Genomic DNA, 57,671 nt, shown 5'->3' on the forward strand with positions numbered 1-57,671 from the left:
CAGGGGTATGTTATGAAGAAGTCAATGAAGCCTATACCACCCAAACTTGTTCGTGCTGTGGCTCACGCTCCAGTAGTCCGGAAGGTAGAGCAGGACTTGGAATAAGAGAATGGCAGTGTGTGGAGTGTGGTACGCTCCATGATCGGGATGTAAATTCCGCACTGAATATTCTTGCGCTCGGGCATGAGCGTCTAGCAGTAGGAATCTCCGTCCTTTAGGTCGGGGAGGATGTCAACTAAATCCTATATTGTTTTTTGTGCTTGCACAGCCACAATTTTTAGCTAAGGTTTAAATAGCTTTGCGTAGGCATCTTCCTACTTTGGCAAGACCCAAAGTAGGCAAAAGTCTTTTGTTACCCATACACGACATCCTTGTCGTGATGGGTAACGTGGGGCATCCGTGCCCCACATTCGCGTATCGGAAGTTTGTCAAAATTTAATTGGAAAAGAACTCATTTTTAAATTTTTGGGTGATATTTCAGCAGAAATAGAATGAGGTTGCTGTAAAAGTAAACATTTGCACTGAAAAGCGAAAAAGACTATTGACGATTTACAGCTGAAACTGTTTAATACGCGTCATTGGCGTGATAGCTCAGTCGGTAGAGCAACGGATTGAAAATCCGTGTGTCCCCAGTTCGATCCTGGGTCTCGCCACCATATTCAAAACGGTTAAACGTTTTCAATCCCTGATCCCATCAGGGATTTTTTTTGCATAAAATTTATGCGATCAAATAAAAAAGTGATGATTTTTATTGACTATTCAGCCGAGATACGGCTTAATACACGGCATTGGCGTGATAGCTCAGTCGGTAGAGCAACGGATTGAAAATCCGTGTGTCCCCAGTTCGATCCTGGGTCTCGCCACCATATTCAAAAAGCCTCAAACACTGTTTGAGGTTTTTTTTTCGCCTCTAGGTTGGTCATAGAGAATTATAATTACATGCAAAGCGCATTAAAATTCCAAGAAAAATTGCATACCCATAATAGATTTAAGAAAGTGAAAAAGACCGTTTATCCGAGTCAAGGTGAGCCAAAATTGATTTTCAGGTAGGCTATAAAACGTATACGGTTGCAGTGAAAAATTTTTTTCTTGGATGGTGTAAAACTGCATTGTCCTGAAATTACGTTGCGAGACAAGTTTATGAAATTTATAAAAATATATCCTTTGCTGCTGATATTGGGCTGTCCATGGAGCATGATGGTCCACGCGGATGACGCGGTGACCTTACCCACCCTGCACGTACTGGCCGAGCCTGAGTTACGTACAGAAACCGGGATTGTGCCGTATCAGAATGATGAAAAAAATCTCCGTGCTTTACAGCATCAAGTTATTCGTAATTCACGTGAAGCACAAAACTTTATGATCGACAGCCATGTGGTTGCCAATCTGGAAATTCAGCCCTTACAAGCACAACCCGACCTAAATTCGTTATCGCCCTTTCTACAACAGTATGTATTGAGTATTGCTCAGGGTTTACAGTCGAGTGATCCTACACAAGGCTTGTATATTATGTTGCAACCCTTTGGTATAAACCGTAGCAACAGTATGCAGCATATTGATCGTAGCAATAGCAACAGTATGCAGCCCATCGATCGTGATATGCATATACAGCTCGACATGAAAAATGTCAGCATTGGTACGATTGAACATTCTATAAATAATTTTTCTGTACCTGAGCTACCGACACCGAAAAAGTAATCATTTTTCTTTTGAAAAAATCCTTAGCTTTGCCAGCGAAGCCTATATTTGCCGCCGCGAGAAAGTGGCAAATGCCTGCGCAGTTGAAAATTGGGGCTGTTTTCAGCCTGTGAGCTAGTCATGTTCTTCAGAGATCATTACTCCGTTATATGCTCAGCCAGTCGGGAACCACCGGGTCAGTTTTAATCCTGCCCAGAGCTGGAAATTGGCTCCATACGATGTTAAATATTATCAATTGAATGATCAGCGGGTGCTCATTGCCCAGACCAGTTTTAGAATTGATCAGGTCATTGATTAAATTTATAAATATTATGAGCATCGTTAAATGAAAGATCTGTTTTCTGATGACAGCTTGCGCTATAAACAGGCCCGTCCGGCTTATTCTGCAGAAATTGTCCAGGAAATTTTAAAGCATGTACCTGAACGAACTTTTGCCTGGGATTGTGGTGCCGGTTCGGGGCAGTTTACCCAGTTATTGGTACCACATTTTCAGCAGATTTTAGCCACAGATTTAAGTCAAGCACAGTTGGATTTGGCACCGCAGTGGGCAAATGTGAGTTATCGTATCTGCTTGGCGCAAGACAGCGGATTGGCAGATGCGAGTGTGGATTTAATTACCGTTGCACAAGCGATTCACTGGTTCAATTTTGATGCCTTTTATGCCGAAGTGCATCGGGTGCTAAAACCGAGTGGAATATTTGCTGCGGTGGGCTACGGTCTGATTCAAGCTGTAGATCCTGAGGTGAATACCGCAATTCAACGCTTGTATTTTCAGACCTTAAAAGGTTGTTGGGATGCTGAACGTCGTTATATTGATGACTTATATCGCACGATTCCTTTCCCATTTCAAGAAATCGTGACACCCGAACTTTGCCTGAAATATCGTTGGTCGGCAGCACAATTGCTGAATTATTTAAACACTTGGTCGGGACTGCAGCATTATTTAAAGCAACATACTGATACGCCCTTGCTTGAATTACAACAATTGTTGCAGCAGCAACCTGCTCAGGGCTTGGAAATTCAGTTTCCAGTTTTGCTGCGTTTAGGTCGCTTGGTATAAAAAGTCAATGTATTGAGTGATTTTTGAACTTAAAATATAAGTTGGTGAAAAAAGGATGTTTCTCCACAGGTGTAATTTACCTATGTGCGAGGTGTCCAATGTTAAAATTTTCTCTCCCTATTTTATTCAGTCTTGCGCTGAGTCTCCCTGCGACTGCTTTTGCCAATCTTGATCAGCCTTTACAGGTCTTGGATGATTGTGCATTAAGTGCAGAATATGGGCAATCCAACAGCTTAAATTTGCTGCATGATCAATACCGTTTTACCGCGCAAGATGTGGTGAATCAAGTTCGAGCTGAACAAAACCTAGACTTAGCAAGCAAATTTGCAACTTTGGGTTCTCGTTTTTATATCAACCCGCAAGGTCAAACTGTGCTGCAAATTCAACGTGATGTGGTGTCTTTGGGTGTGATTGAAACCACACTCAGTGTGGATGGTTTACGCCAGTTAGGGCAGCATTTTATAGATGAATTTAAAGCTTTGGCATTTGAGTAAAATGGAGTGCGTTGTCGCAAATGACCTTGTGACAATCTAAGACATAAAAACTTAAGACATAAAAAAACGCCCTGAAAAATCAGGGCGTTTTTTATTGCACGCGAATTATGCTGGTTGCGCAGATTCTTGTTGTGCAGGAGTCAACATGTGACCGTGTTCTTCGAAGTTTGCATGCCAAGATAATGCTTCACGAAGTAGGTGAGGAGTGTGACCACCTTTTGCACATGCACGCTCAAAGTAATCATTCAATGCATTGCGGTACATTGGGTGTACACAGTTGTCGATAATCGCACGAGCGCGTTCACGTGGTGCAAGACCGCGTAAATCTGCTAAACCTTGCTCAGTGACTAAGATGTCAACGTCGTGTTCGTTGTGGTCTACATGCGCAGCCATTGGAACGATAGATGAAATGTCACCGCCTTTCGCAATCGATTTAGTCACGAAAATCGCCAAGTGTGCGTTACGCGCGAAGTCACCTGAACCACCAATACCGTTCATCATTTTGGTACCGCATACGTGGGTTGAGTTCACGTTACCGTAAATATCAAACTCAAGTGCAGTGTTAATACCAATGATGCCTAAACGACGTACTAACTCAGGGAAGTTAGAAATTTCTTGTGGACGTAAAATGAATTTGTCTTTGTAGTGTGCAAGATTACCAAATACGCGATCGCCACATTTTTCAGACAAAGTCATTGAACAGCCAGAAGCGAACTTCATTTTGCCTGCATCAATCAATTCAAACGTACAGTCTTGGAGTACTTCTGAGTACATCACCAAGTCTTCAAAGTTAGAGTGTTTGAAGCCTGTTAATACTGCATTTGCAATTGAACCGATACCTGCTTGTAAAGGTGCCAAGTTTTTCGGTAAACGACCTTGTGCTACTTCGTTTTCAAAGAATGCGATCAAGTGATCTGCAATGGCTTGAGTTTCGTCATCTGGATCGGTCACGTTAGATGGAGAGTCAAGCAAGGTATCGTTAAATACAATACCCACAACTTTTGCAGGGTCTAACTGAATACCTTTGGTTCCAATACGTTGTTCAACGTGAGTTAATGGCACTGGACCACGTGTTGGACGTGCTTCAGGAATATAAATGTCGTGTAGGCCTTCAAATTCTGTGCTTACAGTGGTGTTGATTTCGATAATGACTTTATCTGCATATTCAACAAAGCTTGCAGAGTTACCTACAGAAGTTGTTGGAATAATTAAGCTGTCTTCAGTAATTGCAACTGCTTCAACAATCGCGATGTCTGGGCGTTTTAGCGTGTTGTTACGCATTTGCTCAACAGTTTCAGACAAGTGTTGGTCAATGAACATAACTTGACCTTGGTTAATTGCTTTACGCAAGGTGTTGTCTACTTGGAACGGCATACGACGAGCCAAAACACCTGCTTCAGTCAATTGCTTGTCTAAATCATTACCAAGACTTGCGCCAGTAATTAAGTCAATTTTTAAAGGGTTGGTTTTAGCGCGTGCCACCAATGCAAGTGGAACAGCTTTTGCTTCACCCGCACGAGTAAAGCCACTCATACCTACGGTCATACCATCTTGAACGAATTCAGCAGCTTGTTCTGCGCTGATTACTTTGTCGTGGAGGGAGGCTAAACGGATGCGATCTAAAGACATGGCGAACTCTCGTAAAATACTAGACTGATACCGATTGTACCGATCAAAAAAGGTATTTTGCATAGGTGTTAGGCTAAGGTCTAATTTTTTGCCTAAATGGTGGTATAAAAATATAAAATAATACATAAATAATTGAATTTAATCGTTTATTTATATATCAAAAGGTAAATATTATAATTTGTTTGATATATTTTTATACAATTTTGATATGCACCATCTGAATTTTTTACTTTGATCGTCCATCCGATTTGCTGTTGGTCTGAAATTGGTATATAGCAAGCCAGATAGAGATCAAAAGCGTCAGCCGTTTAGAAGTGTTCACTCAAACTTTGTTTGATTTTTTCCAGCGTGCCAACATTATTTTTTTCTTCAACGATTTCAGGTTGTAACGGCAGGGTAATGATGGCTTCAAGACCACCGTGTTCACGGTTTTGAATGGTGAGCTCGCCCTGATGAATATCGACAATACGTTTTACAATTGCCAAACCTAAGCCACTGCCTTGTACAGTACGTGCTTCATTGCCGCGTACAAAAGGCTGCATTAAATCGGCAATTTGGTCTTCTGGAATGCCTGTACCGTTGTCTGCCACGCTAATCCGAATGTGTTCATCCAGCACTTCTGCAGACAACTCAATTGGCTCTGCACCATAGCGTTTCGAGTTATTAATCAGGTTGCCAATCAGACGTTTCAGCGACAAACTGCGCGCCTGAATTAAAGGTAATTCTTGTGCGTTAAAGCGAATATCCAACGGTTTAAATTGAATAATCAATTCCTGCAGCAAAACATTTAAATCGGTTTCTTGTAATTCTTCATCGGAACCATCACGCATATAAGAAATGAATTGATTTAAAATCGCATCCATATCTTCTACATCGTAAATTAAGCCTTCTTTTAAAAAATCATCATCGGGCATCATTTCGGCACTTAAACGAATCCGTGTCAGTGGCGTGCGCAGGTCGTGTGAAATACCTGCCAACATGATACGACGGTCACGTTCAGTCTGTTCCAAGGTATAAATCATGTGATTAAAGGCTTGGTTGACCTCACGAATTTCCTGCGGACCGTGATTGGTTTCTAAATAAGGTGCTTTGCCTGTTTTACTGTAGCTATTGGCGGCATTTTGCAGACGACGCAAAGGACGATTCAGCTGACGTACTAGAGTTAAAATAATTGCTGCAGCTAACAGTGGAATACCCAAAAGCCAGCCAAACACCAGTTCAGGGCTGTAGTTGGCATAGGTTTTAAGGGGTTCACGTACCCAGTTGCCATTCATTTCTGGGGTTTGAATCCAAATACGCGGGCTTGGTTTGAACTGGAAATAGACCGTGACATCCTGCATTTTTAATTCAGTTGCCAGTTTCTTTTCTATTTGTTGGGTAAAAAACTCTGCAATGACTTTTTCCCGTACATTAGGAAACTCACGTGGATCGGTTACATATTCAATGCCGACCCGATTTTTAAGCCACGCATCGACATCGACTTCGGCTTCATTGTGAAAAATGCGCAAATCTGGATTGTTTAAAATTTCCAGTTCAACCGCTAAATAGCGGGCGTGTTGTTGAATTTCAGGTAAATACAAGGTGCGCCAAAAGAACCACAACGACATAAACAGGCTAAACAACACCACAAAAACCACCAGTACCGTGGTGCGCATGGCTGCAGAGCGTGGTTTGATTTTGTCCAGAAAACGCTCCCAGCGGGTACGTTTCTTTTCAGAATACGCCACATAGTCGGTAAATTCTTGTGGGTCGATGGGTTCGAGTTTCACATCTTGTCCTGTGGCAGAGGTTGTAAAGCGAATTTAGTGAGTGAAATTTTATGATGAATATACTTGTTATTGGAATGTCTGTTCTTTAAATCTAGCACAATGATCGGTGTGCATAAATGTTGATCATTGCATGAAGATGTGAGGCTGAAGCCTCACATCATTTTCAACTTATTCCGCACCATCTGGAACAAATACATAACCGACACCCCAAACCGTTTGAATATAACGTGCACGGGCAGGGTTTTCTTCAATTAAACGACGTAAACGTGAAACCTGAACATCAATCGAACGCTCCATCGCACCCCATTCACGACCACGCGCCAAATTCATTAACTTGTCACGGGTTAAAGGCTCACGAGGATGTTGTACCAACGCTTTGAGTACTGCAAATTCACCTGTAGTTAGGGTCACGACCTGACCTTCACGTGTCAAAGTACGGGTCGATAAATCTAGTGACCATGGGCCAAAACCAACCACTTCCATTTGCTGACTTGGTGCACCTGGTACCTCGCGCACTTGACGACGCAATACAGCACGAATACGCGCTAACAGCTCATTTGGATTAAACGGTTTTGGTAAATAATCATCTGCACCTGCTTCAAGTCCTGCAATACGGTCAGAGTCACTGCCGCGAGCCGTCAGCATAATAATTGGCGTGTCGATGTTAGATTGACGTAAACGACGGCAAATACTTAAACCATCTTCAACAGGCAGCATAAAATCAAGCACGATTAAAGAGAACAGTTCACGCTGTAACAAACGATCCATTTGTGTCGCATCGTGGGCAGTTTTGACCACAAAGCCCTTATCTTCCAAGAAACGCTGTAACAGGGTACGTAAACGCACATCATCATCGACAACGAGAATGCGTTCAACGCGGTCAGTTTCGCTGTGTACGGCATCTGTTTTTTCAGCAGGTACAACTAAACTCATGATGTGCTCCTTTATTCTTTATTGTCATCGTAAACAAAAAGTTGAGTTGGCTTTGAGTATACGATTCATTGGTATCTATTGCCTATGCTCTAAAGCAACAAATATTGCAGATAAAATCAAGACATAGATACCAAATATATACAGCATTCCCATGCGAAAAACTGACATATTTGTCCGTTTGAGTCTAACATAAGCCTGAATTTTATTTAGATTTATAAAATTTAGCCGAATTGGCAAAAATCGCCAAAAAACCACCATTTATAAAATTCATAAAACAATTGTGGATTTTATAGTCTTGGTCTTTATAATCATGGCTTTTAGTACTTATCCTTGTAGGATCACACACGATGACTGACTTAGTTCAGCAGTTAGCAAAAGAACTTGCCGTACGACCAAATCAAGTAGAAGCTGCCATCAAACTTATTGATGAAGGTGCTAGCGTTCCATTTATTGCACGTTACCGTAAAGAAGTGACGCAAGGTTTAGATGACACGCAGCTACGTCAGCTCGATACACGTTTATCGTATTTACGTGATTTATATGAGCGTCGCGAAAAAGTAATAGAATCACTCAAAGAACAAGATAAATTATCTGATGATTTATTGGCACGGGTTAACGCTGCTGAAACCAAAAATGCTTTAGAAGAAATTTACGCGCCTTACCGTCCAAAACGCACCAGTAAATCGTTTAAAGCTAAAGAAGCAGGTTTAGGCCCAATTGCAGCGCAAATTTTTGCAGAACAGGTTGAGCCAAGTGAAGCTTTAGCAGGCTTTAGTCATGCAGACTATCCTGATGCAGACAGTCAGCTAGATGCGGTACAACACATTCTGATTGATGAATGGGCACAAAATATTGCCTTAACCACAGAATTAAAAGAAATTTTTGCCAAAACAGCGGTATTAAAAAGCTTGGTTGCTTCTGAAGAGAAAAAAGAAGTGGGCAAAAAATTCCGTGATTACTTCGATTTTTCAGAAAACCTCAACAAAGTGCCTTCACATCGCCTATTGGCGATGTTGCGTGGTCGCCAAGAAAACGTCTTGGGTTTAAAAGTTGATGGTGAAGACAGTGCACCTTTGGCACGTATTGAAACTGAATACAATTTAGATCAAATTCAGCCGCAAGCACGTCAGGACTTTTTAAAGCAAACGGCAAAATTGTTCTGGTTGGGCAAAGTGCGTCCACAAATCGAACATTCATTATTGACTGAAAAGCGTTTGGCTGCCGAAGCTGAAGCGATGGATGTCTTTGCAGAAAACTTGCGTCATTTATTGCTCTCTGCACCTGCAGGTGCGCGTTGTACGCTGGGCGTAGACCCTGGCATCCGTACAGGTGTCAAACTGGCTGTGGTGAACCAATCTGGCGATGTGGTTGCACATAGCACGGTTTATCCATTTGCACCTAAAGAAGACAAAGCAGGCGCGATTGAAGAACTTGCACGTTTATGCCGTGAGCACAATGTTGATTTAATCGCGATTGGTAACGGGACTGCAAGCCGTGAAACTGAAGCGGTTGTGGCAGAAATGATGGCGGCGCACAGTGACTTGAAATTAACACGTGTGTCTGTATCTGAAGCGGGTGCATCTGTGTATTCAGCTTCTGAATTGGCATCGCAAGAGTTGCCAGAACTAGATGTGTCGATTCGTGGTGCAGTGTCGATTGCACGTCGTTTGCAAGACCCATTGGCAGAATTGGTAAAAATTGATCCAAAATCAATCGGTGTGGGTCAGTATCAACATGACGTGAATCAGGCAGGTTTAGCAAAAACCTTAGAAGCTGTGGTAGAAGACTGTGTGAACTCGGTCGGTGTTGATGTCAACACGGCATCTTCAGCAATTTTGGGTTATATCGCAGGTTTGAATAAAGCCATTGCACAGCAAATTGTTGAATACCGTAAAGAACATGGCCGTTTTGACAATCGCCAAGCTTTGAAAAACGTACCGCGTTTAGGCGAACGTACTTTTGAACAAGCAGCAGGTTTCTTACGTATTCAGGCAGGTTCTGAGCCTTTGGATGCTTCTGCAGTGCACCCTGAATCTTATGGTTTAGTAGAAAAAATTGTGGCTGCCAAAGCGACCACGGTTAAAGATATTATTGGTAATACTGAAATTATCCGTTCGGTGAATGCTGAAGAATTTGTGGATGAGCAAGTCGGCTTACCAACGATTCAGGATGTTTTGTCTGAATTGGAAAAACCAGGTCGTGACCCACGTCCTGAATTCCGTACGGCTAAATTCCGTGAAGATATTACTGAAGTGGCGCAGTTGACTGAAGGCATGCAGCTTGAAGGTGTTGTAACCAACGTGACCAACTTTGGTGCTTTCGTGGATGTGGGCGTACATCAGGATGGTTTGGTGCATATTTCTGAGTTGGCCAATGAATTTGTGGCTGATCCGCATAAAGTGGTGAAACCAGGTCAAATTGTTCAAGTGCGTGTGTTGCAGGTTGATGTAGAGCGTAACCGTGTGAATTTATCGATGCGTCCTGAAGGTTCGGCTGCACCTGCAAAAGCAGCGCGTGCACCACGTCGTGATCAAGAACAGCGTACAGAGCGTAAGCCACAAGCGAAACGTCCACAGCAGTCACGTCCTCAGACTGAGCGTCCACAAGCGAAAAAACTACAAGCCGCTAAACCACAAGAAAATAAAATTGGTGGTTTAGGTGCATTGTTGTTACAAGCAGGGATTAAAGGTTCGAAGTAATTTTGAATTGCTCTAACAAAAAGCTCCCGAAATTCGGGAGCTTTTTGTTTTGCAGGAACATTTTTATATACAGATTTTTTGATGGATTTTAAATCAACGGTACAATCCAACTCACCAAAATCAGCATAATTCCCAAATGTCCAAGTTTACGAGTCACTGCGACTAGTTTTGACGGTGGTGCTTCAAGTTGGCCAGCATATTCCTGAAGATTTAAACCTTGTGAGGCTTTGCTGCTAAATAAAAATACGCCCAAATCAATACAAATTAAAATCGTGCCGACATCGGCAACAACCTCTAAAAGTTCATATTCTTGCTGATAAAGCGCCGTTGCAACCTGATAACTCAGAAACAAGGCAAAGGCAAAACAGCCATACTGTAAAATGAGGGCCAGTGCTCGCATAATCCATTCAAAATACTTAAAACAGCTGTGTTATAGCATAAAAATGCGGTGCAATTGAATGTTTTGTTATGGTTGAGATTGTGGATCTTAAATAAGCAATTAACGGATTAAGCCTTGCAGAACAAAACTTGTGGCAATACTGCCTGCTGCCAATTTAGACATGAAATAACTGTAATTAGAAGAGGCAGAAACTTCGGACATCGCACCAGATGAATGCGACATGGACACGGCAAGTTGGCTGCGATAGCCCAATTCGACTAACAAGACCACCAGGCCTGTCAGTGTCATCACTTGAAATGTGTCTACATGATTGCGCGTAAGCTCAGTATATAAGTGATAAAAACTTAAGCCCGCAGCAGAAAAACAAAATAGCTTAAACAGATACAGAGTTTTCATGTGTTGTACCTTTCATTATTGTAATGTCATTTTGAATGCTATTTCTTAAACCAATATTAAAATCACATGAAAAGTTGCGGCTGCACAATTTAAAAATTGTTGAAGTGATGTTGTATTGTTGTGCGCTGTTCAACCTAAGCTGTAAAAACAAATAGGCGACCCGTAGGTCGCCTAAAGCAAAACTTGAATTGTGTATAAATTACCAGTGTTCACCTGGGAACAAGCGCGCATACGCTTTTTGTACCCAGTTCAGTTTTTGCTGCTCGCCCACAGACGCGGTAGAGCTTGGGAATAAGTTATAACCAATCGACATGAGTTTGTTGTTAATGTCTGGTGCAATCGCATAAGTGATTGAAGCCAAACGACCCAAATGTGTCGCAATTTTCTTCGGACGTTTCACAATCGCATAAGCAATTAAATCTGCCGCTTGCTCAGGTGAAAGGGTGGGCACGTACTTATAAATTTTGGTTGGTGCGATCATTGGGGTACGAACCAATGGCATATACACCGAAGTAATCGCAATTTTGTGTGTATGCGCTTCTGCAGATAGACAGCGACTAAACGCATCCAATGCGGCTTTAGATGCCACATAAGCCGAGAAACGCGTTGCGTTGGCTAATACACCAATCGAGCTGATGTTGATGATGTGACCATCTTTACGGTGCATCATCTGCGGCAAAATATTGAGTACCAAACGCACAGCACCAAAATAGTTGAGCTGCATGGTACGTTCAAAGTCGTGGAAACGATCAACCGACTCATGTACTGCACGACGGATTGAGCGGCCTGCGTTGTTAATTAAAATATCAATATGATCGACAGAGGCAAGAATTTGTTGCGATACAGCATCAATAGAGTCCATATCGTTTAGATCACAAGGGAAAACTGAAGCCTTGCCACCACGTGCTTCAATTTCAGCTTTGACTTGTTCGAGCGTTTCCTGAGTACGTGCCACCAAAAGCACATGCGCACCTGCATCGGCTAGCTTATGTGCCACGGTTAAACCAATACCACTCGATGCACCTGTAATAAGGGCAACTTTACCATTTACACGCTGTTGAAAAAGTTTCTCTAATTTTGGCTTCACGCTAATATTCCTGATTTAGATTCCTGAGTTGTCATTTTTATTGAGATTGACGATTCAAATTTCAGACTGAATTTGAACTGTTTTACTTGGCTTTATGATAGCCGATTGCATAAAAAAAGCTATGGAATAAGTGGTTGAATTTAAAAATGAATTTAGAGTAATTGCTCTATTTTTGTGAGCTGTATATCTTTATTTTTACCATGAAATAAAGCTAATGCAAAGACATACAAAGAAAAATTAAAATAAAAAAGCATCCTGTTGAAATTAATCTGCAGGATGCCAGTACAAAGCTTGAACTGATGAGTTTTTATACGGCTGCTAAAGCTTGCTCTAAATCGGCAATTAAGTCATCGGCATGTTCAATCCCGATGGACAAGCGCACCATATCTTCACTTACACCTGCAGCCTTGAGTTCATCTGCACTCAACTGACGGTGAGTGGTGGTCGCAGGGTGGCAAGCCAGACTCTTAGCATCGCCAATATTGACCAAGCGGGTGAATAATTGCAGCGCATCAATAAAGCGAGTTCCGCCCTCTCGACCATCTTGCACGCCAAAAGACAGAATTGCAGAAGGTTTGCCTTTCACATATTTTTGTGCCAACGCATGTTGTGGGTGATCTTTTAAACCGGCGTAATTGACCCATTTCACTTTTGGATGTGCCTGTAAATATTCCGCTACTTTTTGCGCGTTTTCAGTATGGCGTTCCATACGCAGGCTTAAGGTTTCTAAACCTTGTAAAATTAGGAATACGTTATGCGGGCTAATCGCTGCACCTGTATTGCGTAGTGGTACTACACGTGCACGTGCAATAAATGCTGCAGCGCCTAAGGCTTCTACATAGTTCACACCATGGTAACTTGGGTCAGGTGTATTTAAGGCTTTAAAACGCTCAGGATATTTGCCCCAAGGGAATTTACCGCTATCGACAATAATGCCGCCAATAGACGTACCGTGACCACCAATATATTTGGTCAGTGAGTGAATGATGATGTCTGCGCCAAAATCAAATGATTTTTGCAAGACAGGCGTGGCTACAGTGTTATCCACCACCACTGGAATGCCGTATTCGTGCGCAATTTTCGCAATCGCTTCAAGGTCAATAATATTGCCCAATGGGTTACCAATGGATTCTACAAAGACCAGTTTGGTTTTGTCATCAATCAGGTCGCGTAAGCTTTCAGGCTGTTGATAATCGAAGAAACGTACTTCAATGCCTTGTTTAGGCAAGGTGTGGGCAAATAAGTTGTAAGTACCGCCGTATAAAGTTGATACTGAAGCAATGTTATCGCCTGCTTCGGTAATGGTCTGAATTGCGTAGGTAATTGCAGCCATACCCGATGCTAAAGCCAATGCGCCAATCCCGCCTTCAAGTGCTGCAACACGTTGCTCCAATACTGCAGTGGTTGGGTTCATAATACGGGTGTAAATATTGCCTTGTACTTTTAAATCAAATAAATCGGCACCATGTTGCGTATTATCAAAGGCATAAGAAGTGGTTTGGTAAATAGGCACAGCCACGGCTTTGGTGGTTGGTTCTGGGCTATAGCCTGCATGAATGGCCAAAGTTTCGTCTTTATAGGTCATGTTTACTTCATCTTCGTGAGTTAAATTGGTTTGAGTCTAGCACTTTTAAATATGAAAGAAAGTGTAAAAATGCTGCAATATTTAGCTGTAAATTTGATATAGCAGGCAAAAAGTCCTGTGCTTATCCGCTGATCGCTAGAGTTGTAACAAAGCATGCAAGATGTTTGTGGTGTCTTATTTTTTCTCCGTATTCAGGTATAATACCCGATTATTTTTTCGCTCATTAGAGCAGGGGCTGCTCATCTGAGCCCCAGATTTGGTTTTCTATTGAGGAGTCCTACGTGGCCCAATATATTTATACGATGAACCGAGTGTCGAAAATGGTTCCGCCTAAGCGCGAAATCTTGAAAGACATCTCCTTATCATTTTTCCCAGGTGCGAAAATTGGTGTGCTTGGTTTAAACGGTGCAGGTAAATCGACTTTGCTCCGTATTATGGCGGGCGTAGATAAAGATTTCTCTGGTGAAGCTCGTGCACAGCCAGGCATCAAAATTGGTTATCTTGAGCAAGAACCACCACTAGACCCGAGCAAAGATGTACGCGGCAACGTGGAAGATGGTGTGCGTGAAGCTTTAGATGCTTTAGAGCGTTTAGACCAAGTTTTTGCAGAATATGCAGATCCAGATGCAGATTTCGACAAACTTGCAAAAGAGCAAGAGAAGTTAGAAGCGATTATCCAAACTTGGGATGCACACAACCTGAACAATCAGCTTGAACAAGCAGCGGCAGCATTAAATTTGCCAGCTTGGGATGCTGATGTTAACAAATTATCGGGTGGTGAGCGTCGTCGTGTGGCTTTATGCCGTTTGTTATTGTCTAAACCAGACATGCTGCTTCTAGACGAGCCGACGAACCACTTGGATGCAGAATCTGTATCTTGGTTAGAGCGTTTCTTAAAAGACTTCCCGGGTACGATTGTGGCAATTACCCACGACCGTTACTTCTTGGATAACGTTGCAGAATGGATTTTAGAACTTGACCGTGGACATGGTATTCCATATCAAGGTAACTACTCTTCATGGTTAGAGCAGAAAAATAACCGTTTAGAGCAAGAACAGAAGCAAGAAGAATCTTTTGCTAAAGCCTTGAAAAAAGAATTGGAATGGGTACGTTCCAATGCGAAAGGCCAGCAAAAGAAAAACAAAGCGCGTATGGAGCGTTTTGAAGAGCTTAACTCGCGTGAATTCCAACAGCGTAACGAAACTTCTGAAATTTATATTCCACCTGGCCCACGTTTAGGGAACAAAGTGGTGGAAGTGGAAAACATCAGCAAGTCATTTGGTGATCGCTTACTTTACGAAAACCTTTCCTTTACTGTGCCGCCTGCAGCGATTGTGGGGATTGTCGGTCCAAACGGTGCGGGTAAAACGACTTTATTCCGTATGATGACTGGCGAGCAGCAACCTGATACGGGCAGCGTGACTTTAGGTGACTCGGTAAAAGTGGCTTATGTCGGTCAGATTCGTGACACTCTAGATGATGACAAAACTGTTTGGGAAGAAGTTTCTGGCGGTTTAGACATTTTGAAAGTGGGCGATTATGAAATTGCATCGCGTGCTTATATTGGTCGCTTTAACTTTAAAGGTCAGGATCAGCAAAAACGCGTTGGTGAATTGTCGGGTGGTGAGCGTAACCGTTTACAACTGGCAAAAATTCTACAGCAGGGCGCAAACGTGATCTTGCTGGATGAGCCATCAAACGACTTGGATATTGAAACTTTACGTGCACTGGAAGATGCAATTTTAGTCTTCCCAGGTACAGTGATGGTGGTATCGCACGACCGTTGGTTCCTAGACCGTATTGCAACGCACATCTTGTCATTCGAAGATGAGCAACCAGAATTCTTTACAGGTAACTATACTGAGTTTGAAGAATATCGCCGTAAGAAATATGGTGATGATCTGGCAACCAAACGTAGCAAATACCGTAAAATTGGCGCTTAAGTCTAAAAACTTGAGTTCTCATTAAAAAAACCAGCCGAGAAGGCTGGTTTTTTTATATTTGCTCGATGATGTGGTCTTGTGATCAACCTAGCAACATTTTTCTTAATCTAGATGTAGACCAGTGAGGTTTAAACTTCCCACTCATGTGCACATTCACGGCACTTCCATTTTTTTTGTGACTGCATAAAGGCTTGCATAGAAATTTTGAAATCAGGCAAATCACGATAAAACAAGAAACCTGCAATTACACACAGCACAAATACCGCCACAGTAATGCTTTGTAAGGTTGTGCCTGCACCATCACCAAAAATCCACATGGCGATACTGATCAAGACAAGAAGTAATAAGACAAATACCGCTGGAATAAGCATCACCAAGCTTTTTGGCACCACAGGACGCGGTGTTGTTTGACCTGCCTGCGCAACAGGCATGATTTTTGGGCTTTGACATTTAGGGCATCGGTATTGCATTACAACTCCAAAATTCTAATCTGATCGTTATTCTAACCAAATGTACGGCAAATCAAAAACAGTCTGTCAGAAAACAGGGCAATAAAAAAGCCCAAGTCATTGCTTGAGCTTCTTTATAAGATGAAGATAAGTGAATTTATATTCATCTTGAATATGGCGTCCCTACGGGGATTCGAACCCCGGTTACCGCCGTGAAAGGGCGATGTCCTAGGCCTCTAGACGATAGGGACTTGATGAGGCAACACAGGTAAAGCCTTATTTAAACTTGGTGGAGTCAAGCGGGATCGAACCGCTGACCTCTACAATGCCATTGTAGCGCTCTACCAACTGAGCTATGACCCCAGTCTGTGTGAGCGCAATATTAGGGCTATTGCGCGCACACGTCAACAAAAAAATGAATTAAGCTGGATCAATTGCATCATTTTTCGGCAATTTGATGCTTTCATTCAGTTTTTCCCAGACTTTTACTTCTTTTTTGCTTGGTCCGCCAACCACTTCTAAGGCATGACGCAAACGCGCAAAGGTCAGGTCAGGACCAATGGTGACCATGGTTTGCATCACAGGTGTAGATGCGGTTGAACCTGCAATTGCAATAAAGAACGCAGGCATGAAATCACGCAATTTGATTTCCATTTGGTTGGCTAAATCCATTAGGGTTTGGCTCACCGTGTCGTTGTTCCAAGTAAATAGACTTTCTAAACGCCAAATTGCAAATTGTAGGCTTTGACGCACTTGTTCTTCAGACAGTTTTTTACTTTCAAACTGTTCCTTGCTCAAGCTTGGGAAATGGTTGAAGTAATGTGCAGACCAATTGACCGCTTCTGAGAGTAAATTAATACGCGGTTGAATCGCGGCAGCAATCTCTTCCAATTTGGCACGATCTGCTTTCCAAGCCAATAAGGTATCTAACAGCTCAGCAGGTGAAAGCGCTTTAATCCATTGACCATTCAGCCAATTGAGTTTTTCCACATCAAAGATAGGGCCGCCTAGTGAAACACGTTGAATATCAAAGTGTTCAATCATTTCGGCTAAGGTGAATTTTTCACTTTCATCTGGCATTGACCAACCCATGCGACCTAAATAGTTCAGCAAAGCTTCAGGTAATACGCCAATGTCTTTGTAGTAGTTGATTGAAGTTGGGTTTTTACGTTTAGATAATTTTGATTTGTCTGGGTTACGCAACAATGGCATGTGGCATAACACAGGCATATCCCAACCAAAATATTGATAAAGCAATTGGTGTTTCGGTGCCGATGGAATCCATTCTTCACCACGAATCACGTGAGTGATTTGCATCAAATGGTCATCGACCACGTTGGCCAAATGGTAAGTTGGCAAGCCATCTGTTTTCAGCAAAATTTGCATATCGACTTGCGCCCATGGAATTTCCACTTCACCGCGCAGCATGTCATTAAATTTACATACGCCTTCGGTTGGCACTTTCATACGAATAACATGCGCTTCGCCTGCCGCTAAACGACGCTGCACTTCATCTGCAGACAAGTTTAAACCACGACCATCGTAGCGCGGGCTTTCACCACGTGCTTGTTGTTCTGCACGCATTTGATCTAGTTCTTCGCTAGTAGCGAAGCAATAGAAAGCATGCCCTTGTTCAACCAATTGCAAGGCGTATTGCTTATAAATATCCATACGTTCAGATTGGCGATACGGTGCATGTGGGCCGCCGATATCTGGACCTTCTGCCCAATTTAAGCCTAACCAACGCAATGAATCCAAAATCATTTTTTCAGATTCAGGGGTTGAGCGCAGTTGGTCAGTATCTTCAATACGAAGAATAAATTCACCACCGTGTTGTTTGGCAAAACATAAGTTAAACAAGGCGATATACGCTGTTCCCACGTGCGGGAAACCAGTAGGAGAAGGCGCGATACGAGTACGAACAGTCATAAGCAAAAATTAATTCAAAATGTAAATTGCAACCATTATAACGAAAAAGCCCAAGTACTTAATGTTAAATTCAACATTCTGTACTTGGGCGTTTCAACTGCATTTGAAAAGGGGATTAAAGGCAGTGAGTTTGATGCAGACTTATGAGTTACCTTGCGGGAATAAGGCTTGTACGAAACGGCTAAAACGCTGATTTTGCAAGGCAAAGAAATTTTGAGTTGGGGCAAGATTAATTGAAGTCAGCACTTTTAAATCATTATTCGATTCAAACTTTTGCTTGTCTGCCTGTTTTTGCTGGGTAATGGCTTTTTCAATTAAAGAGCCTTTTGCCTCAGTTAAATTGGTTTTGCTTTCAGCAGATTGGATCACTGCACTGTGACCGACTGTACTTAAGCTGAGTAATACTGCGAACATGAGTTTAGATTTCATTTTGATTCCCCCTTTCCTTTATGAGTGAACTCACAATTTATAAATTGTTTTAATCACTTTAATATTTAATCACAAAAATCATAACAAAAGTAGATTTGCGTCACACTCTTAATAAGATCTTTATCATCATTTACTCACTATATACCGATTTTTCAGATGATCTTTGATTTAGAACATGTTGTAACAAACAACTGTGGAGATATCGTGAAGATTGTTACAAAAGTCACAATAAAATAGTTTTGAAGCGGGTTTGATTGCTGTGATGTCGCTTATTTTACCGTTGAGTCTAAAAACGGATCAAAGTTTTATTCACTTTTCATATATCTAATCCATAAAAAGGTATAAATTTGGAATAAACGCCGCATCTTGAATTAAATTGATTAAAAACAATTAATTAAAGCTAAATTATTTGAATTTAATCATTTTTTGCATGTTTTTTACAAATTGCGCAGCGCCTGAGCATTGCATATATTGAGCGACAGATTAAAGGTGATGTGTGCTGTAATGAAAACTCAATTGAAAGCTTTATTGGCTGCTGCGCTATTGGCAACAGGTTTTGCTGCAACGACTGCTCAGGCTGCAGATCGTCAGTTTTTAAATGTATCGTATGATGCGACCCGCGAATTTTATGATGAATTTAACAAGTCGTTTGGTCAGTACTGGAAAAAACGTACAGGTTTAGACGTCAACTTTAAACAATCACATGGTGGTTCAGGCAAGCAAGCGCGTTCTGTGGTCGATGGTTTAAAGGGCGATGTCGTAACTTTGGCATTGGCGAATGACATTGAAGAAATTGTAAAGTCAGGTCAAATCCAAGCAGGTTGGCAAAAAGAATTTCCTCATAACTCTGCGCCTTATACCTCGACCATCGTCTTTATGGTGCGTAAAGGCAATCCGAAAAACATTAAAGACTGGAATGACTTAACCAAACCAGGCGTACAAATTATTACCCCTAACCCGAAAACAGGTGGTTTGCCACGTTGGGTGTATTTATCGGCTTGGGGTTATGCAGAAAAGCAGCCGGGCGGCTCTAAGGCCAAAGCGCAAGAATTTGTGGGCAAGATGTACCACAATGTAAAAGTGATGGATTCGGCAGCACGTGCGTCGATGACTACATTTGCTGAACGTGGCATTGGTGATGTGTTGTTGACTTGGGAAAATGAAGCCCTTGTAACTTTAAAAACCTTAGGCAAAGACAAGTTTGATATTGTTTATCCATCTATTTCTATTTTGACTGAACCTTCGGTGGCAATCGTAGACCGCACAGTAGAAAAAAATGGCAATAAATGGTTAGCGACAGGCTATATCAACTATTTATATTCACCTTTAGGTCAGGAAATGGCGGCTAAGCATTTCTACCGTCCACGTAATGAAAAAGTCCTTGCAAAATATGCAGCACAATTCCCGAAATTAAAAACTTTCACCATTGATGAAGTGTTCGGTGGTTGGGAAAATGCACAAAAAACCCATTTTGTGAATGGTGCAATTTTCGACCAAATTTATAATACTAAGCGTTAAACAGATATCCATTTTCGGCTAATCTTTTATTGGATTGGCACACAAAAAAATCTCTACGGAGATTTTTTTGTGCTTTAAAAAAGTCAAAAACGGTTTTCCCTATGGAAAGTAATATTTATCTACAAAAAGACGTTTGGAGCTTTGCCAAAACAAGGTAATAATGTGCAGTTACATTTTAGCTGTATTGATTGAACCTTATGTCGCATATTTCTGTATTACTTCATGAAACTGTTGATGCCGTGTTGGCAGATCGCAATACAGGAATTTATGTCGATGCCACCTTTGGACGAGGTGGACACACGCGTTTGTTGTTATCCAAATTGGATGCGCAGGCACGAGTCTATGCCTTTGATAAAGATCCACAAGCTTTGGCCGTGGCAGCAGAATTGGCGCAGCAAGATTCGCGCTTTCAGATTATTCATGCCAGTTTTGCCGATATGCAGCAAGCGTTGAATGATTTGGGCGTCACTCAGGTCGATGGTGTGATGGCCGATTTAGGCGTGTCGTCACCACAGCTAGATCAGGCAGAACGCGGTTTTAGCTTTATGAAAGATGGCCCGCTTGATATGCGTATGGACAACTCACAAGGCCCGACTGCGGCAGAATGGCTGGTGGATATTGAAGAAGAAGCCTTAGCCAATGTGATTTTTCAATATGGTGAAGAGCGTTATAGCCGCCGTATTGCCAAAGCCATTAAACAGGCGGGTTATATTGAAACTACCGCACAATTGGCTGAAATTGTAAAAGTTGCCCATCCGAAGTGGGAAAAAAACAAACACGCTGCAACGCGTACTTTTCAGGCAATTCGTATTGCGATTAATAAAGAATTAGAAGATATTGAAAACTTCTTACCGCAGGCGGTTGAGGTATTAAAACCCGAAGGTCGTTTGGCTGTAATTAGCTTCCACTCTTTGGAAGATCGTTTAATTAAACAGTTTATTCAAAAAGAATCGAGCCTGCCTGAAGATTCAGGTTGGGGCTTGCCACAACAGCAACAAGATACACGTCGATTGAAAAAAATCTCACGTGTGCGTGCCAGTGATGAAGAAGTCAAAGCCAATCCACGCTCACGCAGCGCATGGCTACGTGTTGCAGAACGATTAGCTTGAAAAGGCCAATAATGAAAACTGAAACCGTTAAAAAAAATCAATCTCAAGTGCGACTGAAAAAAATGGTCGCCTATTTTATTTTATTGGCGCTGGTATTTATCAGCGCGATTATGGTGGTGTTTCAAGTGTTTGAATATCGCCATGATTATCGTGAGCTGAGTTCTTATATGCGCGAGCGAGATGACTTAAATGCCGAATGGGGGCGTTTGTTAATTGAACAGCAGACCTTTGGTGCAACTGCACAAATTGGCACCCGTGCGGTGACGCAACTGCGTATGTATTCACCGCCCGCACCGCAAACTGTGGTGATTTCTTTGCCTACAACCTCAGAACAACAATAAGGCGAGTTGCACATGGTCGATACGCGTAAAAAGCAAACCCGAAAGAAACAGCAATCGGTAACTGGAAAAAATGCCATTCATGTAGAAATGTGGCGTTTTTACTTAATGTGGGCTGTGGTACTGCTGGTGTTCGTGGCACTGGTGGGACGTGCTTTTTATGTGCAAATTGTGAACCATGACTTTTTACAAAACAAAGCCAATGCCAATATTTTAAGAACAGAAAAGCTCAAAGCTATGCGCGGGGTGATTTATGATCGCCACGGTGTGCCTTTGGCAATTAGTACCCCTGTAATGAAAGTGGTGATTGATCCACGTGATTATTTTGACAATAAAAAGCTGTTTGATGAAATTACCGCAGAGCTGGAAAAAAATCCGACCAGTCGTAAATTGCAGCGTCAATTGCCAGATAAAAACTTGAATTTAGATGAACTTGCCGATGCAGTTGGGATGGATCGCCAAGAACTGAAAAATAAAATGAACGAGCGTCCGCGTTCACGTTATTTGGTTTTACAAAAAGAAGTGCCGCCGCAACAGGCAGAGCTGATTCTAAAACGTAATTTCCAAGGGGTATATACCGAGAAAAACTATAAGCGTTATTACCCGCAGCCACAGCCGAATGCACAAATTATTGGTTTGACCAATAGTGAAGGCACAGGCATTGAAGGCTTGGAAATGCAGCTAAATACCCGCTTGGCAGGCGTGGATGGCGAACAGCAAATCGTGCGCGATAAAAAGGGTAACCGTGTCAAAGACCCAGAAGTGGTGAGAGAGGTTGAACCGGGCGAAAATATTACCCTGAGTATCGACTCACGTTTGCAATACATTATGTATCGTGAATTGACTGCAGCAGGGGTGGCAAATAATGCCCGTTCAGCCACAGCAATTGCGGTAGATGTGAAAACGGGTGAAATTTTGGCGATGACCAGTTGGCCGTCGTATAACCCGAATGACAAAAAAAGTTTGTCCAATAAAGATGCCATGCGTAACCGTGGTGCGGTGGATTCCTTTGAACCGGGTTCGACCATGAAGCCTATGACGGTGGCAATGGCACTGGAAAGTGGCAAATATTCACCGAATACCGTGGTCAATTTAAGTGGTGGTTCAATGCGGGTGGGTAATCACACCATTCGTGATACCCACAATTATGGCTCACTGACTTTGGCGGGAATTATCCAAAAATCGTCAAACGTGGGTGTGGCGAAAATTGCTTTATCTTTACCGTATGCAACCTTACCGACTTTTTATAAGCGTTTAGGGTTTGGTGCGCGTTCTGCAGTGAAATTTCCGGGTGAAAGTGCAGGTTTAATTTTGCCGCCAAGCAAGTGGAATGTGTCGGAAGTGGCGACCATGTCTTATGGTTATGGTTTGAACGCCACTGTGCTGCAATTGGCAGATGCCTATGCCATGCTTGCCAATAAAGGCGTAAAAATGCCGCTGAGTTTATACAAATTAGAAGAACAGCCTAAAGGCGAACAAATTGTTGATGCTAAAATTGCCGATCAAGTTCTACTGATGATGGAAGCCGTAACGTTACCCGGTGGTACGGCACGTCAAGCCAATATTCCAGGCTATCGGGTTGCAGGTAAAACGGGAACAGCGCATAAACTTCGCGCAGACCGCAAAGGCTATTCACAGACTGAATATCGTGCCTTGTTTGCTGGGGTTGCACCGGTCAGTGATCCGCGTTTAGCCATGGTGGTCGTGGTGGAAAATCCAACAGGACAGTATTATGGTGGTTTGGTGGCAGCGCCTGTATTTGCTCGTGTGATGCAAGAATCTTTACGTTTAATGAACGTACCTTTAGATAAACCTTTAGAAACTCCCAACATCCAATAACAGGTGACGCATGTCTATCAGCTTTCAACATATTTATCGCAGTTCTCGCGTTGCAGATTGGATGACACAAGACTTTCAGGGCTTTCAACTTGACAGCCGCCATGTGACAGCAGGGCAAATTTTTATTGCCCTGACCAGTTTGTCGCAGCCTGAAAAAACCGCACAATTTGCACAAGCCGCTTTAGATCAAGGTGCTTTGGCGGTGATTTCGGAAACTGAACTGGCAGTTGCCAATAATTTGGTGGTGCCAGATGTGCGTCAGCGCATGGGACAGTGGCAAAAACAATATTTACAAGCACGACAGCCTGTACCTTTAGCGCGTATGCTTGCAGTCACGGGCACCAATGGTAAAACCACGATTTCCCGCTTAATTGCTGAGTTGTTAATGTTACAAGCCCAACGCTGTGCGGTAATGGGCACCACAGGCAACGGAATTTTGCCTAATTTGGAAGCTTCAACACATACCACTTTAGATGCCTTGCAACTGCAAAATGCTTTATACAGCTATGCACAACAGGGGGCAAAATTTGCCGCAATTGAAGCCAGTTCACATGGTTTGGAGCAAGGGCGCTTAAATGGCTGCGATATTGAAATTGCGGTATATAGCAACCTGAGCCGTGATCATTTGGATTATCACGGTACTTTAGAGGCGTATGCTGCAGCCAAAGCCATGCTGTTTCAGTTTGCCAGTTTAAAAGTTGCAATTGTCAATTTAGATGATGAATATGCTGGGATCATGTTGCAAGCGGCGCAACAGAACCCTGCGCAACCGAAAATTTTGACTTATTCCACGCAGCAGGCGGCAGATTATCAAGTGCAGCAGATTGAATACAGTCTGAATGGTGTACGTTTCCATCTACAAACTGCTACGGCAGAATATATGGTGCAAAGTCCGTTGCTCGGACATTTTAATGTTGAAAATTTGCTGGCGAGTTTAATCGCAGCAGAGCAAGCAGGTTTTGCATTGCAGGACTTAATACACACGACTGCACAACTCAAAGGCGCACCGGGGCGTATGCAAGTGTTGCGTGATGCAGAGCGTTTATTTGTGGTGGATTATGCCCACACGCCAGATGCCCTAATTCAAGTGTTGCAAACCTTAAAACGCCATGTCAGTGCACAGCTTTGGGCGGTGTTTGGCTGCGGTGGAGATCGGGATCGTGGTAAACGCCCACTGATGACCCAAGCGGCATTGGACTATGCCAATGTTGTGCTTTTGACTTCTGATAACCCGCGTACAGAAGATCCTTTGCAAATTTTTGCCGATATGCAGACAGGTGTCGATTTGTCGGTAGCGCAGAGCCATGAAATTCATGATCGTCGTGAAGCGATTAAATATGCAGTCAAACATGCACAGTCAGGCGATATTGTCTTGATTGCAGGCAAAGGTCATGAAAATTATCAAGAAATAGATGGGGTAAGACACTGGTTTGATGATGTGGTTGAAGTGCAATCTGCGATTGATGCACAACATTGTTCACCTTCTGCTTATCCTGCCCAATAAGGAATTTGTATGCACACTTCCACCACCAGTACCGCAATTTTAGAACCTTGGACTGCCGAACAACTCAAACAGGCAACACAGGGTTATTGGTTCAATGGGCAAGCACCGCAAGGCGAGATTAAACGTATTTTAACCGATTCACGCCATGCTGAAGCAGGCGATGCCTTTTTGGCTTTAAAAGGTGAGCGTTTTGATGCGCATGATTTTGTGGCACAAGTAGCGACTCAGGGCTGTTCTATGGCAATTGTCAGCCAGCCTGTAGACGCAGATATTTGCCAATTGGTCGTGCCTGATACCCGTTTAGCCTTAGGACACTTGGGCGCATTTCGTCGTCAGCAACATCCACACTTAAAAGTGATTGCGTTAACAGGCAGTAGCGGTAAAACCACCACTAAAGAAATGCTCGGTAGTATTTTGTCACGTTTGGCACCGACTTTAATTACCCGTGGCAACCTGAATAATGACTTGGGTGTGCCGATGATGTTATTGGAGTTGAATGCTAGCCATCAATATGCAGTGATGGAATTGGGCGCCAGTCATCAAGGTGAAATCGATTACACCTCAAACTTGGTGCAGCCGCAGGTGGCAGGCATTATCAATATTGGTACTGCGCATTTGGGTGAGTTTGGTGGGCGTGATGGTATTTGTCGGGCCAAGTCTGAAATTTATGCACATATTGCCTCGCAAGGTACAGCGATTGTCCCTGCTGCAGATGATTTTGCCGAACAGATTCAGCAAGCGGTTCAGTCAGAACAGCGTCTAAGTTTTGGTGCAGGCGGTGATGTGTTTGCGACAGACATTCAGTTGCAGCCACAATCGGCAAGTTTTTGTTTAAATACTGCCCAAGGTGTGCGTCAGATTCACTTGCCATTCGCGGGTGAACACAATGTTCAGAATGCTACGGCTGCTGCTACTTTTGCACTGGCAATTGGCGTAAGTTTAGATGATATTGTCGCAGGCTTGGAACAGGCACAGGGGGCAAAAGGCCGTTTGAACTTTATTCAGCAAGGCACACATTTATTCATTGATGACACCTATAATGCCAATCCAACCTCTATGCGTGCTGCAGGTGAAGTCCTTGCACAGCAAACAGGTGTGCGAGTTATGGTAATTGGTGATATTGGTGAGCTGGGCAATAGCGCAGCACAACAGCACTATATGTTGGGGCGTGATTTGGTGTCTATTCGTGGCATCAACTTTGTGGTGGCAGTCGGTGAATTTGCACCAGCGACCCAAGAAGGTGCACGTAGTACCCAATATGGAAAAAAATTACAGGCTTTTGTCACTCAAGAACAAGCCTTGCCGTTTTTAATTGATCTGGTAAAAACACATCAACCTCAGTCCATGAGTTTCCTATTTAAAGGTTCTCGTTATACCCATATGGAAACGTTGATGGCTGCATTGATGGAGAAAATTTAAATGCTGTTATGGTTATTTGAGCAGCTGGCGGGCTATAACAGCTCGTTTCAGGTGGTTCGTTATTTAACATTACGTTCATTACTGAGTGTATTGACTGCGCTTGGCATCGGTTTGGTGCTAGGCCCTGTGATGATTCGTAAACTGCAAGCATTAAAATACGGTCAGGCAGTCAGCTCTTATGCACCTGAAGGGCATGCCAAAAAAATGGGTACGCCAACCATGGGCGGGGTATTAATCCTGCTTTCCATTGGTATTTCGACCCTATTATGGGCAGATTTATCTAACCCTTACGTCTGGATTGTACTGGCGGTCATGGTCATTTTTGGCGCTGTAGGCTGGGCAGATGATTGGATTAAAATTCGCTACAAAGACAATGCGGGTTTGCCTGCGCGTAAAAAATTCTTCTGGACTTCGGTAGCATCATTGGGTGCGGGTATTGCGTTGTATGTGATTGCAACCCAACAGCCAAATCCTGCACAAACCGCAGATATGCTGGATGTGTTGATTCCATTTTTTAAAGATTTCAGCATTCCATTGTCGTTGATTCCACTCGGTATTGGCTTCATTATCTTTACCTATTTGGTAATTAACGGTGCCTCAAATGCGGTGAACCTGACTGATGGTTTAGATGGTTTGGCAATTATGCCAATCGTGTTGGTTGCGGCAGGTTTGGGCGTCTTTGCCTACTTAGCGGGGGATGTTCGTTTTGCCGATTATCTGCATATCCCTTATGTGAAATATGCGTCTGAGTTGGTGGTAATCTGTGCCGCGATGATTGGTGCGGGCTTGGCCTTCTTGTGGTATAACGCGCATCCTGCACAAGTCTTTATGGGCGATGTCGGTGCACTGTCTTTGGGGGCAATGCTGGGTACGATTGCCGTGATGGTACGTCAGGAAATCGTGTTTGCGATTATGGGCGGAGTGTTTGTGGTTGAAGCGATTTCGGTATTCCTGCAAATTGGCTCACTACGTATGCGCAATAAACGGGTATTCTTAATGGCGCCGTTGCATCACCACTATGAAAAGAAAGGCTGGCGTGAAACTCAAGTGGTGATTCGTTTCTGGATTATCACAATTATGCTGGTGGTTTTAGGTTTAATGACTTTAAAATTACGTTAAGCCTATCCAACCGAAAATTTTAAAAGTCGGCACTCGCCGACTTTTTTATGTGGTTCACTCTGGAGAAAATGATGAATTTGCTGATGTGTCCTGTGTGTCGTCAGGTATTGCAACTGCATGATCGAACGTGGCGTTGTGCCAACAATCACAGCTATGATGTTGCGAAACAAGGCTACGTCAATTTGCATGTGGTGCAGCATAAGCACAGTAAAAATCCGGGGGATACACCTGCTTCGGTGCAGGCACGTCGCGCATTTTTAAGTGCAGGGCATTATGCGCCCTTGCAACAGGCAGTGGTGCAAAAAATTCGCACCTTACGCATCGAAAATTTGTTGGATATTGGCTGTGGTGAAGGCTATTACACCGCTGCCATGCAAGGCGAAGTGTTGCAGTGTGTCGGGGTGGATATTGCCAAGAATGCCGTACAAGTGGCGGCGAAACTGAATCCCGCAGTGACTTGGGTGGTGGGGACAGGGGCAACTTTGCCTGTTTTAGAACATTGTATTGATTTATGTGCCAGCTTGTTTAGCCCAATTCCGCAACAGGAAATTTTACGGGTTTTAAAACCACAAGGCTATTTGTTGGTAGTAACGCCTGCGCCTGAGCATTTATTGGCGATGCGTCAAGCTTTGTTTGAAGAAGTGAAGCCGCATGAACCTGAAAAATTTATCGCTCAATTACAAGATGCCTTTGATTTAGTCGATGCTAGCGTGGTGGAAACGCCGTTGCAGCTCAATCAAAGCGATTTAAATCATTTAATTGCCATGACACCTTATGCTTACAAAGCCAAAGCAGAGCGTCGTCAGACCTTGGAACAACAAACCCAATTTGATGTGACAGCACAGCATCAAATTTATCTGTTTCAGAAAAAGTAAGTTTGAGTGCTTCTGTCAAACTCATACTTTTGAAAAACTGACTGTCAGTAAAGTTTAAGTTGTACCCATAAAAAAGCCCTTATTTTTGTAAATGAGGGCTTTTTTCTGACTGCTTATCTGCGGTTATAAGACTTCATCAATTAAGTTTTCTAATGCATCGGGAGCAGGTTTGGCTGCATTGGGTTTAGCAGGGTTGTTGCTTGGCGCTTGCATGGCAGGCGGTGCAGCATTGTCAGGAATTAACACTTCCTCGCCTGGTAAGTCGTCAAAATCACGCTCAGGCGCGCGTACTGGTGCTGCAGGTGCAGGTCGATACAATGGTCGTGCCAATGGCGGTGAAGCACGATAATCCTGCTGTTGTTCTGCGCTCATTTGATTGAGTTCACGCTGTGGCGCTTTGGCTTTGCTGTCCAAACTGACCCAAGCTTCAGGTGTGCCTTTGAGTGCATTACCCATAAAGTCTGTCCAAATTGGCAGCGCTGCGATACCACCGTATTCACGACGTCCTAAAGTGGTCGGTTGGTCAAAGCCGACCCAAGCTACGGTCACCAGTTTACCATTGAAACCTGCGAACCAAGCGTCTTTGGCATCGTTGGTGGTTCCTGTTTTACCACCAATATCACCACGACCAATTCTAAGTGCAGCACGTCCAGTACCGTGTTGAATCACGTCACGTAAAATATTGGACATATCATACGCCGAGCTAGATTTTAAAATACGTTGTGCCTGTTTGTACTGACTACGCTCTGCCAATAAGTTCGGATATTGTTCAGCTTGTGCCAGTTTTTTATTGGTGACTTCAATCACTTCATCATCTGGTGTAGTGGCTTCGGCACTTTCCAACGTTTGTTCTTTGGCATTAATACAAGCAATACACGCATATTCAGGATTAGCTTGATAAATCACTTTGCCATAAGCATCTTCAATACGGTTAATGAAGTGCGGTTGAATACGGTAACCACCGTTGGCAAAAGTGGCATAGCCCGTGGCCATTTGAATAGGCAAAACTTGTGGTGTACCCAATGCAATAGTGTAGTTACGTGGAATCTGATCTTCCTGCAAACCAAAATCCATGAATAGTTGGCGGGTACGCTCAATACCGACTTCTTGTAATAAGCGTACCGAAACCGTGTTACGAGATAAATAGAGAGCACGACGTAACGGAATCATGCCTAAATGGCGACCATCGGAGTTACGTGGTGACCATTTACCAATGGTGATTGGACTGTCATTGACCATGGTGTGTGGCGTCATACCACGCTCTAAAGCCAGAGCATACACAAAAGGTTTGATGGTGGAACCCGGTTGACGCCAACCTTGTAAAGTACGGTTGAACTTAGATTGATAGAAGTTGTATCCACCGACCAACGCTTCAATGGCGCCATTATTCGGGTTAATTGCGACCAATTGACCTTGCACTTTCGGTACTTGTACCAATGACCAAGCGGTTTTATTTTCATTTGGACGTAAACGGACAATATCTTTGACTTTTACAATCTGTGCCGCACGACTTGGCGCATTGCCTACACTGTTGGCATTGCGATAGGGGCGCGCCCAAGACATACCTGACCATGGTACAGTAACTGTTGTGCCATCTTGCATTAACGCTTCAAAAGAATTATTCAGCACTTTGCTGACTTGCGCAGGGTAGGTGTTGGCATAAGCACGAAACTCATTCAGCGGTTTGTCGTGTGCCTCTGCACCACGCCAGCCGTGGCGACGGTCATAGGCTTCTAAGCCTTCTTGTACCGCCTGTTCTGCGTACATTTGACGTTTGCTGTCTACCGTGGTGTAAACTTTATAGCCCGAATCAACCGCTTGTTCACCAAATTTACTGACCAGTTCAGCACGCACCATTTCACCAATATACGGATGTTTATTGCTGATGCTGCGGTCTGGCATATCTAAATTAATCGGTTCAGCAATGGCTTTTTGGTATTCATTTTGGTTGATATAGCCCAGTTGCAGCATACGTCCCAAAATCCAGTTGCGACGCTCCAAAGCACGCTCAGGATTTACCACGGGATTGTAGCGCGAAGGTGCTTTAGGTAGGCCTGCAATCATCGCCATTTGTGCAATCGACAGTTCTTCTAGGCTTTTGTTGTAATAAATTTTGGCAGCTGCCGCGATGCCATAGGCATTTTTACCCAAAAAGATTTTATTGACGTATAAGGTCAAAATTTCTTCTTTGCTCAGGTTTTGTTCAATTTTACGCGCTAAAAAGATTTCGGTGAGTTTACGCTTTAAAGTACGATCAGGGCTGAGATAATAGTTTTTTGCCACTTGCATGGTAATGGTTGAGCCGCCAGTTTGCACATTGGAGCCTGTTACCGCCTCGCTCAACGCGCGCCCTAAGCCTTTGAAGCTAATCCCACTGTGTTCAAAAAAGGCAGAATCTTCGGCTGCTAAGAACGCAAAAATGAATTTTTCAGGAATATGTTCATAATCGACAGGCACAGAAAGCTTGCCGCCATACTCGGCAATTAGCTCATTATCGGCACTATAAACCTGTAATGGTTTTAATAATGGCGCTTTTTTTAAGGTGGTCATTTCTGGCAAAGATGGGGCAATATAGAGATACATGCCATAGAAACCCATCGGTATTGCGACCAAAATTATAATTATGATCAAAAAAAATGGATGAACACGACCCGAACAAGATAGCTTTTTCATAACAAGTGCGTTTTAATAAGCGCTAATAGCAAACTAATTGCTGGTCAGTATAGCGAGTAGATTTACGGATTGTTAGATGAATTATTGTATCCGTAAAAAATTATAGACCAGCGCGGATTAGTAGGTTAAATTTTTTTGGGGATAAAAAAATAATAGGAATGGTACTATTGTGCGTAGGTTATATCGTAAGCCAAGTAAGGGGTTAATAGGTGTAGATATTAGTTCTACTTCTGTTAAGTTATTAGAACTCTCTGTTAAGAATGGTAGATACTGGGTCGAGAGCTATGCGCTGGTCCCACTTCCAGAAGGCAGTGTGGTCGAAAAAAACATTCTCAATCCAGAAGCAGTCGGGGATGCGCTTGAACGTGCATTGAACTTAGCAAACACGCAATCTACATCTGCAGCCTTAGCAATTCCAACATCAATGGTAATTACCAAAATCATTGAAATGGATGCAGATATGACTAGCGATGAGCGTGAAGTTCAAATTCGTATGGACGCCGAGCAATATATTCCATTCCCATTAGATGAAGTCAGCCTAGACTTTGAAGTCCAACCAGACCGTTTAGCCAATCCAAACCGAGTCAATGTGTTACTGGTTGCAACACGTTTAGAAAACGTAGAAGCACGAGTAGAAGCATTGGAGTTGGGCGGCTTGACAGCCAAAATTGCCGATGTCGAAAGTTTTGCCATCGAAAATGCCTTTAAAGTGTTCTCCGATACCCTGCCAATGGGTGTGAACACCATTGGTATTTTGGATATTGGTCATACCATGACCACCTTGTCGGTACTGCAAAATAACAAAATTATTTATACCCGCGAGCAAACCTTTGGCGGTAAGCAGCTGACACAAGAAATTCAAAACCGTTATGGTTTATCGTATGAAGAAGCGGGACGTGCCAAAAAGAGCCGTACCTTGCCAGATGATTACGACGTTGAGGTGTTGGAGCCGTTCTTGGAGGCTGTGGTACAACAAGCCGCACGTTCATTGCAGTTCTTCTTTTCATCTTCACAATTTAACGAAATTGATCACATTTTATTGGCAGGGGGGAATGCCAATATTCCAGGTCTTGCGAAATTATTGCAGCAAAAACTGGGCTACCGTGTGACCATTGCCAATCCATTCTTGCAAATGGGCTTCTCTCCACAAATCGACATTAAAAGAATTGAAAGTGATGCACCATCCTTGATGGTGGCATGTGGTTTAGCAATGAGGAGTTTTGATTAATGGCAAAGATTAACTTACTCCCTTGGCGCGATGAGCTAAGAGAAAAACGTAAAAAAGAATTTATTGTATTTTGTATTGCAGCAGCTGCTGTTGGGATGTTATTGGTGGCTTTGGCGTGGTTCTTCTACAACGCGAAGTTACAAGATCAAGAACAAGCCAATCAATTGGTGATCAGTACCAACCAAAACCTAGATGTACAATTAAAATCTTTAGAAGGCTTGCAAGAACAGCGTAATGCTATTGTTGAGCGCATGAAGCTTATTCAGGGCTTACAAAGTCAGCGTCCAATTGCCGTGCGTTTGGTGGATGAATTGGTGCGTGTGACACCAAGCAATATGTACTTAACCAAAGTGAGCCGTACAGGCAATAAATTCACTTTTGAAGGCAAGGCTGAAAGTCCAAATACTGTGGCTGAATTCTTGCGTAATTTGGAAGCATCGCCGTGGTATCGCAATGCATTTATGAATTCATTCTTAGCCAAAGAAGAAAATAAAGATAAAGCACCAAGCTCTGTGGTTCCTCGTGTAGAGGAAAGTTACGGTACTTTTGTAGTAACTTCAGATTTAGAAGAAATTGCAATTCCAGTAACACCAACAGAATCTAATTCAACATCAGCAGCGGGGGCAGCACAATGAGTCTCGATGAATTTGATGAAGTAAATCAGGATGCTGCTGTTGCTCCGAAAAAGAAAATGACAGTTGAAAAGTTTTTTCAACAGTTCAATACCCTAGATCCTAACAATTATGGTGCTTGGCCACTTTCGGTCAAAATTACCTGCTGGATTTTTATTATTTTCCTGATTCTAGCTTTAGGTTACTTTGTCGTAATCAAGCCAAAGTTAGATGCCATTGCAGCAGCACATACACAAGAACAAAACTTGTTAAATGAGTTCCGTGAAAAAGATTCTAAATTGCGTAATTTGCAGCAATACCAAGCGCAATTACAAGAAATGGAAGCGAACTTTAACCAACAACTTGAACAATTGCCAAAAGAAACTGAAATTCCAGGTTTAGTTGAAGATATTAACGTGACAGGCGTGAATTCAGGTTTGAAGTTTAAAAACATTCGTTTAGAGAATGAAATTAAACAAGAGTTCTTTATTGAACAGCCAATTTCAATTGAAGCGACAGGCGATTATCATGCCTTTGGTTCATTCGTAAGCGGTACAGCAGCATTGCCACGTATTGTGACCATGCACGACTTTGAAATTGTGGCGACTGAAAATAAAGACAAGAAAACCGATATTCCGCAAGTAACCTATAAAGCGCATGCAAAAACTTATCGTTATGTAGGCAGTGCAGATGCGCAAACTACAATGGAAAGCAGTGCAACCGATACTGCTGCGAATAGCGAGAAGAGTAATAAAAGAGTAAATAATACTGCGAAAAGGGGTAAAAAATGAAAATTGAAAAGCTTTCGTTAGCCCTGTTGGCAACTGTATTAATGGTTGGTTGTGATTCACGGATTGATGCAGTCAATGCACAAATGGCTGAAATTCGTAATCAGCCACCACTACCCATTGAACCTGCACCTGTGTTTGAGCCTGCACCAACCTTTAACTATGCAGCACACCAGCTCAAAAGCCCATTTATGCCAAGTTCATTGGCGGCAGAGCTTAAAATTATGGCAGGGAAGCGCGTTTATCCGAACCTTGCTCGCCAGTTACAACCACTGGAAAATTACGCACTTGAGTCACTGACTATGAAAGGCAGTATGCGTCAAAATGGTCAAATTTTGGCATTGATTCAAACACCTGATGGTGAAATTGAGCGTATCCAGCGTGGTAGCTATATGGGGGTAAATCATGGTCGTGTGGTGAATATTACACCTACACAAATTGATTTAATCGAAATTATTCCAGATGGTCGTGAAGGTTATGTAGAACGTCCAAGAAGTTTAGTTTTAATTGGGCCTGCGCCATAAATTAAAGGAATAAAAATGAATAACAGTGTGAAAGATTTTATTTTTGGGGATGGTAATACAATGAACAATTTGTTCCGTCAGTTTTCAATGGGCGCAGTCGCAATGGCAGTGATGCAAGTTGCCAATGCCCAAGTCAGCATTACCAACATCGTACCCATGCAAATTCCGGGACAGGGCACCGAAATTCGTGTCATGTTTAATGGTTTGCCACCTCAACCTGCAGCATATCAGCTGGAACAACCTTCCCGCTTGATTTTAGATTTTGATAAAGCGCAACAAACGCTGAAGCAAAACAGCGTTGCAGTCGCGACCAAAGAAGCCAGCTCTGTAGAGGTAAGCTCAGATGCACAGCGTTCACGTTTAACTGTGAACTTGGCCGATGCGGGCGCATTTACCACGCGTGTTGAAGGCAACACCTTTATTTTAAAAATCAACTCAACAACGGCAACCCCTGTGGCTGCCGTGACTGCCCAACGTAGTGCGCAAGGTGTATCCAATATTGGTTTCCAGCGTGGCGGTGAAGGTGAAGGTCAGGTGGTGATTGATCTACTCGGTAGCAATACGCCTGTAGATGTGCAGCAGCAAGGCAGCAAAATTGTGGTGCGTACTTTAGGCAATAAAGTACCAACACATTTGGCACGCCGTTTAAATGTAAATGATTTTGCAACACCTGTGTCGACCATTGATGCACATAATGATGGCAGCAATGGCGTGATTACCATTCAAGCTGCAGGCAGCTATGAATATATGGCGTATCAAGCAGAAGACAAGCTAACCATCAGCTTAAAACGCCCTGTCGATAAAAACCCGTTTAAACCGCGTGCAGCGCAAAGCTATACAGGCAAAAAGATTTCACTGGATTTCCAAGACATCGAAGTGCGTCGTGTATTGCAGTTATTGGCTGATTTCACAGGCATTAACATGGTGGCAGCAGACACTGTGCAAGGCAACATTACCTTACGTTTAAAAGATGTACCTTGGGATCAGGCTTTAGATATTATCCTGAAAACCAAAAACTTAGATAAGCGTCGTAATGGCAACGTGATTTGGATTGCACCTGTTTCTGAATTGATTAAAGCCGAAGAAGAAGAAGCCAAAGCGATTGCGCAAAGTGTGAAACTGGCGCCACTACAAACTGAATATATTCAATTGAACTATGCCAAAGCGGCAGATATTGAAAAACTAATTACGCAAGGCAAGAATGCATCACGTGGTGGTTCAAATACCAATACAGGTACTGATCCATTAGGCGATAGCGTTGGTAGCTTGTTGAGTCCACGCGGTACAGTGTCGGTAGATCCACGTACCAATACCTTAATCATCAACGATACATCGGCAAAAATTGATCAGATTCGTCAAATGATTGATTTGCTAGATGTATCTGTGAAGCAGGTGATGATTGAAGCACGTATTGTTCGTGCAACCACAGATTTCACCAAGGAAATGGGGGTGAAGTGGGGCATCTTGTCACAAGGGATTACCAATAATAACCACTTGTTGGTGGGTGGTAGCGATACGACTTTGTGGAACTTGCGTGAACCAGAAAAAGATAGTGATACGGGTGGTTGGAAGTACGAAATTGAACGTCCACAAAACCTGAATGTCGATTTGGGTGTGACCAGTCCAGGTGCCAGCCGTATTGCATTTGGTTTAATCAGCTTGTCTGACTTTATGCTCGATTTGGAGTTGTCGGCATTACAAGCAGATGGTTACGGTGAAGTGATTTCGACACCAAAAGTTCTGACTGCAGATAAGCAAAATGCCAAAGTGGCATCGGGTACGCAAATTCCGTATCAATCTTCTGAAGGTGGTGGTGTCAATGCCGTATCTACTACAGAATTCATTGATGCGACTTTAAGTTTGGATGTGACCCCAAGTATCACGCCTGACGGTAAAGTCCAAATGCAATTAAATATCACCAGTGACTCACCAGGTGCACCTACACCTACAGGTCAGCTCACCATTAACAAGAACGCGGTGAATACCAACGTTTTGGTAGATAATGGTGAAACTGTGGTCTTGGGTGGTATTTTTGAGCAACAAACGGCTAACTCACAAACCAAAGTTCCATTCTTGGGCGATATTCCTTATATCGGACGTTTATTCCGTAAAGATATCAAGTCGGACAACAAACGTGAGTTGCTGATTTTTGTTACACCACGAATTGTTAATGACAGTGTTTCAAGAAATCATTAATATATTTTCAATTTAAACAAAATTTATAGGTGACTCCTTGCTAAGCAAAGAGTTTGACACCCTACCAAATATCTATTTGGTAGGGCCGATGGGGGCAGGCAAAACCACTGTAGGACGCCATTTGGCGGAATTGTTAGGGCGTGAATTTCTAGACAGTGATCATGAAATTGAACGCAAAACAGGCGCTACGATTCCTTGGATCTTTGAAAAAGAAGGTGAACAAGGGTTTCGTAGTCGTGAAACAGCGGTTATTGATGAGTTAACCACACGGCATAAACTTGTACTTGCTACAGGTGGCGGTGCGGTGACTCAAGCCCCGAATCGAGACTTCTTAAAACAACGTGGTATTGTTGTTTATCTATATACCCCTGTCGAAATTCAACTTCAGCGAACCTATCGCGATAAAAACCGTCCTTTACTTCAAGTCGAAAACCCCGAACAAAGATTACGTGATTTGCTTGCAGTGCGTGATCCGTTGTATCGTGAGGTGGCACATTATATTATTGAAACCAATCAGGGTGCTGCGCGAGATTTGGCGCAAAAAATCTTAAATACGATTGTTTCAGAGCAAATATCTTAGGTAGAAAGCGACTTTTTCATGCAGACTTTACACGTTGAACTCGGCGATCGCCGTTACCCAATTTTTATTGGCAGTGATCTTCAGCCCCAAGAATTACTTGCACCTTATATTAAAGGTCAGCAAGTCATGATTGTGACCAATACCACGGTTGCACCTTTGTATTTAAATCACTATGTGACGGCTGTTGAAGCACTGGGCAAGAAAGTGGCAACCTGTATTTTGCCTGATGGAGAAAAATACAAAGATATTCAGCATCTCACCCTTATTTTTGATGCCTTGCTGGAAGCTGGTTTTAACCGTGATTGTACGGTGCTGGCTTTGGGCGGTGGCGTGATTGGAGATATGGCAGGTTTTGCTTCGGCAAGCTTTCAGCGTGGGGTGTACTTCGTTCAAGTACCAACTACTTTACTGTCACAAGTCGATTCCAGTGTCGGTGGCAAAACAGGGATTAATCATCCGCTGGGTAAAAACATGATTGGTGCATTTCAGCAGCCCCAAGTGGTGTTGGCAGATATGTCGCAACTGAATACTTTACCTGAGCGTGAGTTGTCTGCAGGCCTAGCCGAAGTCATTAAATATGCGCTTTTGGGTGATGTCGAGTTTCTAGAATGGCTTGAAACGCACATGGAAGCATTAGTGGCGCGTGATCCTGCTGTACTGGCAGAAGCGGTATATCGTTCATGTGCACATAAAGCACGTATTGTTGCTAATGATGAAAAAGAGCAAGGTGAACGCGCTTTATTGAATCTTGGGCACACCTTCGGACACGCGATTGAATCTTATTTGGGCTATGGTAAATGGTTACATGGTGAAGCTGTTGCGACAGGGATGGTGATGGCAGCCGATTTATCACAGCGTATGGGCTGGATTTCTGTCGCAGATGTAGAGCGTACAAAAAATATCATTTCTCGTGCCAATTTACCGATAGTATGTCCGCAAATTCCACTGGATCAGTTTTTGGCTTATATGGCACACGATAAAAAAGTGCTGAATGGTCAATTACGTTTGGTGCTCATGAAGCAATTGGGTCAAGCCATCATCACCAAAGAGTTTGACTTAGAATTGATGAAACAGGCGATTTTAGCCAATCAAGCATAAAAGGCAGCATATGACAGCACTGCGTACACACTGGCAAAAAATTCAACAGTCAATTTGGTTGCTGGGCGCGGTGCTGTGTTTATTGGCGGCACTGATTTTTTGGGCGGTGACAGACCGTGAAGAACTGGTTGAAATTGAAAAACAACTAGAGTCTGAAATTGAATTACAAATTCAACCCGAAAAGGTTGCTGCAACCACCTATTTGGGTGGTTTGCAAGAAGAAGTCCGCCCTTTGGAACTCACCACGCGTTTAACAGCTTCTGGTTTGCATGAGGCTGAATATCGCGGTACTAAATTTATTCAGGAACAAAAAAATAACAGCACGATTGAACTGTTTCGGGTCAATGATGAAAACATCATTAAAAGTTTTATTAAAAAGCAAACAGATCGGAGCAAGCTGTTTTATATTCGTTTAAGCGGTGAGGGGCAGGCTGAACAATATGTGATGTTATATGGCAGTTTTGGCAATAAACGTGACGCTGCACATGCTTTGACAGCGCTGCCATTCAAATTTCCTGAAACCATTCAGCCTGTAGTGGTGCAATTTGCAGATTATCGTCCTTATGTCAATGATTTAGGGGCGGATGAAATGGGGCTGAGCACTAAGCTATATGCGGTAAATTTACGTCCAGCAGCTGTGCCTAAAATAGATGAAAGTGCTTTGGCACGTCCACCTGCAACCACAACGACTGCACCGACTACGCAGGCAGTTGCACCGCAAAATAGTACCACCAGCACTACAATTACCCGCCGTGATCAGGAGGGTAATGTCGTTGATGTACAAAAATCACAAAGTGGTACAGCACCTGCTCAGCCAGATGCACCTGAACCTGAAGTGCGCGATCCTTTTAACCAATCATAAACACTTCCAATATTCTTTTAGCTCAAGTCGAGTCATTCAAATAGCTACTTGAGCTTTATCCTTTTTGTCTATTATTTGCATTGAGCTATTTTGGCTCAATTGCACCAATTTGATCTAAAAAAATTATTCTTCTCACTAAAAAATGCGTTCTAAAATGGCGCAGCATGGTGTATAAAAATAATGAAATGCACAAAAATAGTGCGAATTTGACTTAAAAATGTGATCTGATTTTACATTTTTAGGGTTAAAGCTGAGATTTGGCTCATGTGCGAATAAAAAATAAAGTTGGCATTGTTTTTGCTTTTATTGGTGCGTGAATTGAGTTGTTGTCCCTATTTTGGCGCAAAAAAGATTCAATGATTGTGCGAAACTGTCAAATTTGCCTGCTACATTAAAGTGTAAAAGTTGCGTAAATGATGAATCGGTCACTCAGGCTTTTTAATCGGTATTGATTGAAATAAATGTGTGACATTTCATTTACCCAAGGTTGATGTTTAGAGTTGTAAATTGAGTTAAATCGCAAAAACAGATTGTTTAATTGGCCCAATTGGGCAAGTAAAAGAAGGGTACGCTATGCACATGCCATCGCCTAATACTGTAGCTCCCGCTCAAGGTTTATACCAACCGGATGAGTTTAAAGATAACTGTGGTTTCGGTTTAATTGCCCATATGCAGGGTGATGCAAGCCATGATCTCGTCAAGACTGCCATTCATAGTTTAAGTTGCATGACCCACCGTGGTGGTATTGCCGCAGACGGTAAAACGGGCGATGGATGTGGTTTGCTGTTGGCGATGCCAAAGCAATTTTTCCGCGAAGAAGCAAAACGCTTAAGTGACATTACCCTGAGCGAAATTTTTGCAGTGGGTACGGTCTTTCTGAACCTCGACCCTGCCTTAGCGGCGCATGCAAAAAATATCCTGACCAAAGAAATTGAAGCAGAAGGCTGTAAAGTATTGGCTTGGCGTGTGGTGCCAACCAATAATGAGGCATTGGGCGAAATCGCCATGCAGTCTTTGCCTGCTTTTGAGCAAATTATTGTCAATTGCCCATTGGGTGTGACTGAGGTTGAATTTAACCGCAAATTATTCTTGGCGCGTCGTCGTGCCGAGCAGCAATTGACTGCTGATCCATATTTTTATGTGACCACGTTATGCTCAACCGTGATCAGCTATAAAGGTTTGATGATGCCTGCAGCGATTGCAGACTTCTATACCGACCTTGCTGATACACGTTTGGCATCACATATTGTGGTGTTCCACCAGCGTTTCTCGACCAACACTTTGCCACGTTGGCCGTTGGCACAGCCGTTCCGTTATTTAGCACACAATGGTGAAATCAACACCATTACCGCCAACCGTAACTGGGCGATGGCACGTACCCCAAAATTTGAAAATCCATTATTGCCAGGTTTGACAGAGCTAAACCCAATTGTAAACCGTACAGGTTCAGACTCCTCAAGCTTAGACAATATGCTGGAAATTCTGGTGGGTGGCGGAATGGATTTATTCCGTGCCTTGCGTATGTTGGTTCCGCCTGCATGGCAGAACGTCGAAACCATTGATGCCGATTTACGCGCTTTCTATGAATTTAACTCTAAACATATGGAAGCGTGGGATGGCCCTGCAGGTTTAGTGATTCAGGATGGTCGTCATGCCATCTGTATGTTAGACCGTAATGGCTTACGTCCTGCACGTTGGGTGATCACTAAAAATGGCTACATTACTTTGGCCTCTGAAATTGGGGTGTGGGGTTATGAGCCTGAAGATGTAATTTCTAAAGGACGTGTTGGCCCAGGGCAAATTTTGGTGGTGGATACCTTTACTGGCAAAGTGCTCGATACGCAGGATGTAAATAACCATCTGAAAAGAATGCGTCCTTATCGTGAATGGTTACGTGAAAATTCAATCCGTTTACAAGGTAGCCCAGAGCTTGAAGAATATTTGTGTGATCAGGGTTTAAAAGGTGATGCCTTAAAAGCTGCACAAAAAATGTTTATGGTGACCTTTGAAGAGCGTGATCAATTATTGCGTCCAATCGCAGAAAGCGGTCAGGAAGCCGTGGGTTCCATGGGTGATGATACGCCAATGGCAGTATTGTCGCGTCAGGTACGCCATGTGTCGGATTATTTCCGTCAGCAGTTTGCGCAGGTGACCAATCCACCGATTGACCCATTGCGTGAATCGATCGTGATGTCTTTGGAAACCTGTTTAGGGCGTGAACAAAACGTATTTGAGCAAGGCCCAGAACATGCCGACCGCTTGATTATTTCAAGTCCTGTGTTGACCAACTCCAAAATGCACCAAATTCGCACTTTGGGTCGTAAAGGCTATGAAATTGCCGACATCGACCTGAACTATGCCGAAAATGAAGGTTTGCAAGCTGCGATTCAACGGATTTGCGAAACTGCTGCACAAGCGGTGCGTGAGGGTAAAACTTTATTGGTACTCACCGATAAAAAAATCCGTGAAGGTTACTTGCCTGCGAATGCGGTCATGGCGACTGGTGCGGTGCATCACCACTTAATTCAAGTCGGTTTACGTACCGATGCCAACATTATTGTGGAAACTGGTTTTGCTCGTGATCCGCACCAATTTGCAGTATTGCTCGGTTTTGGTGCAACTGCAGTGTATCCATATTTGGCCTATGATGTGATCAATGACTTGATTGCCAAAGGCGAGTTATTGGGCGATCCTGTTTATGCGCAAAGCAATTTCCGCAAAGGCATTGAAAAAGGCTTGCTTAAAGTCTTGTCCAAAATGGGGATTTCAACTGTCGCATCTTACCGTGGTGGTCAGTTGTTTGAGGCAGTCGGCTTATCTGCCGAAGTGGTGAATACTTGCTTTATTGGTGTACCGAGTCGTATTCAGGGTGCAACTTTTGCCGATCTGGAAAATGATCAGAAAAAATTGGCAGATACTGCATGGAAATCGCGTAAGCCAATTGATCAGGGCGGTCTGCTGAAATTTGTATTTGGCAAGGAATACCATGCCTTTAACCCAGATGTGATTAATGCCTTACACAAAGCGGTGCGTTCAGGCAATTATGCAGATTTTAAAGAATATGCAGAAATCGTGAATAATCGCCCAATCGCAACCATTCGTGATCTATTCAAGTTAAAAACAGACAATTCCATTGCCTTAGATCAAGTGGAATCGGTTGAACAAATTTTACCGCGATTCGACTCTGCGGGCATGTCTTTGGGTGCGTTGTCACCAGAAGCACATGAAGCCATTGCGATAGCCATGAACACTATTGGTGGGCGTTCAAACTCAGGTGAGGGCGGTGAAGACCCTGCGCGTTATGGCACGATTCGTAACTCGAAAATCAAACAGATTGCTTCGGGTCGTTTTGGGGTCACACCTGCTTACTTAACCTCTGCAGAAGTGTTGCAGATTAAAGTGGCGCAGGGTGCAAAACCAGGCGAGGGTGGTCAGTTACCGGGTGGTAAAGTGAATGGCTTGATTGCCCGTTTACGTTACTCTGTGCCGGGTGTAACTTTGATTTCACCACCACCACACCACGATATTTATTCGATTGAAGACTTGTCACAATTGATTTTCGATTTAAAGCAAGTCAATCCGCAAGCCATGGTATCGGTCAAACTGGTGTCTGAACCGGGTGTGGGTACCATTGCAGCAGGTGTCGCTAAAGCCTATGCCGACTTCATTACCATCTCGGGTTATGATGGCGGTACAGCAGCATCGCCACTGTCATCTATTCACCATGCAGGTTCGCCATGGGAATTAGGTTTAAGCGAGGCGCATCAGGCTCTACGTGTGAATGATTTGCGTGGCAAAGTTCGTGTACAAACCGATGGCGGTTTAAAAACTGGCCTAGATGTGGTTAAAGCTGCAATTTTAGGTGCAGAAAGCTTCGGTTTTGGTTCAACACCAATGATTGCCTTAGGTTGTAAATACTTGCGTATCTGTCACTTAAACAACTGTGCTACTGGTGTAGCAACGCAGCAAGATCATTTGCGTCAGGAACACTATATTGGTGAACCACAAATGCTGATCAACTTCTTCACTTTCATTGCGGAAGAAACCCGTGAATGGTTAGCCGCATTGGGTGTGGCGAGCTTAAAAGACTTGATTGGCCGTACCGACTTGCTAGAAATTTTACCAGGTGAAACCGAAAAACATGCGCACTTGGATTTAAGTGCTTTGTTGGAATCGCACCCTGCGGCAGAAGGTAAAGCGCAATACTGTCAGGTTGAAGGCAATGCGCCATTTGACAAAGGCATCTTGGCTGAAAAAATGATTGCAGAGATGCTGCCTGCAATTGAAGCAGGTACAGGGGGCGATTATTACTTTAATGTGAGCAACTGTGACCGTTCAATTGGTGCACGTATTTCAGGTGAAATTGCTCGTCGTTATGGTAACTTGAGCATGGAACATCATCCTGTCAAAGTGAATCTTTCAGGTACTGCGGGTCAATCTTTAGGTGTTTGGAATGCAGGTGGTTTGCATATCAAACTTGAAGGCGATGCCAATGACTATGTGGGTAAAGGCATGGCGGGTGGACGTATTTCCATCTTCCCACCAAAAGGTTCGCCATTCCAAACGCAGAATACTGCCATTATTGGTAATACCTGCCTATATGGTGCAACTGGGGGTAAATTATTTGCTGCGGGTACTGCAGGTGAGCGTTTTGCGGTACGTAACTCAGGCGCATTTGCGGTGATTGAAGGTGCAGGCGACCACTGTTGTGAATATATGACAGGCGGGATTGTGACTGTACTTGGCAAAGTGGGACATAACTTCGGTGCAGGTATGACAGGTGGTTTTGCCTATGTACTGGACTTAGATAATGACTTTGTTGACCGTTACAACCACGAACTGATTGAGCTGAATCGTATTTCGACTGAAGCGATGGAAGAACATAAAGCATTCTTAGGACGTATTTTAGATGAACATATTGCCGAAACAGGCAGTGCGTGGGCGTATAAGATCCGTCATGAGTTTGATTTCTATAGCCGTAAATTCTGGTTGGTAAAACCAAAAGCTGCCAACTTGCAGACTTTGTTGAAAACGACCCAAGCAGATCCACAATAATCCACGACTCAGCATTCGGCAGGTGCGGATAACTTTCGACTTATACCCAGCGTAAAAGTGAAGTTATCTACACCCACCTACGGAGAAAGACATGGCAGAACGCCTACATAATGACTTTCAATTTCTGGATGTAGCACGCCAAGATCCAGAGAAAAAAGATCTCGATGTCCGCAAAAATGAGTTTGTGGAAATTTATAAACCGTTTACTGCAGAAGTGGCGGCCAATCAGACCCATCGTTGTTTGGGCTGTGGTAACCCGTACTGTGAATGGAAATGCCCTGTGCATAACTACATTCCGAACTGGCTTAAACTAATTTCGGAAGGTCGTATTTTTCAGGCAGCAGAATTGTGTCATCAAACCAATACTTTGCCTGAAGTTTGTGGACGGGTTTGTCCACAAGACCGCTTGTGTGAAGGCGCATGTACCTTAAATGATGGTTTTGGTGCAGTGACTATTGGTAATGCCGAAAAGTACATTAACGATACAGCTTTTGCCTTGGGCTGGCGTCCAGACATGTCGCATGTGAAATGGACCGATAAAAAAGTTGCCATTATTGGTGCAGGCCCTGCGGGTTTGGGCTGTGCCGATATTTTGGTGCGTAACGGGGTAAAGCCTGTCGTCTTTGACAAACGCCCTGAAATTGGTGGCTTGCTCACCTTTGGTATTCCAGAATTTAAAATGGAAAAAGACGTGATGAAACGCCGCCGTGAAATTTTTTCGGGCATGGGGGTTGAATTCCGTTTAAATACTGAAATTGGTACAGACATCAGCATTGACCAATTGCTTGCAGATTACGATGCGGTATTTATGGGCATGGGCACATACACCTATATGAAAGGTGGCTTTGCCGGTGAAGATTTAGATGGCGTTTATGATGCACTGGATTTCTTGATTGCCAATGTTAACCGTTGCCAAGGCTGGGAAAAAGACCCTGCAGAATACATCAGTGTTGAAGGCAAGAAAGTGATTGTACTGGGTGGTGGTGATACTGCCATGGACTGTAACCGTACTTCTATTCGTCAAGGTGCACAGGAAGTTACTTGTGCCTACCGTCGTGATGAAGCCAATATGCCAGGTTCACGCCGTGAAGTGACCAATGCCCGTGAAGAAGGGGTGAACTTCTTATTTAACCGTCAACCCATTGAAATTGTTGGTGAAAATGGCAAAGTTACAGGTGTTAAAGTGGTGACCACACAATTGGGTGAGCCTGACAGTCGTGGTCGTCGCAGCCCAGAACCTGTGCCAGGTTCTGAAGAAGTTTTAGCTGCCGATGCAGTATTACTTGCTTTTGGTTTCCGTGCTAGCCCTGCAGATTGGTTTGCCTCTGCCAATGTTGGAGTAGACGGTTCAGGTCGTGTGCTGGCAGCAGAACAGCAAACTTTTAAGTTCCAAACCTCAAACCCAAAAATTTTTGCAGGGGGCGATATGGTGCGTGGCTCTGATTTGGTCGTGACTGCAATTTGGGAAGGTCGTCAGGCGGCAGAAGGTATTTTGGATTATTTAGATGTCTAAACGAGTTTGTTTTGCTTAGATGTGAAAAGGGCTGATTTTTAAGGAATTCAGTCCTTTTTTATTGGATATTTTATCCCGCTCATTTTCTTGTGGAATATATTGCCATCCCTGATTCATATAAGGTTTAAGAGCTGAAACTTCAATATCAATTCAATCTGCTGTACAAGGTTATTGTTTGATGTAAACAGTTTGGTGATTCGCTCGATTAAACAAAATACACAAACAGGTCAGAATTTCACGTTAGAATGAAATCATTTCAAACAAATACAAAGAAAATTTAGAGGTTAATTTATGAATTTCACAAAAAAAACCATGCTCGCGGTGGCTTTAACCAGTACTTTGACATTAAGCGGCTGTGGCTATAACACCCTACAAGTGAAAGATGAAGCCGTGACTGCTTCTTGGTCAGAAGTACAAAACCAATATCAACGCCGTGCTGACCTCGTACCTAACTTGGTCAATGTCGTGAAAGGCTATGCCAAACATGAAGAACAAGTCTTGACTGAAGTCACTCAGGCACGTGCCAATGTCGCAGGCTTAAAAGTGGATAAGTCGGTATTAGAAGACCCTGCGTTATTCCAGAAATATCAGGAAGCACAGGCGCAAATGACCAGTGCCTTGTCGCGTTTAATTGCCGTGTCTGAAAATTACCCAGACTTAAAAGCAAATGAACAGTTCCGTGAATTACAAGTGCAACTTGAAGGCACAGAAAATCGCATTGCCGTGGCGCGTAATCGCTACATCAGCACAGTGCAAGACTTTAACAGTTATGCACGTCAGTTCCCGCAAGTGATGACCGCTAAAGTGATTGGCATGGACACCAAACCAAACTTTAGTGCCGAACAAAGCGCACAAACAGCACCGAAAGTTTCGTTTGAATAATGCATAGGGAGGATGACTGAATGCTGCTATCGCACAGCAAGACCCACATGAACCTTGGGCAGATATTGCTGCTCATTATGGTGATGTGTTTCAGCTGCTTAGCATATAGTGAAGTTGCCACCGCAACTGATGAAACCGCCGAAGCTGTGGTGCTGGGTAAAATTGTGCAGCAACAGCATCCTCAAAGTGCCAACCCCATCCCAGATCTTGCAAATTCACGCCAGCCTACATCGAGCACTCAGCAAGCACCTATAGAAACACCCGTTCAGCAACCGCAAATTGCCAATGATATGGCAGACGGTGAATCCATCCGTGCTTTGCCGACCTTAAATCAGCCCGTGGTCGATCAAGCCAATTTGCTCACTGCTGCAGAAAAACAGCAAATCAGTCAGCGGATTTTAAATTTACATCAACAAGCCAAAGCACAAATTGGCGTCGTGATTGTTCCGACCACAGGGCAGGAAGATATTTTTGATTTTGCTATGCGGATCGCAGAACAATGGAAGCTTGGTTCTGCCAAGCAAGACAATGGTGTGTTGATGGCAATTGCGGTCAATGACCGCCGTATTCAAATTTTAACAGGTTATGGTTTAGAGGGCGTGCTGCCCGATATTGTGGTCAGTCGGATTATTAACCAACGTATTACGCCGTATTTTAAACAAGCGCAATATGCTCAAGGCATAGATGCAGGCTTGGCCGAAATTGAACGGATTTTAAACCTAGACCCCGAAGTTGCTGCACAGGCTGCACAAGAGTTGAAACAACGTCAGGAACAAGCCTTACAAGAACAACACGCGCGTGAAAAAACATTGAGTAGTGCCTTGTTTATTTTAATTGCAGGCGTAATTGGCTCTCTGATTGTTGGAAAGCGCTTGAGTGCTTCAACCGCTGCCGTTGCAGGGACAGTGGCAGGTTTGGTCAATGGTGCAGGCTTAATCACCAGTTTAATGATTGGTGCGGGAATTTTCTTTTTACTCATCACCGCTATTGCACAGACCATTTTCCAAATTTTCTTGTCCTCTGCAGGGCGTGGTAGCGGACGTGGCGGTGGCGGTTTTGGTGGTGGAGGCGGCTATAGCGGCGGAGGCGGTGGCTTTGGTGGGGGAGGAGCATCAGGATCATGGTAACCACAACAGATACAACAGAAATTATTACTCAACCGAAAATGGAGATTGCAGCGCGTCCGAGTGTAAAGCGTTGGCTGAAGCATTTCTTTTATTTACCTGCCACCAAACGTTTTTTTAATGCGCAGGATCAGCATGCCATTGCAGAAGCGGTGACTACAGCCGAGCATGGGCATGTGGGTGAAATTCAGGTGGTGATTGAAGGTTGTTTACCCTCGCGGTTGGCGTATGCGGTAGATACGCATACCCGTGCTCGCCAATTATTTGCAGAAATGGGTGTTTGGGATACTGAACTGAACAGCGGGGTTTTACTGTACCTGAATTTGTGTGAACGCAAAGTAGAAATTGTGATTGACCGTGGCATTAAAACCGCGACTACGCAACAGGTGTGGGATGAAGTCTGTGCACATATTGTGCAGGGTTTGGCACAGCAGCAGTATCGGCAAGCTGTAATAACAGGTGTGCAAGAAATTGGTGAAATTTTGGATGTGTTTTATGACCGCCAGCTGCTAGATCTGCAAAATGAATTGAGCAATGCGCCGATTATTTTGGGGTGAGGGTTGTTGATGTTCTTTTCTTTTTTTAATTCCTTCCTGAGCACAAATTTAAGCACGGCTTTAAGTTTGTGCGCAAGAAAGGGAATGCAATGAGGGTTCCTCCCTTTTTTAAGAGAGGTTAGGAGAGATTTTTTAAACATGGGTAGCTTTCACTACATTTGGCTTACTTTTTCAAAAAGGGGAAACCACATCAGCACAAAAGCTAAATTTGCTGAAATTTAAATCAAATACATAAAAAATAGATGATGTAACAATTTAAAGTGTGATCTAATTCTCTAAAAATGACAAAATTTGTTAAGCTGAAATTTTTAATCTGACAATTATTGTCACTTTTTAACATAAATAAACAGTTAGTTTGAGTATGAAAAATTTTTTATGTGTAAGATGCTGTTTTTTTGTGGGAATTGTCTATAATAAAAGTTGGCACGTTTAGTGCTAAGTATAAAATAGCTTACAAAGCTTATAATTAAATTAACAAACATTTGTGGAGAATGTTATGAAAACTATGCAAAAGGGTTTTACCCTTATTGAATTAATGATTGTTGTTGCAATTATCGGTATTCTTGCTGCGATTGCACTTCCTGCTTATCAAGATTACACCATTCGTACTCGTGTTTCTGAAGGTTTAACGCTTGCTGGTGATTTGCAAAAACAGATCGGTGGTGCGGCTACAGCAACTGATTTGAAAGTTGTTTCAGATAGTTGGAACCTCCAAGCAGGTGGTAAGGGTGTAATAAGTAAATATGTAGACTCAATTTTAACAACTGATGATACTACAGGCTCAATTGAGATTACCTATAACGGAGATGAAACGGGTGTTGGTGCTGCTAATACGTTGCACTTAAAACCATTTATTAATGATGGTGCTGGTCCTATCAGTTTAGATACTGCTTATGCAAATGGAACAACTGGTGCGGTAGATTGGGCATGTGCTTCAGAAACAAAAACAACTGCTGATGCTCAATTAGTAGGTAATGACATTACTGAAGGCACTTTACTTGCTAAGTATGCTCCGTCTCAATGCCGTTAATATTTATTCAAAAAGAAGCAGCCTAAGGGCTGCTTCTTTTTGTCTAATGATTTGCATATATTGGTTAAAATAAGAATTATATGACATTTTTTGACAATATTTGATATGGGTTTTTATGTAAGTTATTGTTATTTATTAAAAAAATAAGTTGGTATGGTTATTGGATATAAATAAGTAAGTTGAATGGGGTGAGAGATGGGGACATACCATGGAAAGGGGATTTACATTAATTGAGCTGATGATTGTGGTGGCGATTATTGGTATTTTAGCGGCAATTGCATTGCCTGCATATCAGGATTATACGATTCGTGCCCGTGTATTAGAAGGTCTAAGTTTAGCTGATAGTGCCAAATCAGCTATGGCAGCCGAAGCGGTAATTTCACCTATAGATTTACAGGTAGTGGCGGATTCATGGAACAGTCAGGCAGGAAATAATGGGGCAACAAGTAAGTATGTGCAACGTGTTTTAATTGATAGAGAAAGTGGGGAAATAACGACTACTTTTAAAAATACAGCCATTGGTGTATCACCAATAGAAAATACCATTATTTTAAGTCCATATATTCATGTAAATAGCACAACTATAGTGAGTTTAAAGCTTGCTTTAACTAATGGTCAGAATGGAACTTTAGATTGGGCATGTTCTTCGAAGACACAGCAAACAGCAATTTTGTATGGTATGGCTGGCGCAACCTTAGGTACAATGCAGCCAAAATATGTACCATCTGCATGTAGGTGAATGATAATATTCCGCTCAGGATATTGGGAATTAAACATAGTATGAGATCTGCAAAGGCTACATTTGTTACCATACATTTAGGTATTTCAATTCTTATTGCTTTACTGGTAGTTGTGGTTGTATTTTTATGTTGGTATCCCTTGCCATTAAATAAAGCGACAGGAGTTACCCATATTTTTCTGATGATGGTAGGTATTGATTTAGTTCTTGGTCCATTATTGACGTGGTTGGTTTACAAAGAGGGGAAGAAAACACTTAAATTTGATTTAACGGTCATTATTCTCATTCAAATCTCTGCTCTTTTTTATGGAATTTATCATATTACAGAAGGTCGACCGGTATGGTTGGTGTATAGTGTAGATCGTTTTGAAGTCGTCCGAAATAATGAAATTTATACTAAGAATATTCAACAAGCAAATAAAATGTATCAACACCCCTCCTGGTTTGGTCCTCAATATGTTGCAATAAAATTTGCAAAAGATCAAAAGCAACGTAATCAGGATATGTTTGAAGAAATTCTAGGAAAAATTGAAATATCACAACGTCCAGAACGTTATGTTGAGTTGTCGAAAGTAACTGACCAAATTAAGCAGCGAGTGCAAGACATAACCTTATTAAACCAATATAATGATCCAAGAGTAGTAAAAGAAACTTTAGCTAAATATCCCCAAGCAAACGCATTTGTACCTCTTAAAGCTAATACAGTAGACATGACGGTTCTCATCAATAAAGAGAAAGGCGAGGTTGTAAAAATTGTAGACTTAAGACCATGGAAATAATATTTTAAGTTGAAAATGGGGAATCTAAGTATTCCCCACGCAATCACTCCATTGCAAAACTGGCAGAATTCCAATCAAACTTGCCGTACAAAGCTCTATCATCTTGCCTAAAAAAATATAAGATAGAGCCAGTTTTTTAGTCTATTTTTCTTATGAAATCTGCATTGCTAATATTGGCTGCCATCCTCATCTCCCTTGCATGGTTATTGCCCATTCACTACCGCCCGTGGGTTACCTATACAGGCGAACTCTACGCATTTTTTGCCCTGTTTGCCCTTGGAGCCAGCCTATTCAAAGGAAAATTACAGATACCCAAAATTAGCCTGCCCTTACTGGCATTGTGCAGTGTTCCGCTCATTCAGTGGAGTTTAGGCTTAGTCTACTTCTTTGACAAAGCTTTTCTCAGCAGTGTGTATATCTTTAGTTTTTGGTTGGCGATTATTTTTGGCTATAACCTCACTCAAAATAATATTGAACGTGAGCGTATCTTCGCAGGTTTTAGTTATGTGCTACTCGGCGTGGGAAGTATTACCGCATTCATGGCAATTTGCCAGTGGCTGACACTCGATCAATACCTGCCTATGATGGTAGATATTAAAATCGGGCAACGTCCGTATGCCAATTTCGCCCAACCCAATAACATGGCGACCTTTTTGGTAATGTCACTCATGGCATGCCTATATTTATACGAAAAACAAAAACTTAAAACTGTGTGGATTGTGATTGCAGCTGCCATGATTTTGGTGGGTGTGGTACTGAGTCAGTCGCGTACTTCATGGTTGGCGTCACTGTGTCTCATGACCTATTTGAGCTATCAACAATACCGTGGCGTGATGCGGATTAAATGGCGCTATAGCTTGCTGTGGTTTGTCGCATTTATCGGGCTGATTTTTATCGCACCTGCTTTCAGTCAATTACTCTCACAAAGTGCAGAACTTTCAGTGCAATCTCGAGATGTGGTGCAACGCGCCACAGGTGATATGTCACGCTTGGCCATTTGGCAGCAAATGCTCGCTGCGATTGAACATCAACCGTGGTGGGGCTATGGCTGGCATCAAACCAGTGTGGCTTATGTGACGATCAGTGAATTTGTGCAAGGTCCTGTGTGGATTCGTAGCGCACACAATTTTATTTTGGATTTTTTACTTTGGAATGGTGTGATACTCGGCGTGCCATTTTTGGCGTATTTGGGTTATTGGGGCTACCAACTGCATAGACATACCCAGTCGGTGGAATCGGTTGTGGGGATTTTAATGGTCGGTGCATTTAGCGTACATGCCATGCTGGAATTTCCACAAAACTATGCCTACTTCTTGCTGCCTGTAGGTTTTATTATCGGCATGGTTCAGTCACAACGGGTGTTCAAAAACTTCACTTTATCTGTAATTTATTTACGCAGTACTTTTGTACTTGGCGCATTGTTGTTGATGCTGATTTATCGTGATTATGAGGTGATGGTGCCTAAATTGAATCAGTCGGTACGCTACGAACATATGCCTGAAAAAATCACCCATCAAGAGCGTATTTTGGTACTCGATGAATTTAACCGCCGTATTGCGTGGATTCGATTAAATCCGTATAGCCAGCAAACACCTGAACAATTGCAGGATATCCATGAAATTGTGTTGAATTATCCAACCCGCTACGATTTATTGAAATATGCGCGCGTATTAGCATTTAACGGTTATGAAGCAGAAGCCAAAAAGCAATTATGGTTGTTAAGCACTTTGTGGCAGGTCAATGTGGATTATGCGACTTTGTTGGATGAGGCAAAGCCGCGCTGATTTGTGTAGCGCAAGGAGGGGGATTTGAAAATAGTGAGCCAAATATGGTGAAAATTTTCAATGTTGAAAATCTCTCCCAACTTCTCTTTAAAAAGAGAGGGGGTATTCATTATAAAATTGATTTCATGTGCGAAAATTTAAAGAGATGCTGAACTTTTGTTCAGATAAAGGGAGTTGTGTTAGAATTGTATGATCTATTCACACAATAAGGCATGCTGATGGCGAGAACTACAAGTGTAACAATTGGCCCACAACTCGATGACTTCGTGAGCAAACTGATTGAATCTGGACGTTATGGTTCAACCAGTGAAGTGATGCGATCTGCACTAAGATTATTGGAGCAGCAAGAAAATCAAACTGCAGCTTTAAAGCAAGCGATTGAAGCAGGTGAGAACAGTGGAGAAAGTACACTTAGCCTAAAAGATATTGCGGCTCAAGTGAAGCAGAAGCATCGTGTATAAGCTATCAAATTTAGCTGTCGACGACTTCACAGCTATTTATGAATACACCTTACTTAATTTTGGTGTAGCTCAAGCTGACCAATACACGCAACATTTGGAAAATACCTTTCATTTGTTAGTGAGTTCACCGCTGATTGGTTATGCATGTGTAGATATTGGCGAGGGAATACGCCGTCACGATCATCATCAACATGCTATTTTTTATAAAAAACAGGATTATGGAATTTTTATTATTCGGATATTGCATCAACAGATGCAACCCATGAAACATTTTTTTGCGTTATAAATACTTTTTTATAAATCCAAGAATTTAAAATGCGCATAAGTAAAATATATTGATATTGAGAGCTTCTTCATTAGAGATAGGCAAGATACTGAATTTTAGGTAAAGTGCCCCAAAAAACAAAAGACTGGAAAACCAGTCTTTTGAGTTATCTAAACCAGATGAATCTTAGAGTTGGCTTTGAATATAGTTTTCAATACCCACAGTTTCAACCAAATCAAGCTGTGTCGTTGCCCAATCTAAATATTCTTCTTCTTTCTCTAAAATTTCCTGAACCAAATCACGGGTTACATAGTCCAATTGTTGCTCTGCTAAAACCACCGCTTTTTGAATCGCTTCAATATTTTCTTGGACTTTACGAACATCGCAATTCAAAACTTCAACTGTATGCTGACCGATATACAATTTGCCCAAGTGTTGTAAGTTTGGCAGCCCTTCTAAAAATAAAATACGTTCAATAATTTTGTCAGCATGTTTCATTTGACGAATCGACTCTTTATATTCAGCCGAGCCGAGTTGTTCAATGCCCCAATCATTAAACATACGTGAATGTAAAAAATATTGGTTAATTGCAGTCAGGTGATGATACAAAACTTGGTTGAGTTGATTAATCACATCACGATTGCCTTTCATTGCAGCACTCCATCAACAATTTCTGCCTTAAACCGCTTAAGGCAATCTATATTTCTATCTTAAACAAGACTGGGCAAAATGGCGAGTGATTTAGGGGCTATTTATACTTCATAAATGGTTTGCGCTGTCGGCTAAAACTGAGCAGATAAGGCATGAAACGAAGGGAATAGCGAGACTATTGCCAAGTTTCATAACGCAATCTGAGAAAGTTTTAGCCACATGAGCAAGAACAAAGCACTGCTTTGTTTGCTGCGCAAGGGGACAAGCATATTTTTTGCTGCTATTGCGTTATGTGCCAGTCATTTAGAATGACTAAACTTCCTGTCCCATGCCTTATATCAGCTAAAAAATATGCGTAGTCGCAAACATAGATGAAGTATAAATAGACCCCAGACCGCAAATGAAAATCGCAATCAAAAACAATTAGCTAGGCGGTGTGAAGAAATGTAAGACAAGAAAAACCCGCTGTAGTCGAAAGCGGGAGAGGAAACACCGAGTAAAAATTATAATACTGAAATGCGGGAGAGCAATAAAACGGCAGCTTTAGGCAGCAACGGCAAGACGAGACGCAATTTGTGCAATTTCATCGCTAATGATGGTGCGAGTTTCAGGTGCACAGCGACCACAACAAGTGCCCAAGTCAAACATATCGCGAATTTCACGATAGCTGTCTGCACCATTGGCAACGGCTTCTTTAATGTCTTGATCTGTAATACCACGGCATAAGCAAACGTACATGAATGCAACCACAATAATTGAAATAAGATAAGTGTTATTATTGATAATTATTATCGTTTGTCAATAAAAATCATTTGAAAAGTCATTTATTGTAATTGGGTTTTTGAATTAAAAAATGCCACTTAATAGGTGGCATCGTTTATTTGTTTTTAAGTATTTGAATGATAATGACTTATGAATTGATAATCACAACGCCATCCATTTCAACTAAAGCACCTTTAGGTAAGCTGGCCACACCTAAGGCTGCACGCGCAGGGTAAGGTTGTGCAAAATATTCACCCATAATCTGATTGACCAATTGGAAGTGTGATAAATCCGTCAGGAAAATATTGAGCTTGGCAATATCGGCCAAAGAGCCACCCGCCGCTTCGCAAACGGCCTTTAAGTTATCAAATACGCGGCGAATTTGCGCTTCAATGCCTTCTACCAATTCCATGCTGTACGGGTCTAAACCAATTTGACCTGATAAATAAACCGTATTGCCCACTAAAATGGCTTGAGAGTAAGTACCAATTGCTGCAGGTGCATTTTCAGTATGGATGACTTGGCGAGACATTGATTTCTCCTAAAATAATGTACGAACATCATAGACCATCCGACTAGCTTTCAGTAGCCTGATGAGTCAGTTATGCAAAATCGCTTGAATGTGCGGCAATATCACCATGCAGCGCATTGAATTAACAAGCTTTGGCTTCTTCTACAATGCTGATGGGACGCGCTAAACGGCTAATTCGTGGGAAACCGAAGTGCATACGCAAATCACGAATAATTTTGGCAATTTGCTTACGGTTATTCACCACAATATTCACGTGGGTTTTACCATCATGGCTGCGCACCATTTCTACTCCCGTTTTGGCCTTACGACATTGATAGATCAAATCGGAAATTTGTTCGTCATTCATATCCATATCAATGCTGAGGTAAGCCGTAAAACTCACGTCATCAACATCTTCTGAAGTCCATTGTAGCGGCATGATATTTTCAGGATGTTGATGCTGCTCATGCAGTAAGTTGTTGCAGCGCGCACGATGCACAATTAAACCACGACGTGACAAGTTGCCCTGAATCGGATCGCCCAGCACAGGATTGCAACAGTGTGCATATTTCACGTCAATGCCTTCTGTGCCCTGAATCAGACGGTCAGAATGTTCGCTGCTGTCCTGATCAAGTGCGTAAATGTGGTTCGCCACCAACTGCGGTAATAAATCACCGACTGCAATTTGCTCAAATAAACGGTCTTTGGAGTCGATATGACGCCATTGCAACACATTTAACCAATCTGCTTCGGTTAGGTCTTGAATCGAGTGATTAAACAATTTTAGCGCACGGTTCAGGGCTTGCTGCCCCACCAAACGCTGTTCTTCAATATCCTGATCACGCAGAATGTTTTGTAAGGCACGACGGGCCTTTTGGGTATTAATAAAACTTAGCCAGTCTGGGTTTGGTGTGGCTAACACATCGGTGATGATTTCGACCACTTGCCCGCTGATGAGTGGTGTTGACAGCGGTTTGCTTTCACCATTAATTTTTGTACCGACGGCGTGGTTACCTAAGAATAAACTGGCTGCATAGGCAAAATCAACCGCGGTGGCGCCTTGCGGCAATTCATGTAAATGTCCATGCGGTGTATAAACATGAATTTTCTCTTGGTGTAGATAATCCAGTAAATCGCTAAATGTGGTTTTAGCGCATTCACCATCAACCAACACGTTTAAGCTTTTCATAGAGGCTTGAATGGCAGAACGGCAGGCTTGTGGTGCGTTTTCACCCAAGACTACGCCAAAACGTGCGGCTTTACGCATCAATTCAGTTTGAATGGTGAGTGATAAGGTGGTTTGTTCACCTTTTAGACGCATCATGAGTGATTGGTTGCCGCCTGGTAGTGGGCGACGGATATGATCTTCATAATGTAAGACCTGAAAGCTGTCACGTAAAATATCGGCCAAACGGTCACAGTCAGCAATACTTTGTAAAATAATTTCGAAGGCGTGGCTGTGGGTCAGTTCTTGTAGATCAATATCGTTTTTAACAAAGTGGCGCAGTAATTCAATATTGTTATTTTTCTTTTTAATCCGACCGGTAATTTGATTGTCTTGCAGTAGGTCGGCAAGGTTTTGTTCCCATTTGGACTGGTATTCACAGCGTTTTGGCTTGGTGTGCAACAGGGCGGCTTGCACATCGTTATACATATCTAAATCAAGGTTTTGATAACACAGATGTTCAAGGTTATCTGCCATTTCATTCATACCCACGATACGTGCCATGGGTACAAATACATCAAAGGTTTCTTGAGCGATGCGTGCGCGTTTATCTGGTCGCAGCGCATCTAATGTGGTCATGTTGTGATAGCGGTCTGCTAGTTTCACAATAATGACACGTGGATCCTGTAAGGTCGCTTGCAGAATTTTACGGAACGATGCGGCTTTGTTGTATTCCTTGTCGCTGGAATGGCTAAGTTTGGTCACACCATCGACTAGTTCGGCAACGGTGCGTCCAAATTTTTCTGTGATATCATCTTTGCTGTAGTCAGTATCTTCAATGACGTCATGCAATAGGGCAGCAATGAGCGTGTCGGCATCCAAACGCATGTGCGCCAAAATACAACTGACCGCAATCGGGTGTAACACATACGGTTCACCACTTTTACGGGTAACGCCATCATGCGCATGCTCGGCATAATCGCAAGCCGTAAGCACCTGTTCGACTTCACTTACACTCAGGTAAGGTTCGATCATGGCTTGAAGCTGTTGTTTGGCTTGGCTGACCATCGTGCCTGGCATATAACACCCTTTAAAATACAAGTGATAACGAATCTACAGTTAGACCTTATAATGAAAAGCATATTGCATGACTTGTCAATTTTTTTCGTACCAAAACATAAGGTCATTAGACCATTTAAAATTAGGTCTTAATCCTTATGTTATAACGGTTTTTAGCGCAAGATTAAAGTTCAGACAACAAAAAAGCCTAGTAAAAAACTAGGCTTTTTCAGAAAGTCGTTCTTATTGGAAAGAAAAACCATCTAAATTCAAGTTATTTGCTGAAAGTGCGAGGTCAAGACTCGAAGTTTGATAATCTTGATCACGTTGTTTCAAAATGTCTTTAGAAACGTGACCTTCTGCAATTTCACGTAAAGCAACAACGGTAGGTTTGTCGTTGTCCCACTCAACGGTAGGTTCTATGCCTTGACGTGCCAATTGACGCGCGCGCTTGCTTGCCACTAGTACAAGCTCAAAGCGGTTGTCTACATGGTCTAAACAATCTTCAACGGTAACGCGTGCCATAAGAATTCTCGTTCGAATAATAAATTTA

The 57,671-nt window shown here is 42.7% G+C and carries 49 protein-coding genes and 4 tRNA genes; 35 read left to right on the top strand and 18 right to left on the bottom strand.

The annotated features are described in order from the left end of the window. The 6 genes from FTV41_RS00005 to FTV41_RS00030 form a co-directional block, all read left to right on the top strand. Positions 1-218: zinc ribbon domain-containing protein (locus tag FTV41_RS00005; RefSeq protein ID WP_179995879.1), on the top strand; the 218-nt coding region annotated here is incomplete at its 5' end. A gap of 362 nt (positions 219-580) precedes the next feature. Continuing rightward, a tRNA-Phe gene (locus FTV41_RS00010) sits at positions 581-656 on the top strand. A 134-nt stretch (positions 657-790) separates the two neighbouring features. Further along, positions 791-866, top strand: a tRNA-Phe gene (locus tag FTV41_RS00015). A gap of 331 nt (positions 867-1,197) precedes the next feature. After that, positions 1,198-1,698, top strand: coding sequence for a hypothetical protein (locus tag FTV41_RS00020; RefSeq protein WP_257221878.1), 501 nt, complete (start codon positions 1,198-1,200; stop codon positions 1,696-1,698). Between the two features lie 325 nt (positions 1,699-2,023). Then, entirely contained in the window at positions 2,024-2,758 is a 735-nt protein-coding gene (locus tag FTV41_RS00025) for a class I SAM-dependent methyltransferase (RefSeq protein WP_154320240.1), read from the top strand. Between the two features lie 98 nt (positions 2,759-2,856). Further along, entirely contained in the window at positions 2,857-3,252 is a 396-nt protein-coding gene (locus tag FTV41_RS00030) for a hypothetical protein (protein ID WP_004974410.1), read from the top strand. A gap of 105 nt (positions 3,253-3,357) precedes the next feature. Here FTV41_RS00030 and FTV41_RS00035 read toward each other — a convergent pair whose 3' ends face one another. From FTV41_RS00035 to ompR, 3 genes are all read right to left on the bottom strand, one after another. Next, complete coding sequence (locus FTV41_RS00035; RefSeq protein ID WP_004974412.1) at positions 3,358-4,881, bottom strand: acetyl-CoA hydrolase/transferase family protein; 1,524 nt, start codon at positions 4,879-4,881, stop codon at positions 3,358-3,360. Between the two features lie 308 nt (positions 4,882-5,189). Next, complete coding sequence (locus FTV41_RS00040) at positions 5,190-6,650, bottom strand: ATP-binding protein (protein ID WP_004974413.1); 1,461 nt, start codon at positions 6,648-6,650, stop codon at positions 5,190-5,192. 168 nt (positions 6,651-6,818) lie between these two features. Next, positions 6,819-7,583, bottom strand: coding sequence for a two-component system response regulator OmpR (ompR, locus tag FTV41_RS00045; protein WP_104852661.1), 765 nt, complete (start codon positions 7,581-7,583; stop codon positions 6,819-6,821). Between the two features lie 347 nt (positions 7,584-7,930). On the opposite strand from ompR, the gene FTV41_RS00050 reads away from it, so the two are divergent. After that, positions 7,931-10,282: a Tex family protein gene (locus FTV41_RS00050; RefSeq protein WP_179995881.1), complete on the top strand. Its 2,352-nt coding sequence runs from the start codon at positions 7,931-7,933 to the stop codon at positions 10,280-10,282. A gap of 88 nt (positions 10,283-10,370) precedes the next feature. Here the strand turns inward: FTV41_RS00050 and FTV41_RS00055 are convergent, their stop codons facing one another. From FTV41_RS00055 to FTV41_RS00070, 4 genes are all read right to left on the bottom strand, one after another. After that, positions 10,371-10,682 (bottom strand): hypothetical protein, encoded by a 312-nt coding sequence (locus FTV41_RS00055; protein ID WP_179995882.1) that lies wholly within the window; start codon positions 10,680-10,682, stop codon positions 10,371-10,373. 99 nt (positions 10,683-10,781) lie between these two features. Beyond that, on the bottom strand, positions 10,782-11,078 hold the full coding sequence (locus FTV41_RS00060; RefSeq protein WP_004974421.1) for a hypothetical protein: 297 nt from the start codon (positions 11,076-11,078) through the stop codon (positions 10,782-10,784). Positions 11,079-11,277: 199 nt separating this feature from the next. Then, positions 11,278-12,165: an SDR family NAD(P)-dependent oxidoreductase gene (locus FTV41_RS00065; protein ID WP_004974423.1), complete on the bottom strand. Its 888-nt coding sequence runs from the start codon at positions 12,163-12,165 to the stop codon at positions 11,278-11,280. Between the two features lie 307 nt (positions 12,166-12,472). Beyond that, positions 12,473-13,750, bottom strand: coding sequence for an O-acetylhomoserine aminocarboxypropyltransferase/cysteine synthase family protein (locus FTV41_RS00070; protein WP_004974425.1), 1,278 nt, complete (start codon positions 13,748-13,750; stop codon positions 12,473-12,475). Between the two features lie 281 nt (positions 13,751-14,031). Between FTV41_RS00070 and ettA the strand changes: the two genes are divergently transcribed. Beyond that, positions 14,032-15,693, top strand: a complete 1,662-nt coding sequence (gene ettA / locus FTV41_RS00075) for an energy-dependent translational throttle protein EttA (RefSeq protein ID WP_004974427.1) — start codon at positions 14,032-14,034, stop codon at positions 15,691-15,693. Between the two features lie 128 nt (positions 15,694-15,821). On the opposite strand, the gene FTV41_RS00080 is transcribed toward ettA, so the two are convergent. From FTV41_RS00080 to FTV41_RS00100, 5 genes are all read right to left on the bottom strand, one after another. Then, the gene (locus tag FTV41_RS00080; protein ID WP_004974430.1) at positions 15,822-16,163 is read right to left on the bottom strand and encodes a hypothetical protein; all 342 of its coding nucleotides are present in this window, start codon (positions 16,161-16,163) and stop codon (positions 15,822-15,824) included. Positions 16,164-16,317: 154 nt separating this feature from the next. Then, a tRNA-Glu gene (locus FTV41_RS00085) sits at positions 16,318-16,393 on the bottom strand. A gap of 36 nt (positions 16,394-16,429) precedes the next feature. After that, positions 16,430-16,505: transfer RNA gene (locus tag FTV41_RS00090), tRNA-Ala, on the bottom strand. A gap of 57 nt (positions 16,506-16,562) precedes the next feature. After that, entirely contained in the window at positions 16,563-18,071 is a 1,509-nt protein-coding gene (gltX, locus tag FTV41_RS00095; protein ID WP_096901292.1) for a glutamate--tRNA ligase, read from the bottom strand. A gap of 141 nt (positions 18,072-18,212) precedes the next feature. After that, a complete protein-coding gene (locus FTV41_RS00100) occupies positions 18,213-18,500 on the bottom strand; it encodes a hypothetical protein (RefSeq protein ID WP_179995883.1) in 288 nt (95 codons plus the stop codon). Between the two features lie 504 nt (positions 18,501-19,004). On the opposite strand from FTV41_RS00100, the gene FTV41_RS00105 reads away from it, so the two are divergent. The 8 genes from FTV41_RS00105 to FTV41_RS00140 all read left to right on the top strand — a co-directional run bounded on the left by FTV41_RS00105 (position 19,005) and on the right by FTV41_RS00140 (position 28,221). Continuing rightward, positions 19,005-20,018, top strand: coding sequence for a sulfate ABC transporter substrate-binding protein (locus FTV41_RS00105; RefSeq protein WP_096901291.1), 1,014 nt, complete (start codon positions 19,005-19,007; stop codon positions 20,016-20,018). Positions 20,019-20,215: 197 nt separating this feature from the next. Then, positions 20,216-21,127 (top strand): 16S rRNA (cytosine(1402)-N(4))-methyltransferase RsmH, encoded by a 912-nt coding sequence (gene rsmH / locus FTV41_RS00110; protein WP_004974437.1) that lies wholly within the window; start codon positions 20,216-20,218, stop codon positions 21,125-21,127. 11 nt (positions 21,128-21,138) lie between these two features. Next, the gene (gene ftsL, locus FTV41_RS00115; RefSeq protein ID WP_136144459.1) at positions 21,139-21,468 is read left to right on the top strand and encodes a cell division protein FtsL; all 330 of its coding nucleotides are present in this window, start codon (positions 21,139-21,141) and stop codon (positions 21,466-21,468) included. Positions 21,469-21,480: 12 nt separating this feature from the next. After that, positions 21,481-23,304 (top strand): penicillin-binding protein PBP3, encoded by a 1,824-nt coding sequence (gene ftsI, locus FTV41_RS00120; RefSeq protein ID WP_004974442.1) that lies wholly within the window; start codon positions 21,481-21,483, stop codon positions 23,302-23,304. Between the two features lie 10 nt (positions 23,305-23,314). Then, entirely contained in the window at positions 23,315-24,808 is a 1,494-nt protein-coding gene (locus FTV41_RS00125) for a UDP-N-acetylmuramoyl-L-alanyl-D-glutamate--2,6-diaminopimelate ligase (RefSeq protein WP_179995884.1), read from the top strand. 9 nt (positions 24,809-24,817) lie between these two features. After that, complete coding sequence (gene murF / locus FTV41_RS00130) at positions 24,818-26,227, top strand: UDP-N-acetylmuramoyl-tripeptide--D-alanyl-D-alanine ligase (RefSeq protein WP_179995885.1); 1,410 nt, start codon at positions 24,818-24,820, stop codon at positions 26,225-26,227. Then, positions 26,228-27,346: a phospho-N-acetylmuramoyl-pentapeptide-transferase gene (gene mraY, locus FTV41_RS00135; RefSeq protein ID WP_019836136.1), complete on the top strand. Its 1,119-nt coding sequence runs from the start codon at positions 26,228-26,230 to the stop codon at positions 27,344-27,346. Between the two features lie 71 nt (positions 27,347-27,417). After that, positions 27,418-28,221 (top strand): putative RNA methyltransferase, encoded by an 804-nt coding sequence (locus FTV41_RS00140; protein ID WP_004974455.1) that lies wholly within the window; start codon positions 27,418-27,420, stop codon positions 28,219-28,221. Between the two features lie 123 nt (positions 28,222-28,344). On the opposite strand, the gene ponA is transcribed toward FTV41_RS00140, so the two are convergent. After that, positions 28,345-30,894, bottom strand: coding sequence for a penicillin-binding protein PBP1a (gene ponA / locus FTV41_RS00145; RefSeq protein WP_179995886.1), 2,550 nt, complete (start codon positions 30,892-30,894; stop codon positions 28,345-28,347). 169 nt (positions 30,895-31,063) lie between these two features. On the opposite strand from ponA, the gene FTV41_RS00150 reads away from it, so the two are divergent. From FTV41_RS00150 to FTV41_RS00240, 19 genes are all read left to right on the top strand, one after another. After that, positions 31,064-32,122, top strand: a complete 1,059-nt coding sequence (locus FTV41_RS00150) for a pilus assembly protein PilM (RefSeq protein ID WP_004974460.1) — start codon at positions 31,064-31,066, stop codon at positions 32,120-32,122. Next, positions 32,122-32,757, top strand: coding sequence for a PilN domain-containing protein (locus tag FTV41_RS00155; protein WP_179995887.1), 636 nt, complete (start codon positions 32,122-32,124; stop codon positions 32,755-32,757). The genes FTV41_RS00150 and FTV41_RS00155 overlap by 1 nt, the downstream gene beginning before the upstream one ends. Next, on the top strand, positions 32,754-33,524 hold the full coding sequence (locus FTV41_RS00160) for a type 4a pilus biogenesis protein PilO (protein WP_179995888.1): 771 nt from the start codon (positions 32,754-32,756) through the stop codon (positions 33,522-33,524). The genes FTV41_RS00155 and FTV41_RS00160 overlap by 4 nt, the downstream gene beginning before the upstream one ends. Next, positions 33,521-34,045: a pilus assembly protein PilP gene (locus tag FTV41_RS00165; RefSeq protein ID WP_104852650.1), complete on the top strand. Its 525-nt coding sequence runs from the start codon at positions 33,521-33,523 to the stop codon at positions 34,043-34,045. Before FTV41_RS00160 ends, FTV41_RS00165 begins: the two co-directional genes overlap by 4 nt. Before the next feature lie 60 nt (positions 34,046-34,105). After that, positions 34,106-36,241, top strand: a complete 2,136-nt coding sequence (locus FTV41_RS00170; protein WP_179996007.1) for a type IV pilus secretin PilQ — start codon at positions 34,106-34,108, stop codon at positions 36,239-36,241. A gap of 37 nt (positions 36,242-36,278) precedes the next feature. Further along, complete coding sequence (gene aroK / locus FTV41_RS00175; protein ID WP_004974468.1) at positions 36,279-36,821, top strand: shikimate kinase AroK; 543 nt, start codon at positions 36,279-36,281, stop codon at positions 36,819-36,821. Between the two features lie 18 nt (positions 36,822-36,839). Continuing rightward, complete coding sequence (aroB, locus tag FTV41_RS00180; RefSeq protein ID WP_179995889.1) at positions 36,840-37,919, top strand: 3-dehydroquinate synthase; 1,080 nt, start codon at positions 36,840-36,842, stop codon at positions 37,917-37,919. Positions 37,920-37,929: 10 nt separating this feature from the next. Then, on the top strand, positions 37,930-38,781 hold the full coding sequence (locus tag FTV41_RS00185) for a hypothetical protein (RefSeq protein ID WP_179995890.1): 852 nt from the start codon (positions 37,930-37,932) through the stop codon (positions 38,779-38,781). 579 nt (positions 38,782-39,360) lie between these two features. Next, the gene (gltB, locus tag FTV41_RS00190; RefSeq protein WP_179995891.1) at positions 39,361-43,836 is read left to right on the top strand and encodes a glutamate synthase large subunit; all 4,476 of its coding nucleotides are present in this window, start codon (positions 39,361-39,363) and stop codon (positions 43,834-43,836) included. Positions 43,837-43,927: 91 nt separating this feature from the next. Continuing rightward, positions 43,928-45,349, top strand: coding sequence for an FAD-dependent oxidoreductase (locus FTV41_RS00195; RefSeq protein WP_179995892.1), 1,422 nt, complete (start codon positions 43,928-43,930; stop codon positions 45,347-45,349). A gap of 291 nt (positions 45,350-45,640) precedes the next feature. Then, complete coding sequence (locus tag FTV41_RS00200) at positions 45,641-46,231, top strand: LemA family protein (RefSeq protein ID WP_096901276.1); 591 nt, start codon at positions 45,641-45,643, stop codon at positions 46,229-46,231. Positions 46,232-46,251: 20 nt separating this feature from the next. After that, positions 46,252-47,358, top strand: coding sequence for a YgcG family protein (locus tag FTV41_RS00205; protein ID WP_179995893.1), 1,107 nt, complete (start codon positions 46,252-46,254; stop codon positions 47,356-47,358). Continuing rightward, positions 47,352-47,912: a TPM domain-containing protein gene (locus FTV41_RS00210; RefSeq protein WP_179995894.1), complete on the top strand. Its 561-nt coding sequence runs from the start codon at positions 47,352-47,354 to the stop codon at positions 47,910-47,912. The genes FTV41_RS00205 and FTV41_RS00210 overlap by 7 nt, the downstream gene beginning before the upstream one ends. Positions 47,913-48,417: 505 nt before the next feature. After that, positions 48,418-48,942: a pilin gene (locus FTV41_RS00215; protein ID WP_306670438.1), complete on the top strand. Its 525-nt coding sequence runs from the start codon at positions 48,418-48,420 to the stop codon at positions 48,940-48,942. A 208-nt stretch (positions 48,943-49,150) separates the two neighbouring features. Then, the gene (locus tag FTV41_RS00220; protein ID WP_179995896.1) at positions 49,151-49,681 is read left to right on the top strand and encodes a pilin; all 531 of its coding nucleotides are present in this window, start codon (positions 49,151-49,153) and stop codon (positions 49,679-49,681) included. A 41-nt stretch (positions 49,682-49,722) separates the two neighbouring features. Further along, complete coding sequence (gene tfpZ, locus FTV41_RS00225; protein WP_179995897.1) at positions 49,723-50,460, top strand: TfpX/TfpZ family type IV pilin accessory protein; 738 nt, start codon at positions 49,723-49,725, stop codon at positions 50,458-50,460. A 152-nt stretch (positions 50,461-50,612) separates the two neighbouring features. Further along, positions 50,613-52,244 (top strand): PglL family O-oligosaccharyltransferase, encoded by a 1,632-nt coding sequence (locus FTV41_RS00230; RefSeq protein WP_179995898.1) that lies wholly within the window; start codon positions 50,613-50,615, stop codon positions 52,242-52,244. A 218-nt stretch (positions 52,245-52,462) separates the two neighbouring features. Further along, positions 52,463-52,705 (top strand): type II toxin-antitoxin system ParD family antitoxin, encoded by a 243-nt coding sequence (locus tag FTV41_RS00235; RefSeq protein ID WP_019836164.1) that lies wholly within the window; start codon positions 52,463-52,465, stop codon positions 52,703-52,705. Next, positions 52,698-52,991: a type II toxin-antitoxin system RelE/ParE family toxin gene (locus FTV41_RS00240; RefSeq protein ID WP_070153485.1), complete on the top strand. Its 294-nt coding sequence runs from the start codon at positions 52,698-52,700 to the stop codon at positions 52,989-52,991. Before FTV41_RS00235 ends, FTV41_RS00240 begins: the two co-directional genes overlap by 8 nt. Positions 52,992-53,156: 165 nt before the next feature. On the opposite strand, the gene bfr is transcribed toward FTV41_RS00240, so the two are convergent. The 5 genes from bfr to rpoZ all read right to left on the bottom strand — a co-directional run bounded on the left by bfr (position 53,157) and on the right by rpoZ (position 57,643). Continuing rightward, positions 53,157-53,621: a bacterioferritin gene (gene bfr, locus FTV41_RS00245; RefSeq protein ID WP_131260631.1), complete on the bottom strand. Its 465-nt coding sequence runs from the start codon at positions 53,619-53,621 to the stop codon at positions 53,157-53,159. Positions 53,622-54,164: 543 nt separating this feature from the next. Beyond that, positions 54,165-54,359, bottom strand: a complete 195-nt coding sequence (locus tag FTV41_RS00250; protein WP_167846362.1) for a bacterioferritin-associated ferredoxin — start codon at positions 54,357-54,359, stop codon at positions 54,165-54,167. Between the two features lie 172 nt (positions 54,360-54,531). Beyond that, positions 54,532-54,915: a RidA family protein gene (locus FTV41_RS00255; protein WP_004809961.1), complete on the bottom strand. Its 384-nt coding sequence runs from the start codon at positions 54,913-54,915 to the stop codon at positions 54,532-54,534. Between the two features lie 121 nt (positions 54,916-55,036). Then, positions 55,037-57,139: a bifunctional (p)ppGpp synthetase/guanosine-3',5'-bis(diphosphate) 3'-pyrophosphohydrolase gene (locus FTV41_RS00260; protein ID WP_179995899.1), complete on the bottom strand. Its 2,103-nt coding sequence runs from the start codon at positions 57,137-57,139 to the stop codon at positions 55,037-55,039. A 222-nt stretch (positions 57,140-57,361) separates the two neighbouring features. Next, a complete protein-coding gene (gene rpoZ, locus FTV41_RS00265) occupies positions 57,362-57,643 on the bottom strand; it encodes a DNA-directed RNA polymerase subunit omega (protein WP_004809957.1) in 282 nt (93 codons plus the stop codon). Positions 57,644-57,671 lie beyond the last annotated feature (28 nt).

The sequence above is a fragment of the Acinetobacter sp. YH16051 genome (genome assembly GCF_013417135.1).
GTDB lineage: Bacteria > Pseudomonadota > Gammaproteobacteria > Pseudomonadales > Moraxellaceae > Acinetobacter > Acinetobacter towneri.

Coding starts and splice junctions, on each gene's coding strand:
- FTV41_RS00020 (WP_257221878.1), top strand. CDS start 1,198: ATGGTCCACGCGGATGACGCGGTGACCTTACCCACCCTGCACGTACTG.
- FTV41_RS00025 (WP_154320240.1), top strand. CDS start 2,024: ATGAAAGATCTGTTTTCTGATGACAGCTTGCGCTATAAACAGGCCCGT.
- FTV41_RS00030 (WP_004974410.1), top strand. CDS start 2,857: ATGTTAAAATTTTCTCTCCCTATTTTATTCAGTCTTGCGCTGAGTCTC.
- FTV41_RS00035 (WP_004974412.1), bottom strand. CDS start 4,881: ATGTCTTTAGATCGCATCCGTTTAGCCTCCCTCCACGACAAAGTAATC.
- ompR (WP_104852661.1), bottom strand. CDS start 7,583: ATGAGTTTAGTTGTACCTGCTGAAAAAACAGATGCCGTACACAGCGAA.
- FTV41_RS00050 (WP_179995881.1), top strand. CDS start 7,931: ATGACTGACTTAGTTCAGCAGTTAGCAAAAGAACTTGCCGTACGACCA.
- FTV41_RS00055 (WP_179995882.1), bottom strand. CDS start 10,682: ATGCGAGCACTGGCCCTCATTTTACAGTATGGCTGTTTTGCCTTTGCC.
- FTV41_RS00060 (WP_004974421.1), bottom strand. CDS start 11,078: ATGAAAACTCTGTATCTGTTTAAGCTATTTTGTTTTTCTGCTGCGGGC.
- FTV41_RS00070 (WP_004974425.1), bottom strand. CDS start 13,750: ATGACCTATAAAGACGAAACTTTGGCCATTCATGCAGGCTATAGCCCA.
- FTV41_RS00080 (WP_004974430.1), bottom strand. CDS start 16,163: ATGCAATACCGATGCCCTAAATGTCAAAGCCCAAAAATCATGCCTGTT.
- gltX (WP_096901292.1), bottom strand. CDS start 18,071: ATGACTGTTCGTACTCGTATCGCGCCTTCTCCTACTGGTTTCCCGCAC.
- FTV41_RS00100 (WP_179995883.1), bottom strand. CDS start 18,500: ATGAAATCTAAACTCATGTTCGCAGTATTACTCAGCTTAAGTACAGTC.
- FTV41_RS00105 (WP_096901291.1), top strand. CDS start 19,005: ATGAAAACTCAATTGAAAGCTTTATTGGCTGCTGCGCTATTGGCAACA.
- rsmH (WP_004974437.1), top strand. CDS start 20,216: ATGTCGCATATTTCTGTATTACTTCATGAAACTGTTGATGCCGTGTTG.
- ftsL (WP_136144459.1), top strand. CDS start 21,139: ATGAAAACTGAAACCGTTAAAAAAAATCAATCTCAAGTGCGACTGAAA.
- ftsI (WP_004974442.1), top strand. CDS start 21,481: ATGGTCGATACGCGTAAAAAGCAAACCCGAAAGAAACAGCAATCGGTA.
- FTV41_RS00125 (WP_179995884.1), top strand. CDS start 23,315: ATGTCTATCAGCTTTCAACATATTTATCGCAGTTCTCGCGTTGCAGAT.
- murF (WP_179995885.1), top strand. CDS start 24,818: ATGCACACTTCCACCACCAGTACCGCAATTTTAGAACCTTGGACTGCC.
- mraY (WP_019836136.1), top strand. CDS start 26,228: ATGCTGTTATGGTTATTTGAGCAGCTGGCGGGCTATAACAGCTCGTTT.
- FTV41_RS00140 (WP_004974455.1), top strand. CDS start 27,418: ATGAATTTGCTGATGTGTCCTGTGTGTCGTCAGGTATTGCAACTGCAT.
- ponA (WP_179995886.1), bottom strand. CDS start 30,894: ATGAAAAAGCTATCTTGTTCGGGTCGTGTTCATCCATTTTTTTTGATC.
- FTV41_RS00155 (WP_179995887.1), top strand. CDS start 32,122: ATGGCAAAGATTAACTTACTCCCTTGGCGCGATGAGCTAAGAGAAAAA.
- FTV41_RS00160 (WP_179995888.1), top strand. CDS start 32,754: ATGAGTCTCGATGAATTTGATGAAGTAAATCAGGATGCTGCTGTTGCT.
- FTV41_RS00165 (WP_104852650.1), top strand. CDS start 33,521: ATGAAAATTGAAAAGCTTTCGTTAGCCCTGTTGGCAACTGTATTAATG.
- FTV41_RS00170 (WP_179996007.1), top strand. CDS start 34,106: ATGAACAATTTGTTCCGTCAGTTTTCAATGGGCGCAGTCGCAATGGCA.
- aroB (WP_179995889.1), top strand. CDS start 36,840: ATGCAGACTTTACACGTTGAACTCGGCGATCGCCGTTACCCAATTTTT.
- FTV41_RS00185 (WP_179995890.1), top strand. CDS start 37,930: ATGACAGCACTGCGTACACACTGGCAAAAAATTCAACAGTCAATTTGG.
- gltB (WP_179995891.1), top strand. CDS start 39,361: ATGCCATCGCCTAATACTGTAGCTCCCGCTCAAGGTTTATACCAACCG.
- FTV41_RS00195 (WP_179995892.1), top strand. CDS start 43,928: ATGGCAGAACGCCTACATAATGACTTTCAATTTCTGGATGTAGCACGC.
- FTV41_RS00200 (WP_096901276.1), top strand. CDS start 45,641: ATGAATTTCACAAAAAAAACCATGCTCGCGGTGGCTTTAACCAGTACT.
- FTV41_RS00205 (WP_179995893.1), top strand. CDS start 46,252: ATGCTGCTATCGCACAGCAAGACCCACATGAACCTTGGGCAGATATTG.
- FTV41_RS00210 (WP_179995894.1), top strand. CDS start 47,352: ATGGTAACCACAACAGATACAACAGAAATTATTACTCAACCGAAAATG.
- FTV41_RS00215 (WP_306670438.1), top strand. CDS start 48,418: ATGCAAAAGGGTTTTACCCTTATTGAATTAATGATTGTTGTTGCAATT.
- FTV41_RS00220 (WP_179995896.1), top strand. CDS start 49,151: ATGGAAAGGGGATTTACATTAATTGAGCTGATGATTGTGGTGGCGATT.
- tfpZ (WP_179995897.1), top strand. CDS start 49,723: ATGAGATCTGCAAAGGCTACATTTGTTACCATACATTTAGGTATTTCA.
- FTV41_RS00230 (WP_179995898.1), top strand. CDS start 50,613: ATGAAATCTGCATTGCTAATATTGGCTGCCATCCTCATCTCCCTTGCA.
- FTV41_RS00235 (WP_019836164.1), top strand. CDS start 52,463: ATGGCGAGAACTACAAGTGTAACAATTGGCCCACAACTCGATGACTTC.
- bfr (WP_131260631.1), bottom strand. CDS start 53,621: ATGAAAGGCAATCGTGATGTGATTAATCAACTCAACCAAGTTTTGTAT.
- FTV41_RS00250 (WP_167846362.1), bottom strand. CDS start 54,359: ATGTACGTTTGCTTATGCCGTGGTATTACAGATCAAGACATTAAAGAA.
- FTV41_RS00255 (WP_004809961.1), bottom strand. CDS start 54,915: ATGTCTCGCCAAGTCATCCATACTGAAAATGCACCTGCAGCAATTGGT.
- FTV41_RS00260 (WP_179995899.1), bottom strand. CDS start 57,139: ATGCCAGGCACGATGGTCAGCCAAGCCAAACAACAGCTTCAAGCCATG.
- rpoZ (WP_004809957.1), bottom strand. CDS start 57,643: ATGGCACGCGTTACCGTTGAAGATTGTTTAGACCATGTAGACAACCGC.